This window comes from Clostridium sp. UBA5712 (assembly GCF_002419845.1).
Lineage (GTDB): Bacteria > Bacillota > Clostridia > Clostridiales > Clostridiaceae > Clostridium_J > Clostridium_J sulfidigenes.
The window spans coordinates 230,685-273,210 of the sequence record NZ_DIGW01000003.1; the positions used below are offsets into that span (position 1 = coordinate 230,685).

The window sequence follows — 42,526 nt, forward strand, 5'->3', positions numbered from 1 at the left end:
TAGATTTGAAAGCTCTTTTCTGATGGATATAGGACCATTCATGGCACCTATACGACCTTTATTTTTTTTTACACCTTCATGGCAACAAAAGCCTAAAAGTGCAAAATTTAGTCCATCAAGAGGCTCAAGATCATCTCTTCGAAGATCAAGAGGTGTTATCCATTGATGCCATCTAAAAGCATCAAAATTATCGTCACTGTCTATTCTTCCTTGCCATAAGTTTTCGTTCATAGGTTCATAGTTTTTAATAAACATAAAATCACCCCACAAGTAACTTCTTAGTAGTATTATACGTTTTCAGTATAAGTCAAAGGAGAGATATTATCAATGTTATATGTAAAATAGTAGTTATATTTTATTTGTTTTTGAATATACATATTTAAAGATAAAGAGATATGCAGTGAATTAAAAGGTATTGATAATAATTTTTAGTAATGAAATAAAATAATATTGACAATTGAACGTATGTTCGATATCATGTAAATATGAGAACAGATATGGGGGTTAAAGAATGGGAAACAAAGATTTATTCATTGAGTTAAAGTATAAGGCAGATGGGCAAGGACTTGAAGGTATAAATTTTTTAGAAGATGATAAAGAAATAGGTGGTCAGAAATACATGCTTTGTGGTGGAGTTTTAAATAAGAATGGAGGAAAACTTTTATTTAAAGCTAGAAATATACAAGAAGCTAATGAATTTACAAAAAGGAATCCTTTGACTTCGAAAATGGTGGCATGTAGTTGATAGATATTATAAAATAATATTGAAATTAAAGGCTATTTCAAAATGAAGATTTATTTAATCTTTATTTTGAAGTAGCTCTTTTTATTTACAATGAGGATATTTTTTTGCTAATTAATCTGTGATTAACATAAAAGATGAATTTATATTGTTTTAAATAGTATATTAAAGAAAATAAAAAAAGTAATTGTAATATAGTAATAAAACAGATAGAATAAAGGTGAATAATAAAGGCAAAAATAAAGATAAAATTCGGAAAGGTATAGTTTGTATGGAGAAAATTAAGCATAAATTTAATAGAAACCAAAGGGTTATTGGTATAACAAAAGTTTTAACAGAAAATCCTAATAAGGTTATAACTTTAAATTTATTTACAGAGAAATTCAATGCAGCAAAATCTACTATTAGTGAAGATATTGTTATAGTTAGAGAAGTAATAGAAGGTTTATCCATGGGAAAGATAGAAACAGTAGCAGGTGCTGCAGGTGGAATAAGATTTATAAATGAAAAATCAAATGAAGATAGAAAACAGTTTTTAGAAGATTTGTGTGAAGCACTAAGACAGCAATCTAGAGTTGTTCCGGGTAATTTTCTATATATAACAGATATAGCATATAATCCAAGTATTATTCAAAATTCAGCAATAATATTAGCTAGTAAATTTAAAGATATGAACGTGGATTATGTAGTTACAATAGAAACTAAAGGTATTCCATTAGGTTATGAGGTTGCAAAACAATTAGGAGTTCAGCTTGTTACAGTACGTCATGATACTAAGTATACAGAAGGTACTACAGTAAGCATAAATTATGCTTCTGGTTCAAGCAATAGACTTCAAACTATGACATTATCAACAAAGTCTATGAAGAGAAGTAGCAGATGTGTATTTGTAGATGACTTTATGAGAGGTGGAGGAACTGCAAAGGGAATTAAAGAGCTTTTAAGTGAATTTGATAGTGAATTATTAGGTAGTGGTTTTTTAATAGATAATGTAGAAGTTAAGGATAAGCTGGTAGATGATTATATTTCATTAGTAAATTTTTATGGTATTGGAGAAGATGGAATTGCGATTGTTAGTCCATCTAGTGAAAAAAACGAATAAGTTACAAAAAAATATGGAAAATGTTTCGACAAATAGAAGGATTTACAATGCATTAGTAGAATAATACATGAAAGCACATCTTGGAGGTGGAATTTCATGATAATTACAGACGTTAGAATTAGAAAAATTACCACAGAAGGAAAAATGAAAGCTATAGTATCTATAACTTTAGATAATGAATTCGTGGTTCATGACATCAAGATAATTGAGGGTCAAAGTGGTAATTTTATAGCTATGCCTAGTAGAAGAACTCCTGATGGAGAATTTAAGGATATAGCTCACCCAATTAATACAGAAACAAGAGAGAAAATTCAAAAATCTATACTTGACGAGTATGAAAAAGTAAAAAATGAAGAGCAAGTAGAAGATGAAATAGTCTAATTATAAAAAGGAGCGTAGCACTCCTTTTTATTTTGTGTATCGTTAATAGTATATCGTTAATATATATTTTCATGTAAAAAATATACTTTGGTTGAAAAAGTGTAACAGTTTCAATATAATAGTATAGAAGTAGTATATAAAAATAATAAATATGATAGATTAATATTGAAAATTTAATAAATATTAGTTTTAAATTATTATAGAATAATTTATCAGGAAAGACTAATTACATTTTAAATGAAGAGGTGTATGAATTGTATAAATGTGCTATAATCCTTGCTGCTGGCGAAGGTAAAAGAATGAAATCTAATACTCCTAAGGTTCTACACAAAGTTTGTGGAAAAGAAATGATAAACCATGTTATAGATAATATAAGAAAGTCCGGAGTAGAAGAAGTAAGTGTGGTTATTGGAAAAGGTGCTGATAAAGTTAGAAAAGGCACTGAAAGTAGAAATATTTTCTACTCAGTTCAAGAAGAACAATTAGGTACTGGGCATGCAGTAATGTGTGCAGAAGAATTTTTAAAAGGTAAAAAAGGTTCAGTATCTATATTTGTTGGAGATGGGCCTCTAATAACAGAAGAAACAGTTACAAAGCTTACTAAATATCATGAAGAACAAAAATGTAGTGCTACAATATTGACATCTATAATGAGTGACCCTCTAAAGTATGGAAGAATAATTAGAAATTCTCAAGGAGAAGTAGAGAAAATTGTAGAGTTTAAGGATTGTAATGAAGAAGAAGTAAAAGTTAATGAAATTAACTCAGGGATGTATTGTTTTGATATAGACATATTATTAAATACCTTAGGTAAACTTAATAATAATAATAATCAAGGTGAGTACTATTTAACAGATGTAATAGAAATATTAAAAAATGAAGGTAAGAAAGTTGGAGCTATTGCTGTTGATGTAGAAGAAATTACAGCAGTAAATTCAAAGGTAGAGCTTTCTGTTGCTAATGATATAATGAGAAGTAGAATAAATAGAAACCATATGGATAATGGTGTTATAATTATGGACCCTAGAAGCACCTATATAGAATGTGATGTAATTATAGGTCAAGATACGGTTGTATATCCAGGGAATATCATAGAAGGAACTACGGTAGTTGGTGAAAATTGCGTATTATACTCAAATAACAGAATAACTAATAGTATAATTGGTGATGATGTAACTGTAGAAAATTCTGTAGTATTAAACAGTAAGATTGGAAATAATACTACAGTTGGACCTTTTGCGTATATAAGACCAGAAACAACTATAGGTGAAAATGCAAGGATAGGCGATTTTGTTGAAATTAAAAAATCATCAATAGGTGACGGAACTAAGGTATCTCACTTAACTTACATAGGAGATGCAGAAGTGGGAGAAAAATGTAATTTTGGGTGTGGAACTGTTGTAGTAAATTATGATGGAAAAGCAAAATATAAAACTACAATTGGAAACAATGTATTTATAGGATGTAATACTAACTTAGTATCACCAGTTGAGGTAGAAGATAATACTTATATTGCAGCTGGATCAACAATAACCGAGAAAATACCAGAGGGCTCCTTAGCTATAGCAAGAGCTAGGCAAATAAATAAAGAGAACTGGGTATATGATAAAAATAAAAACAAATAAAATTTTAGGAGGACTACATAAATGATAAGCCATGGAAGAAACATTAAAATCTTTGCAGGAAACTCATATCCAGAATTAGCTGCTGATATTGCAAACCGCTTAGGGCTTTCTGTTGGAGAAAGTCAAGTTACTACTTTTAGTGATGGTGAGATTGCGGTAAATATTGGAGAAACTGTTAGAGGACTGGACGTATTTGTTATACAGCCAACTAGTGCCCCAGTAAACAATAATTTAATGGAACTTTTAATTATGATTGATGCACTTAAGAGAGCATCAGCAGGAAGAATAACGGCGGTTATTCCTTACTATGGATATGCACGTCAAGACAGAAAGGCAAAGGCAAGAGATCCAATTACAGCAAAATTAGTTGCTGATTTAATTACAGCAGCAGGAGCAGATAGAGTTTTAACTATGGACTTACATGCAGCTCAAATACAAGGATATTTCAATATTCCAGTTGATAATTTAGTGGGTTCACCAATACTAAGTGATTACTTTATAGAAAAAGGATTTAAAGATTGTGATGATGTAGTTGTAGTTTCACCAGATCTTGGTAGTGTTACAAGAGCAAGAAAGTTTGCTGATAAACTAAACGCTCCAATAGCTATTATAGATAAGAGAAGACCAAAGGCTAATGTAGCTGAAGTTATGAATATAATCGGTGAAGTAAAAGGTAAAAAGGTTATACTAATAGATGATATGATAGACACAGCTGGAACTATTTGTAATGGTGCTAATGCTTTAGTTAAAATGGGTGCTACTGAAGTATATGCTTGTTGTTCACATGCTGTACTTTCTGGTCCAGCCATAGAAAGACTAGAAGCATCGGTGATAAAAGAGCTAGTTATGCTTGATAGTATTCATCTACCACAAGAAAAAATGCTTGATAAGATAAAAATATTATCTATAGCACCGTTATTTGCAGAAGCTATTAGAAGAATATATGAAGAAGTTTCTGTAAGCAAGCTTTTTGATGAATAATATTAAATATTATATGTATTCATAATAAGTTTGGACAGTAATTTGGTTTTATTTAGGGGAGGAAGTTTTTCTTCCCCTATTTTTAGTATAAAAAGGAATGTTTTCACCATAACTTTATAAATATTTTGTTAAAAATATTAATTTTAATGAGAAAATACTTGGACTTAAAGTTATTGTTATATAATATTATAAAAGATATTATGTAGAAATTATATTCGTAAATTAAATAAAATATCTTAAGTATTTAGGAGGGATATCAATGGAAGGTAATTTAGGAAAGATATTAGTTGTTGATGATGATAAAAATATATGTGAAGTAATAAAGATGTATTTGGAGAATTCAGGATACCATGTTAAGGTGGCCAATGACGGAAGAGAGGCTCAAGAAGCATTTACTAGTTATAAACCTGATTTAGTGCTTTTAGATGTTATGTTACCATACCTGGATGGCATAGATGTGCTAAAGTGGATAAGAAGGGATAATGAAACACCAGTTATAATGATAACTGCAAAAGGAGAAACTTTTGATAAAGTTTTAGGACTTGAGCTTGGAGCAGATGATTATATAGTAAAACCCTTTGAACCTAAGGAACTTATGGCTAGAGTTAAGGCTGTTCTAAGAAGATATACTGCAGAGGGTGATAGTAAAGAAACATTAACCTTTGATAATTTAGTTATAGATATAAATTCATATAATGTAACATACATGGGACATGAAATTAAAATGCCACCTAAAGAGTTTGAATTATTACACTTCTTAGCAAGTAATAAAAACAGAGTATTTACAAGAGAACAACTGCTTTGTGAAGTGTGGGGATATGATTATCCAGGAGATTCAAGAACTGTAGATGTTCATGTGAAGAGATTAAGAGAAAAAGTATCAGGAGGAGATAATTGGCAGTTAGAAACTGTTTGGGGAGTTGGATATAAATTTGAGGTGAAATAGATGGTGAAAAATAGCTTATTTTCTAAAATGGTTGTTACTTACACCATTATAATTACAGTAAGTTTTACTATTTTAGCTGCATTTCTTTCCTTTTGGTTTCAAGATTATTTTATAAAGACGAGACAAAGTGATCTTACTAGACAGGCAGATATAATTGAAGGTATTGCAACAAAATATTTAACTGGGGCATCATCATATGAAGAATTAACTACAAATATAAAGTTTATATCAACATATATAAATGATGATATAGTTCTCGTAGATAGTAATGGATATGTTTATTCAGTTACTAACATTAAATATACTCCACTCATAGGGAAACAGATTTTTCATGATGATTTGGAAAATATAAACAATAGTGATTATATAGATGCTTTTAATGAGTATGGAGTTTATATGGATGAGAAAGTATACGTTATGATGAAAGTTGTAAAAGATGCTAAAGGGCAATCTATGGGAGCCACTTTATTTAGTGTATCAACAGATATTTTAGATAAATCACTTTCTAATGTTTATCAAATTATTTGGTTATCTGCAGTTTTCGCTGTAATTGCTTCTTGTATCGTAATTTATTATTTTTCTCAAAAGATGATAGTTAATCCGTTATCAGAAATGAGTGGGGTTGCAAGAAAAATAGCTCAAGGAGATGTAGATAAAAGAGTTGAAATTCATTCTGATGATGAAATGGAGGAGTTTGCAAATGCATTTAATGTGATGGCAGACTCGCTACAAAAGGTAGAACAAAATAGAAAAGAGTTTATTTCAAATGTTTCTCATGAGTTAAGATCTCCAATGACATCTATAAAAGGATTTATAGGTGGAATTTTAGATGGAGTAGTTCCTGATGAAAAGCATAAGTATTATCTAAATATAGCCTATGAAGAAATACAAAGATTAACAAGACTTATTAATGATTTACTTGATTTATCAGCAGTGGAATCGGGTACTTATAAGCTGGAGAAGGTACCTGTGGACATTAATGAAATAGTGAGAATATGCATATTGAGAAATGAAAATAGAATAAGAAATAAAAATTTGGATGTACAGGTATTTTTTGAAGGAAGTGAACTCTGGGTACTTACAGATGGAGATAAAATAACACAAGTTATAACTAATCTTTTAGATAATGCTATTAAATATGGAAAAGAAGATGGATTGATACAAATATCCTGTAGAAAAAAAGGTAAGAAGGCTAATATATCAATTTTTAATGAGGGATCTAATATAGATGAAGAAGATATTAAACATATCTGGGAAAGATTCTATAAAGTTGATAAATCAAGAACACAAAAAGTGAGTACAGGATTAGGGCTCTCTATAGTTAAAAAGATTGTTAGCTTACATGATGAAGAAATATGGGCGTGTAATAAAGAAAATGGAGTTGAATTTATATTTACTTTACAATTAGCAAAGAAGAGTATGTAATAATCTTAAGAAGCTAAGAGGAAGGAGGCTATTATGAGCAATTTTAATGATGATTATAAGGATGTTAAAGCAAAAATAACCTTTAACAAAATTAAGAAAAGACGTAAAGGTAAAATTGTTGCAATTACTATATTTTGCTTATTTGTAGCCTCCTTAGGTGGGGCTGTTACAGCTTTAGTGGTAAACACTGAAAACGAAAATTATTATGTTCAAGGTAATAATAAAGACGAAGAAGTTAATACCACTAATTCAAAGCTTCAATCAGCTGCTCACAAAGCAGCCCAATCTGTTGTTTCAGTTATTAAGGTTATTGCAGATGATAAGTGTATAAAAGAAACTAATGTAGGAGTAGGCGTTGTCATAGAAAATGGACAATATGTTATAACTAGCTATTTAGGTATTGAGGATGCAACCAGTGTTAAAGTGAAGTTACACAATGACATTGTATATAATGCATCTATAATAGGATTTGATAGTATTTATGATATTGCTATGATTAAAATAAATGGAGATGCATTACAACCTATGACTATAGCTAAGAATTCTACTAAGATTGAAAAGGGAGATAGAGTTATTAGTGTAGGAAATCCTCTGGGTAAATCTTTTAATGAAAATATAGAGGTAAGTACGGTGTTAAATACTAGAGAAAATATAGTATTTAAAAATAGAGAAACTAAAGTAGCTGAGTCTTTAAGAATGATAAAGACTTCAGTTATTCCTAAGTTTATCAATACTGGAGCAGCTTTATGTAATTTGGATGGAGAACTTATAGGAGTAAATAATACTACTATGACATATCACAATGAATTTTTAAAAAATAGTTTTTATATTTCCGCAGAGGATCTAGAGCCTATTACCTATGGAATTTTAGATAAGCAAGATTCTCTTATTAACCATATGGGAGTTTATGGGGAAGAGGCTATTTCCCAAAGTGAAAATGGTATTGATGGAGTATATGCAAAGGAAGTTACAAGAAATGGTTTAGCTTATGAAGCTGGAATTAGGCCAACAGATATAATTGTTGAAGTGAATGGTATGAAAGTTAATACTGTCAGTGACATAAATTCTATAATGAGTAAATTTAAAAGTGGAGAGACAATAAAATATAAAGTATTCAAAAATGGTGATTATGTTGACTTTAAAATAAAGATTTCAGAGTAATATATAAAAAGTAGCATTTAGGGATGCTACTTTTATTTTATTTTAGGTAAAACTTCTAGTATAATAGTCAAAGAAGATTATTTTTATGTTAAGAGATATTATGTTATAGAATATATTGGAGGTAATTATGTATTTAGTTGTGGGATTAGGAAATCCGGGAGATAGATATGATAAAACAAGACATAATGTAGGGTTTGATGTAGTTGATATGTGTGAAAAAAAGTATAACTTTAGTATAAATAGGACAAAATTTAAAGGAGTATACGGTGAGAGTAGTATAGCCAATGAAAAGGTTATATTTTTAAAACCTCAAACTTATATGAATTTAAGTGGAGAAAGCGTTAGAAGTATAATAGACTTTTATAAAATACCAGTAGAAAATATTATAGTTATATACGATGATATTAGTCTAGAAGTTGGAAGACTTAGAATAAAGGGAAAAGGAAGTGCAGGCGGTCACAATGGTATTAAGAATATAATTTCTCATTTAGGTACTGATAGTTTTTCAAGGATTAAAGTTGGAATTGGAGAGCCAGCCTATGATTTAGTTGAGTTTGTTACAGGAAGATTCTCTAATGAAGATAGAGAGATTATTGAAAAATCTTTTGAGGCAGCAGTGGATGCAGTATCAGTGATCATAAATGAAGGAATTAATCAAGCAATGAATAAATTTAATTCTTTTAATGCAGGAAAGTAGTAAATAGTTTAAGAGGTGATATTTTGAGACTAAAAGGAGTAATGACACCTTTAAAGTTAAGTAGTGAATATAGAGATATAAAGAGATATATAAATGAGGAAAAGTATCCATTAGGCATACATGGTCTTTCGGAATCTGGTAAGAGCTACTTACTATATGGTGTTTATGAAGATATAGAAAAAAGTATGCTAGTGCTAACTCATAATGACATGGAAGCTAAAAACATATATGAAGATCTTAGCTTTTATTGTAATGATGTATATTATTTTCCTACGAGGGAGGTAACTTTTTACAATGTAGAAGCTGTATCAGGGGACTTGAGATGGGAGAGGCTGAAAGTATTAAATAAGATTCTTCATGAGGGAAAATGTATTGTTGTAACTTCTATCGAGGCTTTAGCAGCATCCTATGCTCCTGTAGAGCTATTCAAGAAATTTTCATTTGAAATTTCTTTAGAAAGTACCATAGACATAAGAGAGTTGAGCGAAAAACTTGTACAATGTGGTTACGAAAGGTGTAGTGTTGTAGAAAACATAGGTCAATTTTCAGTTAGAGGGGGGATTATAGATGTTTATCCTCCTATTAGTAGCATGCCATTTAGGATTGAGCTTTTTGATGATGAAGTTGATTCCATAAGAACTTTTAATAAAGACAATCAAAGAAGTATAGATAAAGTAGATAAAGTAGAAATATTTCCAGCTAAAGAGATAATTCTTACAGAAGGGGTTATAAATCTTGCAAAAGAAGAAATTAGAAAGGAATTAGATGGAGCTATATCAAGATTTAATAAATCTAAAGATAAGGATGCTTTAGAAAGAATAAATTCTACGGTTAAGACAAATTTGGAGAGTCTTGAAGAAACTTGGACCTTTGAAACTATTGATAGCTATATTCCTTATTTTTATAAAAATAAAACTACATTTTTAGACTACTTTAAGGATAGTTTAGTTGTAGTGGATGATGTAAATAGGGCTATGGGTAAGTTGGATAGTGTATACTTTGAATTTGAAGAGAATTATGAAAATTTTCTAAGTAGAGGTAACATTTTACCGAAACAAGGAGAACTACTAATACCTAAAGAAATGATTGGAGAAATTTTAGAAGTGAGTAAAACTATAACTTTACAGAGTTTAGGAACTGCTTCTAATGCATTAAAACCAAGAAATTTAATAGCATTTTCTCAGATTACAATTCATGATTATCATGGACAGTTAGACATGCTTATTGAAGATATAATAGAGAAAAAGAAAAAAGGATATAGAACTTTAATTTTATCTGGTACAAGAACAAGGGGAGAAAGATTAATTGACACTTTAAGAGATAGAGGGATAGAAGCTACTTATAAAGACCTAGTTTCTAGCATTCAGCAAGGGGAAGTAGTGGTGACCTTTGGAAGTTCTATTAAAGGATTTGAGTATCCTGATTTAAAGGTATGTGTTATATCAGACTCCGAAGTTTTCGGTCAATCTAAGAGGAAAGCCACAAGAAGAACTACTAAAAAAGGTGCAGGAAAAATAAAAAGCTTTACTGATTTAAAGCTTGGTGATTATGTGGTACATGTGAACCATGGAGTTGGTGTATATAAGGGTATTAATCAATTAGATGTACAGGGAAATAAAAAAGATTATTTGGTTTTAGAATATAATTCAGGAGATACTTTATATGTCCCTGTAGAGCAATTAGATTTAGTACAAAAATATATTGGCAGTGAAGGCAAATCACCCAAAATAAATAAATTAGGTGGAAGTGAATGGGCAAAGGCTAGAAGTAAAGTAAAAAAATCTGTTGAAGATATTGCTGAAGATTTGGTTAAGCTTTATGCTATCAGAAATACTTTAAAGGGACATAAATATGCCAAGGACACCCCTTGGCAAAGTCAGTTTGAAGGAGAATTTCCATATGAGGAAACCCCGGATCAGTTAACTGCAATTGAAGATATTAAAAAAGATATGGAAAGCGATAAACCTATGGATAGGCTTCTTTGTGGGGATGTTGGATATGGGAAAACCGAGGTTGCGCTTAGAGCTGCCTTTAAGTGTGTTATGGATGGAAAACAGGTAGCTATATTAGTACCTACTACAATACTAGCAGAGCAACACTATAAAAATATGTTAAAAAGGTTTTCAGATTTTCCTATTAAAATAGGAATGATTAGCAGATTTAGAACTGCGTCTCAAGTTAAAGAAACTTTAAATGCTCTAAGAGAAGGAAATTTAGATATTATAGTAGGTACTCATAAGTTGCTTCAAAAGAGTGTGGTATTTAAGGATCTAGGTTTATTAATTGTAGACGAAGAGCAAAGATTTGGGGTTAGTCACAAGGAGAAGATTAAGGAAATAAAGAAAAACATAGATGTATTAACTTTAAGTGCTACTCCTATTCCTAGAACCCTACACATGTCTTTAACAGGAGTTAGGGATATAAGTATAATAGAAACTCCTCCTGAAGAAAGATATCCTATTCAAACTTACGTTGTAGAATTTAATGATCAACTTATAAGAGATGCAATAATTAGGGAAATGAACAGGGGAGGACAAGTATTTTTTGTATATAATAGGGTTGAAACTATAAGTGATATGGCAACATATTTGCAAAAGTTGGTCCCAGAAGCTAGAGTTGCTATAGGTCATGGTCAGATGACCGAAAGAGAATTGGAAAAGGTAATTATAGATTTTGTAGATAAAAAATACGATATACTTTTAAGTACAACTATAGTAGAGACTGGTATAGACATTCAGAATGCAAATACTATGATAATAGCAAATGCAGATAAGATGGGATTATCTCAACTATATCAATTAAGGGGAAGAGTAGGGAGAACCAATAGAATAGCATATGCTTACTTTACTTATACTAAGGATAAGGTTTTAACAGAGGTTGCAGAAAAAAGATTAAAGGCAATAAAAGACTTTACAGAATTAGGCTCAGGATTAAAGATAGCTATGAGAGATTTAGAAATAAGAGGTGCAGGGAATATAATGGGAGCAGCTCAATGTGGTCATATGTCTGCTGTTGGATATGACTTATATTGCAGAATGCTTGAAGATGCAGTAAGCATTGTAAAAGGTGAAGTAGATAAGGAACCTATTGAAACTACAGTAGATATGAAAATTGATGCATATATTCCTAGTAACTATATACAGGATGAAACTCAAAAAATTCAAGTATATAAAAAGATTGCATCTATTGAATCCTATGAGCATATGTTAGAGGTTATTGAGGAGATTGAAGATAGATACTCTAATATTCCAGAAAGTGTTTATAATTTAATGAATATAGCTTATTTAAAGGCAATTGCTAGAGAAATTGGGGTTTTAGAGATAAAGGATACTGGAATTCAAGTACAGATAACCTTTAAAGACAAGTCATACTTAACTTCTGAAATGGTAAAATATATACTAGACAATTATAAGAGACAAATCACATTTAAAATGGGAGATGTTCCAGTTCTAGTGTATAAGAGTAAGGATATTAATAAAAAGGAGCTATTAGATATACTTATAAATATTATTAAGGATTTATCAACAATGAGTAAATAGATTTAGCTACTATTTATTTAATAGTATTTTTATGGTAAAATTGAATAGCAATAATAACTAAAAAAACCGAATGGAGGATAATAAATTGATAAAATTAAAGAAGATTTTAGCTGGTCTAATGGCGTCTACACTAATGCTTTCAGCAGTGGGGTGTGGAATGATAGAAAAAACAGAGGCAGGTATTAATAAGACAGTAGTTGCTAAGGTTTATAAAGAAAAGATAACCTTAGGAGAAGTGGACAGTAGGTTAAGTACGGTTTATGAGCAAGTAAAGGCTCAGTACGGAGAAAATTATAAAGAAAATTCAGAGGCTATGGAATATATAAAGAAGCAAAGATTAAGTATACTAGATACTATGGTTAATGATATTGTCATAAAAAATAATGGTGAAAAGCTTGGAGTAGTGCCTTCTGATGAAGAAGTTCAGACTAAGGCTAAAGAGAAACTTGATGAGATAAAGAAATCCTTTAAAACTGATGAAGAGTATAAAAGTGCTCTTAAAACAGCTGGAGTTACAGAAGAGAGCTTCTTAGAAGAATTAAAACCAGCAGTAATATCTAATGCTGTATATGAAGAGGTAGTTAAAGATGTTACTGTTACAGATGATGAAATAAAGACTTATTATGATAGTAATCCAAATTCATATACTGAAAGTCCTAATAAAGTTAGGCCAGCACACATACTAGTTAAGACAGAAGAAGAAGCTAAAGACGTAATTGCAAGATTAGATAAAGGTGAAGATTTTGCTAAGCTTGCTACTGAAAAAGGTACAGATGCTACAAAGGACAAAGGTGGAGACTTAGATTGGATTGAATATACTAGCAATCAGTATGATAAAACTTTCTTAATGGCAGCTATAAGTCTTAAGAAAGGGGAATATACTAAGGCTCCTATATCAACTCAATTTGGATTTCATGTTATAAAGTGCTTAGATAAAGAAGAGTATCCTGTTAAGCCTTTAGAAGATGTTAAAGGAGCGATTAAGGATGTTCTATTAGAACAAAATAAATATAATGTGTGGGTAGAAAAAGTAACTGCTTGGCAAGAAGAAGCTAAAATAAAATTATATGAAGATAAACTAAGTTAATAATTGGTAGAAAGAGATTGATGTCATATTTGGCATTAATCTTTTTTTATTTTTTATTAATGAAAAAATTTCTAGGATGTATAAAATTTGAGTTAAGAAGGATAATAATAGCATTAATACTATTTACATAAATAAGGAGGATATTTAATGAAAGCTACAGGAATAGTAAGAAGAATAGATGACTTAGGTCGTGTTGTAATACCAAAAGAAATTAGAAGGACATTAAGAATTAGAGAAGGAGATCCGCTGGAAATATTTACAGATAGAGAAGGGGGAGTTATATTAAAAAAATATTCACCAATAGAAGAATTGAGTGAGTTTTCTAAGGAATATAGTGAAGCGCTACATCAAACTATTGGTAATATAGTGATAATCTGTGATAAAGACTCAATCATATCTGTAAGTGGTGGGACAAAGAAAGATTATTTAGATAAAAAGATTAGTAATGAAGTAGATAAAATTATGGAAATGCGTAAGGCTACTCTTCTAGATAAAAACTCTCAGGGACTAATACCTATATGTGATGGAGAGACAGCAGATGAATATACAACACAAGTTGTAGCACCAATAATTGCAGAGGGAGATACTGTAGGTACAGTAATTATAGTTTCAAAAGAAAATGTAAAGTTTGGAGAACTAGAGTTAAAGCTTGCGGAAACAGCAGCTTCATTCTTAGGAAAACAAATGGAACAGTAAATGTTAAAAAGCATAAATATCTATAAGATAAAATTAAATAAAGAGTATAATATGTAATTATTGCCATAGGATTGATATTAATCACATCTTATGGCAGATTTTTTATTGTTAAAGAAGTTAAAGTTAATTGATATTAGGTATATATTATATGCATTAAGTAATAAAATGTTTCTCATCAAAATACTTATTAACTATACAAAGTATTTTAGGAGGAAGTATGAAAAAACAATCGCTTTTAAAAGGAACTATGATTTTAGGAATAGCTACTATTTTTGCACGATTTTTAGGTTTGTTTTTTAGAATACCAATACAAGGATTAATTGGTGACCAAGGGATGGGATATTATCAGATGTCATACCCTATATATATGACTTTTGTAGCAATAGCATCAGGAGTACCTATTGCTATGTCAAAATTAATATCAGAGTATAATGCACGCAACGATACCAATGCTGTTAAACAGGTACTTAAGGATACTCTTAAAATAATGATTCCACTTGGGATAATAATATCATTTTTAATGTTGTACTTTGGAGATAATATTATAAATATCTTAAGGTGGGATAATAAGTCATATCAATCCTTTATGATTATATCTTCAGCACCTATATTTGTATGTATTATGTGTACATTTAAAGGATATTTCCAGGGACTTCAGAATATGAATAATACTGCAATATCTCAAATTATAGAACAGATAGGTAGGGTAGTTTTTGGCGTTATATGTGCATATTTATTACTTCCTAAAGGAATTGAATATGCAGCAGCAGGAGCCGCATTTGGAACGGTAGCTGGAGGATTGCTGGGAAGCATTTACTTGGTAATAAAATATTTATTTGTTAGATCAAAGTCTTATAAATTAAAAGTGAAAAGGAGTAATAAAATACTATCAAACTTAGTACAAGCAGCATTTCCTATATCCGTAGGAGCTGCAGTTGGAACTATTATGGCTTTAATTGATTCTATAATAGTACCTCAAAGACTCTTGTTAGCAGGTTATACTATTCAAGAAAGTGCCATATTATATGGTCAATTTACAGGTAAGGCTATGACTCTTCAAAATATCCCACTGGCACTTTCTATTGCTCTATGTTCAGCTTTAGTACCTATAATATCAGAGGTATATTCTATGCATAATCAAAATGAATTATACAGAAGGGTAAACATGGTATTTAAGTTATCTTTTGTTATAGGTATTCCAAGTGCATTAGGGTTATTTTATCTTTCAAAACCTATTATGGGATTAGTGTTTATGGGGGATGTAGCAGGGCATGAAATACTTAAATTATTATCTTTATCAATACCATTAATTATAATAACACAGACTACTACATCGCTTTTACAAAGTTGTGGTAGATATATGAAACCGGTATATTATCTTGCTATAGGGTGTCTATTTAAGGTAGTCATTACCTATGTTTTAGTAAGTAACTCTAGATTTAATATATATGGTGCAATAATTGGAAGTATAGTTGGATATGCAGTAACTAGCATTTTAAACTTGAAAGAGGTTAAAAAATTGCTCAAAGTAAAGATAAACCTATATGAAGTAGTTATAAAACCTTTATTTGTGTCATTAATTATGATAATATCTGTTGTTTTTATATATAATAATGTCTATAATTATACACAGAGTAATGGAATATCTTGCTTAATAGCTATTTTCCTTGGTGTAGTAATATTTGGAATACTATCGATTGTATTTAAAATATTTACCATTGAAGATATAAAGGGAAAGCTCATTAAAAACTAAAAGAGGAGTAGATTCAAATGATTACAGTGGTTGGTTTAGGACCTGGTTCTAAAGATGCTTTAACCATAGGTGTACTAGAAATTTTGAAAAGTAATAAAAATATATACTTTAGAACAGAAAAACATCCTAATGTTAAATACTTAGAATCTATGGGTGTAAAGTTTAATACCTATGATAATTTTTATGAAGAATATAATAATTTTGATCATATATACAAGGCAATTGCAGAGGATCTTATAAAAATTTATCAGCAAGAAGGAGACTTAGTATATGCAGTTCCAGGTCATCCCTTAGTTGCAGAAAAATCTGTAACTATATTATTAGAACTCTGCAAGGAGAATGGAATAGAAGCTAGATTAATGCCATCAGTAAGCTTTGTAGATGCAGTTATAGAGAGCTTAAGGATTGATCCAATAGAAGGGGTAAAAATAATAGATGCCTTTGATATAAGGGAACAGGTTATGGATAAGAGATTAGGAGTAATAATAACCCAGGTGTATAACAAATTTATTGCTTCTGAAGTGAAGTTAGCTCTATGTGAATATTATAGTGATGATAGTGATATATACTTTGTAAGAGCAGCAGGCATACAAGGAGAAGAAAGTATAAGAAAAATTAAACTATATGATTTAGATAGACAAGAGGATATTGATTACTTAACTTCCATATATATTCCTAAAGATCTTAAAGGTCCTAAAGATTTTAAGGATTTAATTAATGTGATGTCTACTCTTAGGAGTGAAAATGGATGTATGTGGGACTTAGAACAAACTCATGAATCTTTAAAAAGAGGTTTAGTTGAGGAATGTTATGAAGTTATTGAAGCTATAGACGAAATGGACGATAATAAACTTATTGAGGAGTTAGGAGATGTACTTTTTCAAGTAATATTCCACGCTCAAATTGGTAAGGAGGAGGGTTATTTCAACATAAATGATGTAGTAGCAGCTATAACTGAAAAAATGATACGTAGGCATCCACATATATTTTCAGATGTAAGAGTTAAAAATACAGATGAAATATTGGAGAATTGGGATGAAATTAAAGTTAAAGAAAAGAAATTTACTAGCTATACCGATGAATTAAAACATGTTCCACGTTGTATGCCCGGACTTATTAGAGCAGAAAAGGTTCAAAAAAAGGCTGGTAAGGTAGGGTTTGACTGGGATGACGTAGAACTAGCTATGGAGAAAGTTATAGAAGAATTACAAGAGATAAAAGATGTATATAAAAATTCAGATGTGTCAAAAATACAGGAAGAGGTAGGAGATTTAATCTTTGCCACAGTAAATATTGCAAGACTTCTTGACATTGACCCAGAATTTGCAGTAAATTATACTATAGATAAATTTATAAAACGCTTCCAATTTATTGAGGAATCTGGCATTAAAAAGGGTATTGACATGAAAGAAATGACATTAGAAGAAATGGAAACCCTTTGGAGTGAATCTAAAAAGTATAATTTATCAACAAAAAGATAAATTTTTTTCAAAAAAAAGAAGGATTCTAGGTAACTTGTAAGAATATTGTAAGTATTATTTTATGTAATTAAAATATAAATTACGTAAAATTAACATTAAGGAGGTACTATTGTGAACAAATCAGAATTAATAGCAAAAATGGCTGAAAAGTCAGGACTAACAAAAAAAGATAACGAGGCGGTATTAAAAGCATTTATAGAGAGTGTTGAAGAGGCTCTTGAAGGTGGAGAGAAAGTTCAACTAGTTGGATTTGGTACTTTTGAAACTAGAGAAAGAGCTGCTAGAGTAGGAAGAAATCCAAGAACAAAAGAAGAAATACAAATACCAGCATCTAAAGTTCCTGTTTTCAAAGTTGGAAAAGAATTTAAAGACATAGTAAATAAATAATTACTTGAAAAAGCCTAGAAATGTTCTGGGTTTTTTCTTCTATTCAAAGGGATACAGGATAAAGTATAATTTCATTAAAATTTTTATATAGTTTAAGGAGGCAACTATGAGATTAGATAAATATTTAAAGGTTTCTAGAATAATTAAAAGAAGAACTGTTGCTAAAGATGTATGTGAAAATGGTAGAGTATCCATAAATGGAAAAGTAGCAAAACCAAGTACTACTATAAAAGAAGATGATATAATAGAAATTCAATTTGCTAATCAATTATTAAAAGCGAGAATTATAAATATTGCTAATCATGTTAATAAAGAAGAGGCTAAGAATATGTATGAAATAATCAGTGGGGAAGAGGATAAGGAATAAATAGAAGCATAAAATATTTTTTAATGAATATATCTTTATAGAAAGCTAATATATTTTTAGGTTTAAGGGGGATATTATGGAACCAAATAAAGATATGTCATTAGAAAATAAAAAGAGTTTTATTGCGTTAGAAAATAGAAAAAAGATGACTTTAGATGGAGTTTTAGAAATATTAAGCTTCAATGATGAACAGATACTTATAATAACTGTGTTGGGAGATATGGATATCAGAGGTGAAGAGTTAAAGATGACCAAGCTAGATGTTCAAAATGGAGATGTGGTAATAACGGGGAAAATATCTTATGTAGTATATACAAGTGAAGAAAAGAGACCAAAGAAGCGAAATAGCATTGTTTCTAAAATATTTAGGTGATTGAGTTATGATATTTGATATGGGTAGGCAAATAGCATTGTTTATATTCTCCTTACTTAGTGGAATGCTAGTTGGTATTTTCTTTGATGTATATAGAGTAATAAGAGGTTTTGAAGAGCCAGGAACCATCATAACAGCAATACAGGATATGCTATTCTGGATATTAACTGGCATTATAGTATTTATTTTTATGATGTATACAAACTATGCTTACATGAGCTTTAATGTGTTTGTATATAATTTAATTGGATTATTTATATACTTTAAACTATTTAGTAATATATTTATATTAGCATACGGAAGCATATTAAATGCCATATTAACGTTTTTTAGAGTAATATTTTATTATATATTCTATCCTATAAGAATTATTTTCAGCAAAATAACAAAAAAAATATAAAATTTATAATATTAAGGGTTGAAGAAAATAAAAATTCAAATTACAATATAGCTATAGGTTAATTTGACTACTTGAAAATAAAACCTATGACATGTTACTATTTGTAATAAGGAAGGAAAATCGATATGAAGAAATTCAGCATAAAAAAGATAGGTCTTTTACTTATAGCTCTTTACGTAGGCTTTACATTTATAAATCAACAAATAATAATGTTTAGACAACATAAAGATATTGATAACTATACTTCGGAGTTACAAGCAGCACAAGAAAAGAATCAAAAGTTACAGGATGAGATTAAACTATCACAAGATAGTCGGTATATAGAAAAACTTGCAAGGGAAAAGCTTGGGTTAATTAAAGAAGGAGAATCTCCTGTAATAGACAGTAAATAAAGTGAAAGTTACTATGACTAATTATTATTAGTTATAGTATATATAAATTTAAATTATAAATTTAAGGAGGGTCTTTTCAATATGACCTTAAAGGCTGGAAGCATTATAGAAGGTAAAGTAGTTAATATCACAAACTTTGGTGCATTTGTTGAAGTGGAAGGGAAAACAGGCTTAGTTCATATATCGGAAGTATCTGATGTATTTGTTAAGAATGTACATGATCATTTAAAAGAAAATGATGTGGTTAAAGTTAAAGTCATTTCTGTAGATGATAATGGTAAGATGAGCTTATCCATAAAGCAAGCTGGTACACCAAAAAAATCTTTTAAACCCGTAGATATAGATTGGGAAAAGGAAAAATCTAAAACTACAAGTTCAGGAAGTTTTGAAGACAGGATGTCAAAATTCTTAAAAGATAGTGAAGAAAGATTTCAAGATCTTAAAAAACACCAAGATGGTGGAAAAGGTAGAGGATATAGCAGAAAAGGATATAATTAAGCTTTATACCGAAAGGATTAAAGAGTGCTTTTTAAGCACTCTTATTTATTTTAATGTCAGTTAAATTAAACCCTAGCTTTTTTAACATTTAGTTATAATAAGTGAAGAAGAAATAAATAAAAAATATAAAAAACTATATAAATACTGTTGACATAGTTAATAATATACCATATAATAAATATTGTCGCTGAAAGGTGATGACACAAATGCTGGAGTGGCGGAACTGGCAGACGCACAGGACTTAAAATCCTGCGGTGGTTAAACACCGTACCGGTTCGATTCCGGTCTTCAGCACCAAATAACGCGGGGTGGAGCAGTTGGCAGCTCGTCGGGCTCATAACCCGAAGGTCGTAGGTTCAAGTCCTGCCCCCGCAACCATAAAAGTGGATTGAATATATATTCAATCCACTTTTTTCTTTTAAATAAGATTATTTAATTTATAATAAAGTTTAATGAATTGAATTTATAAATAGATTTCAAAAATGAATATAAATATAAGTATATTAATTAATTATATTTATATGAAAAATATTTTCCCCATGAAACCTTTTATAATTATTATTCATGACATAAAAATATAATATACGAAGATAAGAAAATTAAGAGGTATAAATTTACTAAAGTCATACTATGAGCGGAATAACTTAATAATTTAGAACCATAAACTAAAAATGAAAACAGAGGTAAAATGGAGTTTATTGTAATAAATTTCCTTATGCGAGCCTCCATTAAATTACATTTATTTCCAACGGGTATTGATATAATTAACCTGTAAAAAAAATACAGGTGGGTGAAATTATTATGCAATATGGAGAAAATATTAGGACGTATAAAAGAGTAAAGAGCAGTATGGTTATTAGTAATGATAGGGATGGTGACGGAGCAAAAATAGTAGCGAAGAGTATTGTGTTTTTCTGTGTTGCTATATTAGTTAGTAGAGTAATAATGATAAACAAATCTGCACCTTTTGGGATTGCATTTTTACTTACAATACTATTCTTAGAGGATAACAAATTATCTTTATTTGTTGGACTGGGATCTATATTGGGCTACATAACTACAATAGGTGTAGTAGAGAATTCCTTAATGTATATAACTATAGTTCCAACTTTGGTTATAATATGTTTAATTTTAAATAGTTTTATAAAAAGGAATATTAAAAAGTTTGTTATTATAGGAGCAACTTTAATAATGATTTTTGCATATACTATGTTAGTGAATCAGTATACACTACTGTTGGCACTTGGAAATACTGCATTAGAAGGAGTAAGCATAATACCTGTTTACTTAATACTGGAGTATAGTATTAATAGTTTTAAAAACATAAGAACAAAGCATTTATTTTCAAATGAAGAAATAGTTTCTATGAGTATATTAATAGCTTTAATAATTGCAGGTACTTGGGGTATTAAAGTTTTCAATATATCAATTTTAAGTGTATTAAGCATTGCCGTTGTATCTATTATAGGTTATGTTTGTGGTACAAGCATAGGTGCTACAGCAGGAATTGCGATGGGTGTAATTGTGGGAATGTCTAGTCAGAATATTTTTGGTTATGCAACAGTATTGGGAGTATGCGCCTTGACTTCAGGGATATTTAGAGAAGGTGGAAAGTTGATTTCGTCTTTAGCATCATTTATCGTATTTTGCATAATGAAGATTTATATAGCTACTTATATACCTGAAGGAATTTCACAATTTATATTGGCAGAAGGGATTTTATCTACAGCGTTATTTATAGTTATACCTAATTGTATATATGAAACTATATCTGGGGAGTTAGATGTAGAGAAAAAAAGCAAAAGATACGAAGAAGGATATGCTAATAAAGTAAAAGGAATTTTCACAGATAGGTTAGATAAATTTTCTGAAGTGCTTCTAAATATGGCTGGTACGTTGAATAATTTAGCTGATAATGATAAGTTAGATATGAGTACTAAAAGTAGTGGGCTTATAGAGAATTTAGCTAATAGAGTATGTAATAGCTGTGATACATGTGGAATATGTTGGGGAAGAGAAATGATAAATACCTATAAGGCTTTTGGAGAACTTTTAGAAAGTGCTCAGAATAAAACTAACATTTTTCCACAGTTATTAGAAAAGAAATGTATAAGGAAGGCTTCGCTAATAAGAAATACAGAAGATATAATAAATAAATTTATTATAAGTGAAATGTGGAGAAGTAGATTAGCGGAGGGCAGAGAGCTAATTGCAAATCAATTCAATAACATGGCTAAGTCTGTAGATGAGATTATGGAAGAGTTTTCAGCAGACTTTAATGAAGATAAAGATTCAGAAAAAAAGATTATGAGAATTCTTGAAAAGTACGATATAGAAGCTGATGATGTATTTGCAATAAAAGACAAGAATGAAAGATTGAATATACAGATAACCTGTAATTCTTGCAATGGAAGAAATTTATGTATAAAAAAAATACTACCTTTAATTAATGACTGTGTAGATTATAAAATGAAATTAAAAGCCGACGGTTGTAAGATTAATCCTATTACTAATAAGTGTACAGCTATGTTTGAAGAAGTACCTAAGTTTGGAGTAACTACTAGCGTATCTAGGGCATGCAAAGATGGACAAACTATCTTTGGAGATAATTTTAACTTTGGAGAAGGATATGATGGTAGTTACATGATGGTTATTAGTGATGGAATGGGCTCAGGTCCACAGGCAGGAAGAGAAAGTAAGGCTGTAGTTGAATTAATTGAGAAATTTACAAGTGCGGGCTTTAGCAGAACTACAGCTATAAATACAGTTAATTCTATAATGAGCCTTAAATTTTCAGAGGATGAAAAATTCTCTACAGTAGACTTAAGTGCAATTGACTTGTATAGTGGAGAAGTAGATTTTATGAAGGTGGGAGCAGTAGCTAGTATTGTAAAGAGTGGTGATACCATAGATATTATTAAATCTAGAAGTTTACCTATTGGAATACTAGATGAAGCAGATATAGAAATTCATAGTAAGAAAGTAAAAAATGGTGATTTGATTGTTATGTTAACAGATGGAGTTACAGACTGTGATGAAGAATCTAGTGGAAAGATAGATTGGATATTGGATTATTTATGTAGAAATGATAATGTGAGTCCAGAGGAACTATCTAAGGGTATAATTAATGAAGCGAAGAGAATAGGAAAAAATAAGGTTAAGGATGATATGACAGTTATGGTTTCTAGAGTTCACACAGCTTAATTTGGATTAAGTAAATTGGAAAGTTAATTATAGCTAATTTATAATGGTTATAATAAAAAAGTGAAGAGGTGTGTAAACATTTCTTCATTTTTTTATTATATTTGTTTTAAAATTCTTACATTTATGATATTATGACTTAAAACTATATTTTTAGGAAGTGTTTTTATGGGAGATAAAGAGTGGCCGAAAGTACATAATAATAGTATGAGAAATCAAGTTATCAAAACTATTGAAGAAAATGGAATGTTAAATAAAGGAGACAAAGTTATAGTTGCATTATCTGGAGGTCCTGACTCTATAAGTTTATTGCATGTTTTGTCTACATTAATGAATGATTATAATATAAAACTATATGCAGCTCACGTGAATCATATGTTAAGAGGTAGTGAATCAGATGAGGATGAAGCTACTTGTAGAAGGTTTTGCAAAGAAAATCAAATTGAATTCTTTAGCAAGTCTGTAGATATAAATTTAATAGCTTGTGAAAACAACATCTCCACAGAGATGGCTGGTAGGGATGCTAGATATGAATTTTTTGAAGAGCTTCTAAAAAAGCTTAATGCAAATAAAGTTGCATTAGCTCATAATGTTAATGATCAAGCAGAAACAGTACTTATGAGGTTAATGAGAGGAACTGGAATAGAAGGGCTTATAGGAATTAAACCTGTAAGAGATAAAGTATATATAAGACCGATAATAAATGTGAGCAGACAAGAAATCGAGGGTTACTGTAAAGAAAACAATCTTCCGGCTAGAATAGATCAAACAAATTATGAGCCTATATATTCAAGAAACAAGATCCGATTAGAGTTGATACCTTATATACAACAAAACTTTAACGCGGATATAATTACAACCTTAAATAGAATGTGTGAACTTATCAAACGTGATGAGGATTATATTCAAGAAAATGCAATCAAAGTTTTTCAAAAATATTGTGATATAGGAGAAGATAAGGTTATAATATATAAAGATGTATTTTATCTTCATCCATCTTTAGTAAGTAGAGTGATAAGAAAAGCTCTATTAGAAGTCAAAGGGGATATAAATAATATTCAAAGCATACATATCGATAATATTATAAACTTACAAAAATCTGGTACAGGAAAGTTTACAATTGTTCCAAAAGAAATATTAATCAAGAATGTATACGGCAATATTGAAATAACAAGGCAAAAAAAACAATGTAAAGTTGATATAGATACTATTATAAATCTTAATATGGGTAATAATTATATTGAAGAGCTAGGACTTAAAGTATATATAAGATATATAGATAGTGACAAAAAAATGAATTTTAAATCTAATGATAACATAAAATATTTTAATGGTACTAATATAAAACATATAACATTAAGATTTAGAAGAAATGGGGATAGATTTTCTCCTCTTGGGCTGAAAGGTAGTAAGAAGTTAAAGGACATATTTATAGACTTAAAGATTCCAAGAGAAGAAAGAGATTTTGTGCCTCTGCTTTGTTTTGATGAAGATATTTCATGGATAATAGGATATAAAATAAGTGATAAATTTAAAATCCATGAAGGAATAAAAAAAATTATAGAAGTAAGTGTGGAAAGGCAGGAAAAACATGAATAAGGACATTAAAGAAGTTTTATTAACTGAAGAGGTTTTGACAGAAAAAATTAAAGAAATAGGGGCTGAAATATCAAAGGAATATGCAGGGAGAGATTTAATTGTACTTGGTATTCTAAAGGGTTCAGTAATGTTTATGTCTGATTTAATGAAAAACATAACTATACCATGTAAGATGGATTTTATGGCTGTATCTAGCTATGGAGACGCTACACAATCTTCAGGAATAGTAAAAATAATAAAGGATTTAGATTTTGAAATAAAAGGTAAGGATGTGTTGATAGTAGAAGATATTATAGATAGTGGAGTAACTCTTAAATATCTTATGAAATACTTAGGTGCTAGAAATCCAAGGAGTCTTGAAATAGCTTGTTTACTTAATAAACCTGAAAGAAGAAAGGAAGAACTAGATGTTAAGTATCTTGGTTTTGATGTTCCGGATTATTTCTTAGTAGGATATGGTCTTGACTATGCTGAAATTTATAGGAATCTTCCTTATATAGGAATATTAGATGAACACGTATATATGAAGTAGTAAAGTTTTATACTATATAGATATAATCTTATTTATTTTTAAAATAGAATAGAATAGTAGTTCATTAATAATTAATATTATTGATGTTGTAAAGGAAAAACTCATATGATAGAATTTTTAGTGATATTGAACCGTAGAGAGAGGGGGGCTTTAAATGAAAAAAATTTCTAGTGCAACAATTTGGTTTTTAGTATTAATACTAGTTATATTTTCTGCACTATCATTATTCGATAGTACAGGAACTTTAAAAGAAATAAGTGTAACAGAATTTGAAAAATATATGCAACAAAAACAAGTATCAGCCATACAAACATCATCTGATGGTACATCAGTAAGGGGTAAATTAAGTGATGGTACTGAATTCAGTGTAAATATTTTACAATCCAGGTATTCTCAAATACTTAAAGAAAATCCAAACCCTAATATGAATGAAAAATATGATCCACCTGCTACAGTTCCAGTTTGGATGAGAATTTTACCTACGCTTCTTGTGATAGGAATGGTAGTGCTATTTTGGGTAATGTTTATGAATCAATCTAATGGAAGCGGTGGCGGAGGCGGCCGTGGGGTTATGAGCTTTGGTAAAAGTAAAGCTAAGATGGCTGTACCTTTAGAAGGTGATAAAAAGGTTACCTTTAAAAATGTAGCTGGAGCTGATGAAGAAAAGCAAGAGCTCGAAGAAATAGTAGATTTTCTTAAAAATCCTAAGAGATATATGGAAGTAGGAGCTAGAATTCCAAAAGGAGTACTATTAGTTGGTCCTCCGGGAACAGGAAAAACTCTTTTAGCAAAAGCAGTAGCTGGAGAAGCTGGAGTTCCGTTTTTCAGTATATCAGGGTCAGATTTCGTTGAAATGTTTGTGGGAGTTGGAGCTTCAAGAGTTAGAGATTTATTTGAACAAGCGAAAAAGAACTCTCCTTGTATAATTTTTATAGATGAAATTGATGCTGTAGGTAGACAAAGAGGTGCTGGTATGGGTGGAGGCCATGATGAAAGAGAGCAAACATTAAACCAACTTCTTGTTGAAATGGATGGATTTGGTGTAAATGAAGGCATAATAATGGTAGCTGCTACAAATAGACCAGATATTTTAGACCCAGCTCTTTTAAGACCAGGTAGATTTGATAGACAGATAGTTGTTGGTGTGCCTGATGTTAAAGGAAGAGAAGAAATATTAAAAGTTCACTCTAAGAATAAACCTTTGAATGAAGATGTAGAATTAAAAATACTTGCAAAGCGAACACCAGGATTTACTGGGGCAGACCTTGAAAATCTAATGAATGAAGCTGCTTTATTAACTGTTAGAGCTAGAAGAAAAGTTATTACTATGGAAGAGTTAGAAGAGTCTATAACTAGAGTAATGGCTGGACCAGAAAAGAAGTCTAGAGTTATTAGTGAGAAAGATAAGAATTTAACTGCATATCATGAAGCGGGTCACGCAGTAGTATCTAAATACTTACCTAATTCTTATGCTGTACATGAAATTAGTATTATTCCAAGAGGTATGGCAGGAGGATATACTTTACATCTACCTAATGAAGATACTGCATATACATCTAAGTCTAAGCTTAGAGATGATATGGTTGGTCTTTTAGGTGGAAGAGTTGCTGAAGCGTTAATTCTTGGAGACATAAGTACAGGAGCTAAAAATGATATAGATAGAACTACATCAATAGCTAAGAAGATGGTTATGGAATATGGTATGACAGATGCTCTAGGACCTATATCTTTTGGAAAAGATGATGGTGAAGTATTCATGGGAAGAGACTTTGGAAGAACAAGAGATTTCTCTGAAGAGGTTGCATCTAAGATAGATAGAGAAATTAAAGCTTTAATTGATGAGGCTTATGAGAGAACAGAAACTATTCTTAAAGAGAATATAGATAAACTTCATGATGTTGCAAAAGCTCTACTTGAAAGAGAAAAGCTTACTGCGGAAGAATTTAATGCAATAATGGAAGGAAAAACTCTTGCAGAATTTGATGCGGAAAAAGTAGTGGTAGATTCTCCGAAAGAGGAAAATGATATTCCTGTAGAAGAAAATAGTATTAGTTCTAATGATAAGTTTAAGGATTGGAATGTAGAAGCTCTTAATGATGAAGTGTCAACAGATGAAAATCAGATAGAAGAAATTTCAAATAATGAGAGTAACACATATAAAGAAAGTTAATACATTGTTTTAAAAGCACAGCTATTGCTGTGCTTTTTTTATAAAAGTAATTATGTTATAATGAACTTGAAAATAGAAGCGTATTGAAGAAACTATTGAGACAACTATATTTATAGTTATCATAGCTTAATTTATTTCTGAATTTTGAAAAAATAAAACAAATAAATATAATACTTGGGAGGTTAATTTATGAAAACTGATATTGAAATTGCTCAAAGTTCAAAGATGATACCAATTTTAGAGGTAGGAAAAACATTAGGTTTAACTGAAAATGATTTAGATCTTTATGGAAAGTATAAAGCAAAGATATCCCTAGATGTTCTTGCAAATAGAAAAGATAAGGGTGATGGGAAACTTATATTAGTTACAGCAATTAATCCAACTCCAGCAGGAGAAGGAAAATCTACAGTAACTATAGGACTTGGTCAAGCACTTTGCAGTTTAGGCCAAAATGCTGTTATAGCATTAAGAGAACCTTCATTAGGGCCAGTTTTTGGAGTTAAGGGAGGTGCTGCTGGTGGCGGATACGCTCAAGTAGTACCAATGGAAGATATAAATCTTCATTTCACAGGAGATATGCATGCTATTACAACAACAAACAATTTGTTATCAGCAGCTATAGATAATCATATTCATCAAGGAAATGAACTTCGAATAGATTCAAGAAGAATTATATTTAAAAGAGTTTTAGATATGAATGATAGAGCTCTTAGAGATATAGTAGTTGGTATGGGTGGTAAACCTAATGGATTTTTAAGAGAAGATGGATTCACAATTACTGTTGCATCTGAAATTATGGCAATACTATGTTTATCTAACAATCTTATGGATCTTAAGGATAAATTTGGGAAAATACTTGTGGCATATGACCTTGATGGAAATCCAATATATTGTAAAGATTTAAAAGTTCAAGGTGCAATGGCTATGCTAATGAAAGATGCTATAAAACCTAATCTAGTACAAACATTAGATAATACGCCAGCAATAATTCATGGAGGGCCGTTTGCAAATATTGCTCATGGTTGTAACAGTATACTTGCAACTAAAATGGCGTTAAAGCTAGGAGATTATGCTATTACTGAAGCAGGATTTGGCGCAGATTTAGGAGCAGAGAAATTCTTTGATATTAAATGTAGGTATGGAGGATTAAAACCAAACTGCGTAGTTATAGTTGCAACAATTCGTGCATTAAAACATCATGGTGGAGTCAAAAAAGATGAATTAAATATTCCAAATGTAGAAGCATTATCTAGAGGTGTTGTGAATTTAGAGAAACAAATAGAAAACATACAAAAATTTAATGTTCCAGTAGTTGTGGCTATAAACAAATTCATATCAGATAGTGATGAAGAAGTTAAGTTCATAGAAGAGTTCTGTAAAGCTAAGGGTGTAGAAGTATCTTTGACCGAAGTTTGGGAAAAAGGAGCAGAAGGTGGAAAAGACTTAGCTAATAAAGTTGTTTCAACTATTAAAAATAAAGAAAGTAAATTCCAAGTATTATATAATGAAGAACTCGACATTAAAGAAAAAATAAAAGTTATTGCAAGGGAAATCTATGGAGCAGATGATGTTGAGTTTACAGCATCGGCTAAAAAACAGATTAGTGAAATCGAAAAATTAGGACTTCATAAAGTACCTATCTGTGTAGCTAAAACTCAAAATTCTCTTTCAGACAATCCTGCTTTATTAGGAAGACCAACAGGATTTAATATATCTGTAAAAGAAGTTAAATTATCAAATGGAGCAGGTTTTATAGTTGCTTTAACAGGAACTATAATGACTATGCCGGGGCTTCCAAAGGTTCCTGCTGCAAATAAAATAGATATTCATGAAGATGGAACTATAGAAGGTCTATTCTAAATTCTTTAAATTTAAATTAGATTATATATTAATTAGTTTAATAATTAATCAGATATAATTAAAAATTAAAATTTATTTACTAATCCTATGATTTTAATAGGATTAGTTTTTTTTATAAATTTTAATAGAGAGGAATTAAAATTTATTTAAACAGAATACTATAACTAAGATTATCTAAATTGTAGAAATTTTTAAATAAGAAATTCACAGAAAAATGAATTAAAACTTGCAATGAATATATACAAATGGTGTTAAATGTGTTATTATTATATACGGTAAAGTTAATATGTCAGGAGGCAGTAAAATGAATAAACTTGAAGTGTTTAATTCGCTTAAAGAGACATCACATTTAGGTGGTGGAGATAGTCAATTGCAAATGCAACACAACCTAAATAAACTTACAGCGAGAGAAAGAGTTCTTGCATTATTAGATGAAGGAACATTTGTAGAAATTGGTGCTCTTGTTTTAGACAATGGAGCCGGTGTAATTACTGGTCACGGAACTGTAAATGGTAGACTAGTATTTATATATAGTTGTGACTATACAGTTGAAGGTGGAACTTTTACAAAAGCTATGGGAAGAAAAATAATAAATATTCTTTATAATGCTGCTAAAATAGGTGCTCCTGTAGTTCAAGTTATTGATTCCATAGGTGGAAAATTAAATGAAGGAATAGAATTACTTGGTTCCTATGGATTAGTTTTAAATAAGTATGCTAAGTTAAGTGGTGTAGTTCCAAGAATATCAATTATTTGTGGTCCTTGTAATGGGATAACATCATTAATTGGTACAATGAGTGATATAGTGGTTGCTGTAGATGAAATAAGCGATTTAAGTGTATCTTCTTTAGGGAAGCTTACTGAAAAAGAAGGTAAATATGTGGATAAATCAATGGTGAGCAATGGAGTAAGTGCTAATAAAAATAGTAATGCGCACATAAATACTGCTACTGAAGAAGAAGCATTCCAAGTTGTGAGAAATATAATTTCTTATATGCCATCAAATAATTTAGAATTACCTACTGTTAGTAATGAAGATTTAAATTTAAATTTAAGTAAGCTAAATCTTGATGAAATGGTTGAAAAGGACAGTTATTCCTTAGATGAAATATTAAATACTATAACTGATGTAGATAGTATTATAGAGATATATGGAGGATTTGCTGCAAACTTTAGAACTGTACTGGGAAAAATCAACGGTTTGACAGTTGGAGTTATATTAAACTCTAGCAATAAAGAAATTGATAATTTAGGAGCAAATAAAGTTGCAAGTTTTGTAAAATTATGTGACAGTTTCAACATATCAATTTTAAGTTTAGTAGATACCAAAGGAGCATCAGTTTCTTTAGAAGAAGAAAATAATGGACTTGCTAAAAATATAGGAAAGCTTATGTATTCGTTAATTGATGCTTCAGTTCCAAAGGTTTCTTTAGTTATTGGGGAAGCATATGGCCTTGGATATGAAGTATTGGCTTCAAGAGAATCAGCTTTTGATGTTACAATGGCTTGGCCAACAGCAAAGGTATGTTTAACAAATCCAGAAGAATATATAAAAGGATTACACAGAGATGAGATATTTAACTCAGAGGATCATAAACAAGGGGAAAAAGATGTAATTGCTAAATATTATGATGAAGTAACAACTCCATATAATTTAGCTAAAATGGGAATTATAGATGATGTAATAAAACCAAGTGAAAGCAAGCAAAGGATATTTGCTATGCTAGATATGTTACAAAGTAAAAGAGAATTAAAATATCCTAAAACACATGGTAGTACACTAGTTTAGGAGGAATAAGATATGAAAGAAACATTATTCAGAAACTTCACTCTAGATAATTTATCCTTTGCATTAGGTGTATCTGCCATTGCTATGATAATAGTGTTTGGAGTATTAATAGCACTTATGCTAATAATTAAGTTACAGAGCTTTTTATTAGGAAGAGATTATAAAAAGAAATCCAATACTAATGATGAGCCTAAAGAAGAATCAATTACGGTAAGTGAAGTTGATAACACTGTGCAAGCAGTAGATATTAATAAAGAATATGAGTTAGTAGCAGCTATAATGGCATCACTATCTGCTCATACTGGTAAACCACTAGATGAACTAAATATAAAGAGTATAAAAAGGATTAATAATAATTCAAGTTGGAGAAGTGCTTCTATTAAATAGAAGCATTGTTAGGAGGATATTTCGTATGAAAAAGTATAATGTTACAGTTAATGGAAGTTTATATCAAGTAGAAGTAGAAGAGGTAAAGGGTGAATTTGCTACACCAGTAGCAGCAGTAGCACCAATAGCATCAGCAAAACCGGTACAACCAACACAACCAGTAGCTCCAGTGGCATCATCAACTCCAGCACAAGCTCCAGCTGCATCACCAGTTGCATCAACAGCAGATGGTGCAAAGGTAGAAGCACCAATGCCAGGAACAATAGTTAAGGTACTTGCAACTAAAGGGGCAACAGTTAAACAAGGAGAGGTTCTCTTTGTACTTGAAGCTATGAAGATGGAGAATGAAATAATGGCTCCAGCAGATGGAATTGTAGTAGAGATAAATGTAACACAAGGAGCCGCAGTTAATACTGGAGATATATTAGCTGTTATTGGATAATAGGAGGTCAACTTAAATGAATGTTTTTGAAGTAATTAAGGATTTGTTTGCCTCTTCTGGGTTTGCGGCCTTAACATGGCAGCAAGCAGTGATGATAGGAGTATCTTTAGTTTTCATATGGTTAGCAATTGGTAAAAAATTTGAACCTCTTTTGTTATTACCTATAGCCTTTGGTATGTTACTTACTAACATACCATTAGGTAATATCATGGCTGAGCCAGTAGGTAAGGAAGTAGGAGGATTGTTATATTACTTATCAAGAGGAGTTAAGTGGGAAATATTCCCTCCGCTTATATTCTTAGGGGTAGGAGCAATGACGGATTTTGGCCCATTACTTGCTAATCCATCTAGTGTACTTATGGGAGCGGGGGCACAATTTGGTATTTTCTTTGCTTTTGGAGTAGCTATTCTTTTTGGATTTACACCACAAGAAGCTGCATCTATAGGAATTATAGGAGGAGCAGATGGTCCTACAGCTATATTCTTAACTAATAAGCTAGCAGGACATTTACTAGGACCTATTGCAGTGGCAGCATATTCATATATGGCACTAGTGCCGCTTATACAACCACCAATAATGAAGGCTCTTACAACTAAAGAAGAGCGTAGAATAAAAATGGGACAACTTAGACAAGTTAAGCAAATAGAAAAGATTGTATTTCCTATAGTTGTAACTATAATGGTAACTTTATTATTACCATCCTTATTGCCATTAATAGGAATGTTAATGCTTGGCAACTTATTTAAGGAGTCTGGAGTAGTTGGAAGACTTTCAGATACTGCACAAAATGCCCTAGTAAATATAGTTACTATATTTCTTGGACTTTCTGTTGGAGCAACTGCAACAGCAGAGGCCTTTATAAATCCTAAAACCATAGGAATAGTTATAATTGGAGTGGCTTCCTTTGCTGTAGCTACAGCAGGAGGAGTACTTGTAGGTAAAATCATGTGTAAATTAACTAAAGGTAAGATAAACCCATTAATTGGATCTGCTGGAGTATCAGCAGTACCTATGGCAGCTAGAGTTTCTCAAGTTGTAGGTCAAAAGGAAGATCCTACTAACTTCTTACTTATGAATGCTATGGGAGCAAATGTATCTGGAGTTATAGGAAGTGCAGTTGCAGCGGGTGTATTATTAACCTTATTCGGAGCTTAATATTAAGTTAAATTGTAAATAGTTTATAAAAAAGGTATGTACTTTTAAAATAAAGGTATATACCCTTTTTTATTTGATAATAATAAAAAAAAGGAGGCGATTATTATGAAGGATATAATGATTCAATCTCTAATTGAAAAAGAAAATGAGATTATTAAAAGTTATAAAAGTTATCTGACAAACATACCTGTTCAAGAAATTGACAACAAGGCACAGGACTCTATTATAAGACATAATAATCATGTAAAGACTTTAAAAAATATTATAGGGAGGTAGGGCCAATGTTCAATGGTGAGGATAAGGAAAAAAATATTAGAAGAAATTATATAAACAAGAAAGAGGAAAATTTAAAAAAGTTATATCTTAATATTTTGAATAATTCTGATGATGGAACATTAAAAGAAGAATTATATGAGATTTTTAAAGATGAGTTGGATATAATAAATAGTAATAATCTAATATAAAACATAATAGAGTAGTCTAGAGTGGTATTACATAAAATTCATTAACACATTAAGTAGTATTAACTTAAAAAAGTTAATTAAATTATATAGTTAAAGTGTTAAATGTGTTATAATAATTAGGAACATTTAAAAAGCAGCTTAAAAGCTGCTTTTAATTATATAGAGGTGACATGATTATGATATTCGTATTAGACGTAGGAAATACTAATATAGTATTAGGTATTTATAAGAATGAGGAATTAATAGTTGAGTGGAGATTATCTACAGATAATAGAAAAACTTCTGATGAATATATGATAGAAGTAGCACAGCTTTTTGCTTACAACAAGCTAGAGGTTAGTGATATATCAGGAGTTATTATTTCATCAGTAGTTCCCAATATAATGTATTCCCTAGAACATATGGTTAGAAAGTTTTTTAACAAAAAACCTCTAGTAGTAGGGCCGGGAATAAAAACTGGAATAAATATAAAATATGATAATCCTAAAGAAGTAGGAGCAGATAGAATAGTTAATGCAGTAGCAGCTCATGAAATGTATAAAAAACCATTAGTTATTATAGATTTTGGTACTGCGACTACTTTTTGTGCAGTAGCTGCTAATGGAGATTATATAGGCGGAACTATATCGCCAGGTATAAAAATATCCTCAGATGCTTTATTCCAAAGAGCTGCTAAACTTCCAAGAGTAGAGCTTATAAAACCAGAAACAGTTATTTGCAAAAATACAGTAGCTAGTATGCAAGCAGGTATTGTATATGGTTATATAGGTCAAGTTGATTTTATCGTAAGTAAAATTAAAGAGGAAATGATAGCATTAGGTGAGGAAAATCCTATGGTAATAGCTACAGGAGGTCTTGCTAATCTTATAGCTGAGGGATCAAAATCTATAGATAAAGTTGAACCATTCTTAACTTTAGAAGGACTTAGAATTATATACGAGAAGAACAGAGAATAGGTGATAGAATGAAAATTTCAAATATAAGCTTCGAAAATCCTGTATTTCTAGCTCCTATGGCAGGGGTTACTGATATAGCTTATAGAGGTATATGTAAAGAAATGGGATGTGGACTAGTTTATACAGAAATGGTTAGTGCAAAAGGGTTATATTATAATAGTAAAAATACCGGAACCCTTATGAGAATAAGTGATGAAGAAAAGCCGGTTGCATTACAGATATTTGGAAGTGAGCCAAAGATAATGGCAGTTGCTTGTGAGTCTATTCAAGGTATGGATGGAGTTGCTATTATAGATGTAAACATGGGATGTCCAGTACCAAAGATAGTTAAAAATGGAGAAGGTTCTGCTTTGATGAAAAATCCTAAGCTTGCTGGCGAAATTGTTAAAGAAATGAAGAAGTCTACAAATAAGCCTATTACAGTAAAGTTTAGAAAGGGTTTTGATTCAAATAACATAAATGCTGTGGAGTTTGCTAAATATTTAGAAGATGCAGGAGTAGATGCTATAACGGTGCATGGAAGAACTAGAGAGCAAATGTATGAAGGTAAGGCGGATTGGGATATAATAAAGCAAGTAAAGGAAGCTGTTTCTATACCTGTCATTGGAAATGGTGATATTTTCGAGGCGGAAGATGCTATAAATATGAGGAAACAAACTAATTGTGATGGTATAATGGTAGCGAGAGGTTCTATGGGAAATCCTTGGATATTTAAAGAGATAAAACAAGGAATTGATGGAAATGATATAGTGAGGCCTACTGATGTAGAAAGAATAGATATGTGCATGACTCATTTGAATAGAGCCGTAAAGTTCTTTGATGAAAATAAGGCTGTAAGAGAAATGAGAAAACATATAGCATGGTATATTAAGGGATTAAGGAATTGTACCGAAATTAAAGATAAAATCAACTCTGCTATATCCTATGATGAAATGTATGATTTATTAGAAAAATATAAATTAAATTATGAAAAGTGGTATTTTTAATATAAATATACCTTCATTGACAAGGAATTGCAGCTGTTTTATAATTAATCAAAGATTATAGAGACTATATATGATACAATTGAGTATTTATAATGATATAGAATTATTTAGTAAGATTGAAGGGGAGAGAAAAATGAGCGAAGCTAAAAAATACGTGATGACTTACGAAGGAATAAAGAAGCTTGAAGATGAGCTAGAGTACTTAAAAACAGTTAAGAGAAAGGAAATAACAGAAAAGATAAAGGTTGCTTTAGGATATGGAGATTTAAGTGAAAATTCAGAGTATGACGAAGCAAAGAATGAGCAAGCATTTGTTGAAGGAAGAATTATTCAACTTGAAAATATGCTAAGAAATGCATCTGTGGTAGATGAAAGTGAAATTCCTAAAGATATGGTTAGTATAGGAACAAGTGTAAAAGTGTTTGATTATGAATTTGATGAAGAAATAGAATTTTATCTTGTTGGCTCTGCTGAAGTAGATCCTTATGAAAATAAAATTTCAGATGAGTCCCCTGTTGGAAATGCGCTTATGGGGAAAAGAACAGGAGACATTATAGAAGTATCAACTCCAGATGGAATTAACAAGTATAAAGTATTGGAAATTAATAGATAATCATAAATGAAAAACTAGGAGGAATGGTCTATGGCTACAGAAGTTAACAATGATAATTCACAAGAAATTGTAGTAGATAATGAACAATTACAAGCTCAAGAAGCTGAATATAATGAACAAGTAATGATAAGAAGACAAAAACTAGCTGATCTTCAAGCTCAAGGAAAAGACCCTTTTGACGTATATAAGGTTGAAAGAACTCATGAGGCTCAAGAAATAAAGGATAGCTATGAAGAACTTCAAGAAACAGAAGTTACAATTGCAGGAAGACTTATGTCTAAAAGAATTCAAGGAAAAGCTGGATTCTGCGATATTCATGATAGATCTGGTAAAATGCAAGTATATATAAGACTTGATAGGGTTGGAGAAGAACAGTTTAAAGATGCAAAAACTTTTGATATAGGTGATTTTTTAGAAGTTACAGGTATACCATTTGTAACAAAGACAGGAGAAACTTCTGTTAAAGCTAGCAAAGTAACTTTAATTTCTAAATCATTAAAACCACTTCCAGAAAAATGGCATGGACTTAAAAATCCAGATTTAAAATATAGACAAAGAGAAGTAGACCTAGTAATGAATAAAGATGTAAGGGATACTTTTATTAATAGAATAAAAATTATAAAAGCTGTAAGAGAATTCTTAGATAATAGAGGATACTTAGAAGTGGAGACTCCTATTTTATCTCCTATAGCTGGAGGAGCAGCTGCAAGACCATTCGTAACTCATCATAATACCTTAGATATAGATATGTATTTAAGAATTGCTACCGAGTTATACTTAAAAAGATGTATAGTTGGTGGACTTGAAAAAGTATATGATATGGGTAAAAACTTCAGAAATGAAGGAATGAGTATAAGACACAATCCGGAATTTACAATGATAGAATTATATGAAGCTTATGCTGATTATAACGATATGATGAAAATAACAGAAGAATTAGTTGCATATGCTTGTGAGAAGGTTCATGGTAGCACTAAAGTAAATTATCAAGGAACTGAAATAGACTTTACACCACCATGGAGAAGAATTACTATGATAGATGCTGTAAAGGAATATGCAGGTGTAGACTTCAATGAAATTAAGACAGATGAAGAAGCTAGACAAATTGCAAAAGAAAAACATTTAGAATTTATAAAGGAATTAAAAGATTGTACAAAGGCAGATATATTAAATGGTTTATTTGAAGAATATGCCGAAGAACATTTAATTCAACCAACATTCCTTTGTGATTATCCAGTAGAAATATCACCATTAACTAAGAAAAAACGTGGAAATGAAGCATTTACTGAGAGATTTGAAGGATTTGTTTATGGTAGAGAAGTTTGTAATGCTTATTCAGAACTAAATGATCCTATAGTTCAAAGACAAAGATTTGAACAACAAGCAAAAGAAAGAGAGCTTGGAGATGATGAGGCTTATCTAATTGATGAGGAATTCATGAGTGCTCTTGAGGTAGGAATGCCTCCAACAGGTGGACTTGGAATTGGTATAGATAGAATAGTAATGTTCTTAACTGATTCAGTATCCATCAGGGATGTTATACTATTCCCAACAATGAAACCTCTACAATAATATATAATTTTAAAATTAATTTTACCCAAAAATTATTACATATTAAAATAATTTTTGGGTAAAATGTTAAGGTGCTAATTTAATATATAATATAATTAAAGAGATATTAAATAATTATTGCATATTAAAAAGATTTTTGGATAAAATATTAAAGTATTCATATAATGTAAGCAAAAGAAATTATTTTTTTAATTTTATAAAATAGTGTTGAAATTTACATTAAATATGCTATAATCTAGATATGAATTAAATATTCCGCGATAGCTCAACGGTGGAGCACTCGGCTGTTAACCGATAGGTTGGAGGTTCGAATCCTCTTCGCGGAGCCATTTTTTATAAGATAACTTACGGCGGGCTTTTAAGTCGGCTTATTTTGCTATAGTAAACAATATAACAAAATAATATTTTAATTTTATTTTGAATTATAATATGATGTGAGGATAATAATGTTAAAAACTGAATAATAACGATGATAAAGAAAAGTAGTAATAAAGATTTTAAAGAGAGATGATGGCGGGTGTAAATCATTAAATCAATATTATGAAGGGAGCTTTTGAGTTAGTGATAAATTTTAAAGATGAGCTTTAGCTAATAAGGGTGGAACCGCGGATTAATTTCGTCCCTTAATTGGTTAAAGTTTTTTTATTTACAAATATTAATTTGTAAATTGCAATTAATAATAAAAACATTGATGGAGGTAATGAACATGGCAAAACAATTAACTATGGATAAAATGGTAGCTTTATGTAAAAATAGAGGATTTATATTTTCTGGGTCTGAAATTTATGGAGGACTTGCGAATTCATGGGATTATGGTCCTTTAGGTGTGGAATTTAAAAATAACGTTAAAAAAGCATGGTGGAAAAAGTTTGTTCAAGAAAATCCTTACAATATAGGTTTGGATTGTGCAATATTGATGAATCCAGAAGTTTGGGTAGCAACAGGTCATGTAGGTGGATTCTCTGATCCATTAATGGATTGCAAAGAATGTAAGGCTAGATTTAGAGCTGATAAGTTAGTTGAAGATCATATGGTTTCAGAAGGCGCAGAAGTAGCTGTAGCTGATGGATGGACTAATGAAGAGTATAAAGAATATATTGAAAAACATAATGTGGTTTGTCCAAAGTGTGGGAAAATGAATTATACAGATATAAGAAAGTTTAATCTTATGTTTAAAACTTTCCAAGGCATAACTGAAGACAGTAAAAATGAAATATATTTAAGACCAGAAACAGCTCAAGGTATTTTTGTAAACTTTAAAAATGCTCAAAGAACATCAAGAAAGAAAGTACCTTTTGGAATAGCTCAAATAGGTAAATCTTTCAGGAATGAAATTACTCCAGGTAACTTTACCTTTAGAACAAGGGAGTTTGAGCAAATGGAACTTGAATTTTTCTGTAAGCCAGGAACTGACTTAGAGTGGTTTGAATATTGGAAGGAATATTGTAAGAATTTCTTATTTAACTTAGGAATGGGTAATGAAAATCTAAGGTTTAGAGATCATGAAAAAGAAGAACTATCATTCTACAGTAATGCTACTTGTGACATAGAGTTTTTATTCCCATTTGGATGGGGTGAACTTTGGGGAATAGCTGATAGAACAGACTATGACTTAAAAAGACACATGGAACATTCAGGAGAAGAGCTATCTTATCTAGATCCAACTACTAATGAGAAATATGTACCATACTGTATAGAACCATCATTAGGAGCTGATAGAGTTGCATTAGCATTCTTGTGTGAAGCTTATGATGAAGAAGAACTAGAAGGTGGAGATGTTAGAACAGTGATGCATCTTCATCCAGCATTAGCACCATTTAAGGCTGCGGTACTTCCACTTAGTAAGAAATTAAGTGAAAAGGCTCTTGATGTATATGGAATATTATCTAAAAAGTTTAATGTGGATTATGATGAGGCTGGAAGTATAGGAAAGAGATATAGAAGAGAAGATGAAATAGGAACACCATTCTGTATTACTATTGACTTTGATACTATAGAAGATGAGAGTGTTACAGTAAGGGATAGAGATACTATGGAACAAGTAAGAATGCCAATAAGTAATCTAGTGTCTTATATAGAAGAAAAAATGGAATTTTAATAGAAGTCTATATAGATTTAAAATAGCTCTAGGCATTAATTTGCTTGGAGTTATTTTATAGTAAAGAATATAGCAAGTTGAATATGTAAAGTAAAAATATATTGGTATAATAAATTAAGGGTGTTTAAAAAATGTATTGTAGTCTAAAATTTAAATGAATATTGTATTTAAAGGTTTATTAATGGAGATTTATATAAATGGATAAAAAAATAACCGGATTTGCATCCGGTAAAAAATAGGGTTTAATCATGGGGATATGTTATGTGCAATGTTAAACCTTTGGGGAAAAGTTTTAACACCTTTACTTACGGCACAGACAGATTATATCATATTAAAAAACTCATAGCAATAGCTTTTTTAAAAAAATAATAAATTAAATTGAAAAAACATTGGAAAGTTAGTGAATTGAAGGGGAAAATAGGCGAAAATAAAGAAAATAGGGGAACTTTTGCAATAAATAGAATAAGTATTTTTCATAGAGTTTTTTTAAGTCTGATGTAGTGATATAATTATAGTATAGAAGTAAGCTAATATATGGCGGTACTGGAGGAATAAGAATGAAAAGAAATTTTAGTGAGTTTAAGAAGTTTATTAAGGATAAAAATGTAGCAGTAGTAGGAATAGGGGTAAGCAATATACCACTTATAGATTTCCTTGTTGGTTTAGGAGCTAAAGTAACTGCATTTGATAAAAAGAATATAGAAAAACTTAAAGAAGTTGTAGACAAGTATCAATGCAAAGGAGTTAAATTTGAATTGGGAGAAGGATATCTATCTAATTTGCATGGTTTTGATGTTATCTTTAAAACCCCATCTATGAGAATTGATAGTAAAGAATTAACTATAGCCAAAAATGAAGGTGCATATATAACATCCGAGATGGAGGAGTTTTTAAGATATTGTCCTGCTAAAATATACGGTATAACAGGAAGCGACGGAAAAACAACAACTACATCTTTAGTATATAGTATTTTAAGTGCGGCTGGTTTCAAAACTTGGGTTGGAGGGAATATAGGTACCCCATTATTCACAAAAATAGAAGAAATATCACCAGATGATAAGGTTGTTCTTGAGTTATCAAGTTTTCAACTTATGACTATGGATACATCTCCAGAAGTAGCTTTAATTACAAATTTATCACCTAATCATTTAGATATGCATATAGATTTACAAGAATATATAGATTCCAAAAAGAATATATTTAAATATCAAAATAAAGATAACCTGTTGGTGTTAAATGAAGATAATGATGTTACAAGAAATATTAAAGGGGAAGAAAATGGGCGTCTTTATACTTTTAGTAGGAATAGTGTTATAGAAAATGGAGCGTATTATAAAGATGGAGTTCTTTTTGCTAGAGGTAAAAAGGTATGTAATAAAAGTGAAGTATTGCTTAAAGGTATGTATAATATAGAAAATTTATTGGCAGCCTTCGCTCTGATAGTGGATGATGTGGATGTAAAGTATATGAGAGAAGTCGCAATTACTTTTAAAGGTGTAGAACATAGAAATGAATTTGTAAGAAGCTATAGAGATGTAGAATATTATAATAATTCTATAGCGTCAAGTCCTACTAGAACATTAGCAGGTATAAAAGCTTTTGAAAAACCGGTAGTATTAATTGCTGGAGGACGTGATAAAAAAGTTCCTTTTGATCCATTAGCATATGAAGGATATCCATATATAAAATCATTGATCCTGCTTGGGGAAGCTAAGGAACAAATTAAAAAAGTTTTTGACAAATTAAAAAATGAAAAAGGTATCCATGTTGATATTCATATGGTTGATACGTTAGAAGAAGCTGTAAATAAAGCAGTAGAAATATCAGTAAGTGGAGACATAGTTGCATTAGCTCCGGCATGCACAAGTTTTGATATGTTTGAAAACTTTGAGATTAGAGGAAATAGGTTTAAAGAAGTGGTTAAGAATTTAAAGTAATAGAACATTATTAAAAAAAATATATATCTATAATACTTTATATTAACCTAATAATAGAAAGATATATTCCTAGAACGCAGTTTTGATTTACTGTTTTCTAGGAATTTACTTTTTAAATCATAATGTCAATTGATTTGTAAAGCTTACTATAAGAAGATTATATTAGCTTGTTAGGTTAGTTATAAGTAATAATGACACACTATTGTACTTCACATTTTAATATCTATTGTAATCTGGTTATACAAATAGGAAATTTCCTTGAAACCCGCATGGATAGAACAACTATTTAACTAGTTATATATAACTAGTTTTCAATTTATATAGGTAACTATTTATTCTAAATCTATATACTCGGAGTGGTTTATAAGATTTTACTGATGAAAAACATATAATTAATTAGTAAAATAGGCCATATCATAAATAAATTAAAAAACTTAACCAAGTGTATCAATGCATGTAAATTAGAGAAAAAATAAGAAATTTAGAGAAAATAAAGGATAATTTATATATATAATCACATAGGCTAAGAAGTGAAAGCCAACCCTATGATATTATAAATCTCGTCACTAAGTGATGCGAACTTCAAAGTTCAAATCTAGATAACTTTAAAGATGGATTTAAAGAAAAAAAGTTTTAAAAAAGTTTAAAAAGTTATTGACATAACAAAATGATGGTGATAAAATTTAAAAAGTAGTCAGTCAGCAGATTGATGAAAACCAAATGGTCTTTGA

General features: G+C 30.3%; 38 protein-coding genes, 3 tRNA genes and 1 other annotated feature (1 of these 42 running past the window's edge). Of the genes, 40 read left to right on the plus strand and 1 reads right to left on the minus strand.

The genetic code is table 11. From position 1 onward, the window contains the following. Positions 1-255 carry the beginning of a formimidoylglutamase gene (hutG, locus tag B3B03_RS02020; RefSeq protein ID WP_346848835.1) on the minus strand. The gene continues 768 nt to the left of window position 1, outside the view, so only the first 255 of its 1,023 coding nucleotides appear in the window; the start codon lies at positions 253-255; its stop codon lies off the left edge, out of view. A 256-nt stretch (positions 256-511) separates the two neighbouring features. Between hutG and B3B03_RS02025 the strand changes: the two genes are divergently transcribed. The 40 genes from B3B03_RS02025 to murD all read left to right on the plus strand — a co-directional run bounded on the left by B3B03_RS02025 (position 512) and on the right by murD (position 41,795). Next, a complete protein-coding gene (locus tag B3B03_RS02025; RefSeq protein WP_346848836.1) occupies positions 512-745 on the plus strand; it encodes a hypothetical protein in 234 nt (77 codons plus the stop codon). Positions 746-1,013: 268 nt separating this feature from the next. Continuing rightward, positions 1,014-1,844 (plus strand): pur operon repressor, encoded by an 831-nt coding sequence (gene purR, locus B3B03_RS02030; RefSeq protein ID WP_035132520.1) that lies wholly within the window; start codon positions 1,014-1,016, stop codon positions 1,842-1,844. A 96-nt stretch (positions 1,845-1,940) separates the two neighbouring features. After that, positions 1,941-2,225, plus strand: coding sequence for a septation regulator SpoVG (spoVG, locus tag B3B03_RS02035; RefSeq protein WP_035132518.1), 285 nt, complete (start codon positions 1,941-1,943; stop codon positions 2,223-2,225). Between the two features lie 254 nt (positions 2,226-2,479). After that, positions 2,480-3,850: a bifunctional UDP-N-acetylglucosamine diphosphorylase/glucosamine-1-phosphate N-acetyltransferase GlmU gene (gene glmU / locus B3B03_RS02040; protein ID WP_346876356.1), complete on the plus strand. Its 1,371-nt coding sequence runs from the start codon at positions 2,480-2,482 to the stop codon at positions 3,848-3,850. Between the two features lie 21 nt (positions 3,851-3,871). Further along, on the plus strand, positions 3,872-4,831 hold the full coding sequence (locus B3B03_RS02045) for a ribose-phosphate diphosphokinase (RefSeq protein ID WP_035132514.1): 960 nt from the start codon (positions 3,872-3,874) through the stop codon (positions 4,829-4,831). Positions 4,832-5,090: 259 nt separating this feature from the next. Continuing rightward, positions 5,091-5,777 carry a response regulator transcription factor gene (locus B3B03_RS02050; protein WP_346876357.1) on the plus strand — a complete coding sequence of 229 codons (687 nt, stop codon included), beginning with the start codon at positions 5,091-5,093 and terminating at the stop codon, positions 5,775-5,777. 3 nt (positions 5,778-5,780) lie between these two features. Continuing rightward, positions 5,781-7,202 (plus strand): HAMP domain-containing sensor histidine kinase, encoded by a 1,422-nt coding sequence (locus tag B3B03_RS02055; protein ID WP_346848874.1) that lies wholly within the window; start codon positions 5,781-5,783, stop codon positions 7,200-7,202. 33 nt (positions 7,203-7,235) lie between these two features. After that, complete coding sequence (locus B3B03_RS02060; protein WP_346848839.1) at positions 7,236-8,363, plus strand: S1C family serine protease; 1,128 nt, start codon at positions 7,236-7,238, stop codon at positions 8,361-8,363. 127 nt (positions 8,364-8,490) lie between these two features. Beyond that, complete coding sequence (gene pth / locus B3B03_RS02065) at positions 8,491-9,060, plus strand: aminoacyl-tRNA hydrolase (protein ID WP_346848840.1); 570 nt, start codon at positions 8,491-8,493, stop codon at positions 9,058-9,060. Positions 9,061-9,083: 23 nt separating this feature from the next. After that, positions 9,084-12,599 carry a transcription-repair coupling factor gene (gene mfd, locus B3B03_RS02070; RefSeq protein WP_346876358.1) on the plus strand — a complete coding sequence of 1,172 codons (3,516 nt, stop codon included), beginning with the start codon at positions 9,084-9,086 and terminating at the stop codon, positions 12,597-12,599. An 85-nt stretch (positions 12,600-12,684) separates the two neighbouring features. Beyond that, on the plus strand, positions 12,685-13,686 hold the full coding sequence (locus tag B3B03_RS02075) for a peptidylprolyl isomerase (protein ID WP_346848842.1): 1,002 nt from the start codon (positions 12,685-12,687) through the stop codon (positions 13,684-13,686). 147 nt (positions 13,687-13,833) lie between these two features. After that, positions 13,834-14,382 (plus strand): stage V sporulation protein T, encoded by a 549-nt coding sequence (spoVT, locus tag B3B03_RS02080; protein WP_035132504.1) that lies wholly within the window; start codon positions 13,834-13,836, stop codon positions 14,380-14,382. A gap of 217 nt (positions 14,383-14,599) precedes the next feature. Beyond that, a complete protein-coding gene (locus B3B03_RS02085) occupies positions 14,600-16,135 on the plus strand; it encodes a polysaccharide biosynthesis protein (protein ID WP_346876359.1) in 1,536 nt (511 codons plus the stop codon). Positions 16,136-16,152: 17 nt separating this feature from the next. After that, positions 16,153-17,616, plus strand: coding sequence for a nucleoside triphosphate pyrophosphohydrolase (mazG, locus tag B3B03_RS02090; RefSeq protein WP_346876360.1), 1,464 nt, complete (start codon positions 16,153-16,155; stop codon positions 17,614-17,616). A gap of 111 nt (positions 17,617-17,727) precedes the next feature. Next, positions 17,728-18,003, plus strand: a complete 276-nt coding sequence (locus B3B03_RS02095) for an HU family DNA-binding protein (protein WP_035132498.1) — start codon at positions 17,728-17,730, stop codon at positions 18,001-18,003. A gap of 106 nt (positions 18,004-18,109) precedes the next feature. After that, on the plus strand, positions 18,110-18,370 hold the full coding sequence (locus B3B03_RS02100; protein ID WP_346848845.1) for an RNA-binding S4 domain-containing protein: 261 nt from the start codon (positions 18,110-18,112) through the stop codon (positions 18,368-18,370). A gap of 76 nt (positions 18,371-18,446) precedes the next feature. Beyond that, positions 18,447-18,743 (plus strand): sporulation protein YabP, encoded by a 297-nt coding sequence (yabP, locus tag B3B03_RS02105; RefSeq protein WP_346848846.1) that lies wholly within the window; start codon positions 18,447-18,449, stop codon positions 18,741-18,743. A gap of 7 nt (positions 18,744-18,750) precedes the next feature. Further along, the gene (yabQ, locus tag B3B03_RS02110) at positions 18,751-19,143 is read left to right on the plus strand and encodes a spore cortex biosynthesis protein YabQ (protein ID WP_035132492.1); all 393 of its coding nucleotides are present in this window, start codon (positions 18,751-18,753) and stop codon (positions 19,141-19,143) included. A 125-nt stretch (positions 19,144-19,268) separates the two neighbouring features. Then, positions 19,269-19,535, plus strand: a complete 267-nt coding sequence (locus tag B3B03_RS02115) for an FtsB family cell division protein (RefSeq protein WP_035132490.1) — start codon at positions 19,269-19,271, stop codon at positions 19,533-19,535. An 81-nt stretch (positions 19,536-19,616) separates the two neighbouring features. Next, complete coding sequence (locus tag B3B03_RS02120; RefSeq protein ID WP_035132487.1) at positions 19,617-20,033, plus strand: S1 domain-containing RNA-binding protein; 417 nt, start codon at positions 19,617-19,619, stop codon at positions 20,031-20,033. 208 nt (positions 20,034-20,241) lie between these two features. Beyond that, positions 20,242-20,330, plus strand: a tRNA-Leu gene (locus B3B03_RS02125). Between the two features lie 5 nt (positions 20,331-20,335). After that, positions 20,336-20,411 (plus strand) — tRNA-Met (locus B3B03_RS02130). Positions 20,412-20,834: 423 nt separating this feature from the next. Next, positions 20,835-23,237, plus strand: a complete 2,403-nt coding sequence (gene spoIIE / locus B3B03_RS02135) for a stage II sporulation protein E (RefSeq protein WP_346876361.1) — start codon at positions 20,835-20,837, stop codon at positions 23,235-23,237. Between the two features lie 165 nt (positions 23,238-23,402). Then, on the plus strand, positions 23,403-24,833 hold the full coding sequence (gene tilS / locus B3B03_RS02140) for a tRNA lysidine(34) synthetase TilS (protein ID WP_346848848.1): 1,431 nt from the start codon (positions 23,403-23,405) through the stop codon (positions 24,831-24,833). Continuing rightward, on the plus strand, positions 24,826-25,365 hold the full coding sequence (gene hpt, locus B3B03_RS02145) for a hypoxanthine phosphoribosyltransferase (protein ID WP_346848849.1): 540 nt from the start codon (positions 24,826-24,828) through the stop codon (positions 25,363-25,365). The genes tilS and hpt overlap by 8 nt, the downstream gene beginning before the upstream one ends. Positions 25,366-25,519: 154 nt before the next feature. Next, on the plus strand, positions 25,520-27,535 hold the full coding sequence (gene ftsH / locus B3B03_RS02150; RefSeq protein ID WP_346848850.1) for an ATP-dependent zinc metalloprotease FtsH: 2,016 nt from the start codon (positions 25,520-25,522) through the stop codon (positions 27,533-27,535). Between the two features lie 189 nt (positions 27,536-27,724). After that, positions 27,725-29,395, plus strand: a complete 1,671-nt coding sequence (locus tag B3B03_RS02155; protein WP_346876362.1) for a formate--tetrahydrofolate ligase — start codon at positions 27,725-27,727, stop codon at positions 29,393-29,395. 304 nt (positions 29,396-29,699) lie between these two features. Beyond that, a complete protein-coding gene (locus tag B3B03_RS02160; protein WP_346876363.1) occupies positions 29,700-31,184 on the plus strand; it encodes a carboxyl transferase domain-containing protein in 1,485 nt (494 codons plus the stop codon). Between the two features lie 12 nt (positions 31,185-31,196). After that, positions 31,197-31,571 (plus strand): OadG family protein, encoded by a 375-nt coding sequence (locus B3B03_RS02165; protein WP_346848853.1) that lies wholly within the window; start codon positions 31,197-31,199, stop codon positions 31,569-31,571. A gap of 25 nt (positions 31,572-31,596) precedes the next feature. Continuing rightward, positions 31,597-32,013 carry a biotin/lipoyl-containing protein gene (locus B3B03_RS02170; RefSeq protein WP_346876364.1) on the plus strand — a complete coding sequence of 139 codons (417 nt, stop codon included), beginning with the start codon at positions 31,597-31,599 and terminating at the stop codon, positions 32,011-32,013. Positions 32,014-32,029: 16 nt separating this feature from the next. Continuing rightward, positions 32,030-33,169 (plus strand): sodium ion-translocating decarboxylase subunit beta, encoded by a 1,140-nt coding sequence (locus B3B03_RS02175; RefSeq protein ID WP_346848855.1) that lies wholly within the window; start codon positions 32,030-32,032, stop codon positions 33,167-33,169. Positions 33,170-33,274: 105 nt separating this feature from the next. Beyond that, positions 33,275-33,445 (plus strand): hypothetical protein, encoded by a 171-nt coding sequence (locus tag B3B03_RS02180; protein ID WP_346876365.1) that lies wholly within the window; start codon positions 33,275-33,277, stop codon positions 33,443-33,445. A gap of 5 nt (positions 33,446-33,450) precedes the next feature. Further along, entirely contained in the window at positions 33,451-33,633 is a 183-nt protein-coding gene (locus B3B03_RS02185; protein WP_346848856.1) for a hypothetical protein, read from the plus strand. A gap of 176 nt (positions 33,634-33,809) precedes the next feature. Continuing rightward, the gene (locus tag B3B03_RS02190; RefSeq protein WP_035130756.1) at positions 33,810-34,589 is read left to right on the plus strand and encodes a type III pantothenate kinase; all 780 of its coding nucleotides are present in this window, start codon (positions 33,810-33,812) and stop codon (positions 34,587-34,589) included. An 8-nt stretch (positions 34,590-34,597) separates the two neighbouring features. After that, a complete protein-coding gene (gene dusB / locus B3B03_RS02195) occupies positions 34,598-35,575 on the plus strand; it encodes a tRNA dihydrouridine synthase DusB (protein WP_346876366.1) in 978 nt (325 codons plus the stop codon). 133 nt (positions 35,576-35,708) lie between these two features. Then, positions 35,709-36,188 carry a transcription elongation factor GreA gene (gene greA / locus B3B03_RS02200; RefSeq protein ID WP_346848858.1) on the plus strand — a complete coding sequence of 160 codons (480 nt, stop codon included), beginning with the start codon at positions 35,709-35,711 and terminating at the stop codon, positions 36,186-36,188. 66 nt (positions 36,189-36,254) lie between these two features. Continuing rightward, positions 36,255-37,760 carry a lysine--tRNA ligase gene (lysS, locus tag B3B03_RS02205; protein WP_414632264.1) on the plus strand — a complete coding sequence of 502 codons (1,506 nt, stop codon included), beginning with the start codon at positions 36,255-36,257 and terminating at the stop codon, positions 37,758-37,760. Between the two features lie 254 nt (positions 37,761-38,014). Then, positions 38,015-38,089, plus strand: a tRNA-Asn gene (locus B3B03_RS02210). Positions 38,090-38,220: 131 nt separating this feature from the next. Beyond that, positions 38,221-38,387, plus strand: a binding site (T-box leader). A gap of 79 nt (positions 38,388-38,466) precedes the next feature. After that, positions 38,467-39,858, plus strand: a complete 1,392-nt coding sequence (locus B3B03_RS02215; protein WP_346876368.1) for a glycine--tRNA ligase — start codon at positions 38,467-38,469, stop codon at positions 39,856-39,858. A gap of 557 nt (positions 39,859-40,415) precedes the next feature. Beyond that, the gene (gene murD, locus B3B03_RS02220) at positions 40,416-41,795 is read left to right on the plus strand and encodes a UDP-N-acetylmuramoyl-L-alanine--D-glutamate ligase (RefSeq protein ID WP_346848869.1); all 1,380 of its coding nucleotides are present in this window, start codon (positions 40,416-40,418) and stop codon (positions 41,793-41,795) included. Positions 41,796-42,526 lie beyond the last annotated feature (731 nt).

What these genes read in the sequence shown, in the direction of transcription:
- B3B03_RS02025 (WP_346848836.1), top strand. Translation starts at nt 512, where the DNA reads ATGGGAAACAAAGATTTATTCATTGAGTTAAAGTATAAGGCAGATGGG.
- purR (WP_035132520.1), top strand. Translation starts at nt 1,014, where the DNA reads ATGGAGAAAATTAAGCATAAATTTAATAGAAACCAAAGGGTTATTGGT.
- spoVG (WP_035132518.1), top strand. Translation starts at nt 1,941, where the DNA reads ATGATAATTACAGACGTTAGAATTAGAAAAATTACCACAGAAGGAAAA.
- B3B03_RS02045 (WP_035132514.1), top strand. Translation starts at nt 3,872, where the DNA reads ATGATAAGCCATGGAAGAAACATTAAAATCTTTGCAGGAAACTCATAT.
- B3B03_RS02050 (WP_346876357.1), top strand. Translation starts at nt 5,091, where the DNA reads ATGGAAGGTAATTTAGGAAAGATATTAGTTGTTGATGATGATAAAAAT.
- B3B03_RS02060 (WP_346848839.1), top strand. Translation starts at nt 7,236, where the DNA reads ATGAGCAATTTTAATGATGATTATAAGGATGTTAAAGCAAAAATAACC.
- pth (WP_346848840.1), top strand. Translation starts at nt 8,491, where the DNA reads ATGTATTTAGTTGTGGGATTAGGAAATCCGGGAGATAGATATGATAAA.
- spoVT (WP_035132504.1), top strand. Translation starts at nt 13,834, where the DNA reads ATGAAAGCTACAGGAATAGTAAGAAGAATAGATGACTTAGGTCGTGTT.
- B3B03_RS02085 (WP_346876359.1), top strand. Translation starts at nt 14,600, where the DNA reads ATGAAAAAACAATCGCTTTTAAAAGGAACTATGATTTTAGGAATAGCT.
- mazG (WP_346876360.1), top strand. Translation starts at nt 16,153, where the DNA reads ATGATTACAGTGGTTGGTTTAGGACCTGGTTCTAAAGATGCTTTAACC.
- B3B03_RS02100 (WP_346848845.1), top strand. Translation starts at nt 18,110, where the DNA reads ATGAGATTAGATAAATATTTAAAGGTTTCTAGAATAATTAAAAGAAGA.
- yabP (WP_346848846.1), top strand. Translation starts at nt 18,447, where the DNA reads ATGGAACCAAATAAAGATATGTCATTAGAAAATAAAAAGAGTTTTATT.
- yabQ (WP_035132492.1), top strand. Translation starts at nt 18,751, where the DNA reads ATGATATTTGATATGGGTAGGCAAATAGCATTGTTTATATTCTCCTTA.
- B3B03_RS02115 (WP_035132490.1), top strand. Translation starts at nt 19,269, where the DNA reads ATGAAGAAATTCAGCATAAAAAAGATAGGTCTTTTACTTATAGCTCTT.
- B3B03_RS02120 (WP_035132487.1), top strand. Translation starts at nt 19,617, where the DNA reads ATGACCTTAAAGGCTGGAAGCATTATAGAAGGTAAAGTAGTTAATATC.
- spoIIE (WP_346876361.1), top strand. Translation starts at nt 20,835, where the DNA reads ATGCAATATGGAGAAAATATTAGGACGTATAAAAGAGTAAAGAGCAGT.
- tilS (WP_346848848.1), top strand. Translation starts at nt 23,403, where the DNA reads ATGGGAGATAAAGAGTGGCCGAAAGTACATAATAATAGTATGAGAAAT.
- hpt (WP_346848849.1), top strand. Translation starts at nt 24,826, where the DNA reads ATGAATAAGGACATTAAAGAAGTTTTATTAACTGAAGAGGTTTTGACA.
- ftsH (WP_346848850.1), top strand. Translation starts at nt 25,520, where the DNA reads ATGAAAAAAATTTCTAGTGCAACAATTTGGTTTTTAGTATTAATACTA.
- B3B03_RS02155 (WP_346876362.1), top strand. Translation starts at nt 27,725, where the DNA reads ATGAAAACTGATATTGAAATTGCTCAAAGTTCAAAGATGATACCAATT.
- B3B03_RS02160 (WP_346876363.1), top strand. Translation starts at nt 29,700, where the DNA reads ATGAATAAACTTGAAGTGTTTAATTCGCTTAAAGAGACATCACATTTA.
- B3B03_RS02165 (WP_346848853.1), top strand. Translation starts at nt 31,197, where the DNA reads ATGAAAGAAACATTATTCAGAAACTTCACTCTAGATAATTTATCCTTT.
- B3B03_RS02170 (WP_346876364.1), top strand. Translation starts at nt 31,597, where the DNA reads ATGAAAAAGTATAATGTTACAGTTAATGGAAGTTTATATCAAGTAGAA.
- B3B03_RS02175 (WP_346848855.1), top strand. Translation starts at nt 32,030, where the DNA reads ATGAATGTTTTTGAAGTAATTAAGGATTTGTTTGCCTCTTCTGGGTTT.
- B3B03_RS02180 (WP_346876365.1), top strand. Translation starts at nt 33,275, where the DNA reads ATGAAGGATATAATGATTCAATCTCTAATTGAAAAAGAAAATGAGATT.
- B3B03_RS02185 (WP_346848856.1), top strand. Translation starts at nt 33,451, where the DNA reads ATGTTCAATGGTGAGGATAAGGAAAAAAATATTAGAAGAAATTATATA.
- B3B03_RS02190 (WP_035130756.1), top strand. Translation starts at nt 33,810, where the DNA reads ATGATATTCGTATTAGACGTAGGAAATACTAATATAGTATTAGGTATT.
- dusB (WP_346876366.1), top strand. Translation starts at nt 34,598, where the DNA reads ATGAAAATTTCAAATATAAGCTTCGAAAATCCTGTATTTCTAGCTCCT.
- greA (WP_346848858.1), top strand. Translation starts at nt 35,709, where the DNA reads ATGAGCGAAGCTAAAAAATACGTGATGACTTACGAAGGAATAAAGAAG.
- B3B03_RS02215 (WP_346876368.1), top strand. Translation starts at nt 38,467, where the DNA reads ATGGCAAAACAATTAACTATGGATAAAATGGTAGCTTTATGTAAAAAT.
- murD (WP_346848869.1), top strand. Translation starts at nt 40,416, where the DNA reads ATGAAAAGAAATTTTAGTGAGTTTAAGAAGTTTATTAAGGATAAAAAT.